This window comes from Brevibacterium sanguinis (assembly GCF_039528855.1).
In the GTDB taxonomy this organism is placed as follows: domain Bacteria; phylum Actinomycetota; class Actinomycetes; order Actinomycetales; family Brevibacteriaceae; genus Brevibacterium; species Brevibacterium sanguinis.
This window is the reverse complement of the sequence record NZ_BAAAMB010000008.1, coordinates 32596-90042: the sequence shown is the minus strand read 5'-3', so window position 1 is coordinate 90042 and position 57447 is coordinate 32596. Positions and strand designations below refer to the sequence as shown.

Annotated in this window: 50 protein-coding genes and 1 riboswitch; of the genes, 11 read left to right on the top strand and 39 right to left on the bottom strand. The window is 68.9% G+C overall.

Features of this window, described 5'->3' with window-relative positions:
• Window positions 1–73: 73 nt before the first annotated feature.
• The 3 genes from ABD154_RS09480 to ABD154_RS09470 all read right to left on the bottom strand — a co-directional run bounded on the left by ABD154_RS09480 (window position 74) and on the right by ABD154_RS09470 (window position 2416).
• Window positions 74–667: a DUF1269 domain-containing protein gene (locus ABD154_RS09480; protein WP_198499408.1), complete on the bottom strand. Its 594-nt coding sequence runs from the start codon at window positions 665–667 to the stop codon at window positions 74–76.
• 223 nt (window positions 668–890) lie between these two features.
• On the bottom strand, window positions 891–1745 hold the full coding sequence (gene truA, locus ABD154_RS09475; protein WP_211978880.1) for a tRNA pseudouridine(38-40) synthase TruA: 855 nt from the start codon (window positions 1743–1745) through the stop codon (window positions 891–893).
• Window positions 1742–2416, bottom strand: a complete 675-nt coding sequence (locus ABD154_RS09470; protein ID WP_211978879.1) for a LemA family protein — start codon at window positions 2414–2416, stop codon at window positions 1742–1744. The genes truA and ABD154_RS09470 overlap by 4 nt, the downstream gene beginning before the upstream one ends.
• Before the next feature lie 191 nt (window positions 2417–2607).
• Here ABD154_RS09470 and ABD154_RS09465 point away from each other — a divergent pair, with 191 nt between their 5' ends.
• Window positions 2608–3789, top strand: coding sequence for a glycosyltransferase family 4 protein (locus ABD154_RS09465; RefSeq protein WP_486303275.1), 1182 nt, complete (start codon window positions 2608–2610; stop codon window positions 3787–3789).
• Between the two features lie 60 nt (window positions 3790–3849).
• Here the strand turns inward: ABD154_RS09465 and ABD154_RS09460 are convergent, their stop codons facing one another.
• The 10 genes from ABD154_RS09460 to ABD154_RS09415 form a co-directional block, all read right to left on the bottom strand.
• The gene (locus ABD154_RS09460; RefSeq protein ID WP_211978877.1) at window positions 3850–4191 is read right to left on the bottom strand and encodes a hypothetical protein; all 342 of its coding nucleotides are present in this window, start codon (window positions 4189–4191) and stop codon (window positions 3850–3852) included.
• A 200-nt stretch (window positions 4192–4391) separates the two neighbouring features.
• Window positions 4392–4946: a cysteine hydrolase family protein gene (locus ABD154_RS09455; RefSeq protein ID WP_211978876.1), complete on the bottom strand. Its 555-nt coding sequence runs from the start codon at window positions 4944–4946 to the stop codon at window positions 4392–4394.
• A 91-nt stretch (window positions 4947–5037) separates the two neighbouring features.
• Window positions 5038–5622: a CbiQ family ECF transporter T component gene (locus tag ABD154_RS09450; RefSeq protein WP_249121024.1), complete on the bottom strand. Its 585-nt coding sequence runs from the start codon at window positions 5620–5622 to the stop codon at window positions 5038–5040.
• Between the two features lie 157 nt (window positions 5623–5779).
• A complete protein-coding gene (locus ABD154_RS09445) occupies window positions 5780–6493 on the bottom strand; it encodes an energy-coupling factor ABC transporter ATP-binding protein (protein ID WP_425546726.1) in 714 nt (237 codons plus the stop codon).
• 188 nt (window positions 6494–6681) lie between these two features.
• Window positions 6682–7326, bottom strand: coding sequence for a biotin transporter BioY (locus ABD154_RS09440; RefSeq protein ID WP_211978874.1), 645 nt, complete (start codon window positions 7324–7326; stop codon window positions 6682–6684).
• Between the two features lie 199 nt (window positions 7327–7525).
• The gene (guaA, locus tag ABD154_RS09435) at window positions 7526–9106 is read right to left on the bottom strand and encodes a glutamine-hydrolyzing GMP synthase (RefSeq protein ID WP_211978873.1); all 1581 of its coding nucleotides are present in this window, start codon (window positions 9104–9106) and stop codon (window positions 7526–7528) included.
• Between the two features lie 80 nt (window positions 9107–9186).
• Entirely contained in the window at window positions 9187–9624 is a 438-nt protein-coding gene (locus tag ABD154_RS09430; protein WP_137825641.1) for a DUF3817 domain-containing protein, read from the bottom strand.
• On the bottom strand, window positions 9621–10556 hold the full coding sequence (locus ABD154_RS09425; protein ID WP_249121023.1) for an SURF1 family protein: 936 nt from the start codon (window positions 10554–10556) through the stop codon (window positions 9621–9623). The genes ABD154_RS09430 and ABD154_RS09425 overlap by 4 nt, the downstream gene beginning before the upstream one ends.
• 55 nt (window positions 10557–10611) lie before the next feature.
• Window positions 10612–11745 carry a GuaB3 family IMP dehydrogenase-related protein gene (locus ABD154_RS09420; RefSeq protein ID WP_198499416.1) on the bottom strand — a complete coding sequence of 378 codons (1134 nt, stop codon included), beginning with the start codon at window positions 11743–11745 and terminating at the stop codon, window positions 10612–10614.
• A 217-nt stretch (window positions 11746–11962) separates the two neighbouring features.
• Window positions 11963–12862: a LysR family transcriptional regulator gene (locus ABD154_RS09415; RefSeq protein WP_211978872.1), complete on the bottom strand. Its 900-nt coding sequence runs from the start codon at window positions 12860–12862 to the stop codon at window positions 11963–11965.
• A 190-nt stretch (window positions 12863–13052) separates the two neighbouring features.
• Between ABD154_RS09415 and ABD154_RS09410 the strand changes: the two genes are divergently transcribed.
• A complete protein-coding gene (locus ABD154_RS09410) occupies window positions 13053–13769 on the top strand; it encodes a LysE family translocator (protein ID WP_211978871.1) in 717 nt (238 codons plus the stop codon).
• Window positions 13770–14739: 970 nt separating this feature from the next.
• Here ABD154_RS09410 and ABD154_RS09405 read toward each other — a convergent pair.
• The 3 genes from ABD154_RS09405 to panB all read right to left on the bottom strand — a co-directional run bounded on the left by ABD154_RS09405 (window position 14740) and on the right by panB (window position 18610).
• The gene (locus tag ABD154_RS09405) at window positions 14740–16389 is read right to left on the bottom strand and encodes a mechanosensitive ion channel (RefSeq protein ID WP_211978870.1); all 1650 of its coding nucleotides are present in this window, start codon (window positions 16387–16389) and stop codon (window positions 14740–14742) included.
• Between the two features lie 437 nt (window positions 16390–16826).
• Window positions 16827–17747, bottom strand: coding sequence for a pantoate--beta-alanine ligase (gene panC / locus ABD154_RS09400; RefSeq protein ID WP_249121022.1), 921 nt, complete (start codon window positions 17745–17747; stop codon window positions 16827–16829).
• Complete coding sequence (gene panB / locus ABD154_RS09395) at window positions 17747–18610, bottom strand: 3-methyl-2-oxobutanoate hydroxymethyltransferase (RefSeq protein ID WP_198499420.1); 864 nt, start codon at window positions 18608–18610, stop codon at window positions 17747–17749. The genes panC and panB overlap by 1 nt, the downstream gene beginning before the upstream one ends.
• Before the next feature lie 224 nt (window positions 18611–18834).
• Here panB and nadA point away from each other — a divergent pair, with 224 nt between their 5' ends.
• The 5 genes from nadA (at window position 18835) to ABD154_RS09370 (ending at window position 24351) form a co-directional block, all read left to right on the top strand.
• A complete protein-coding gene (gene nadA / locus ABD154_RS09390) occupies window positions 18835–20118 on the top strand; it encodes a quinolinate synthase NadA (RefSeq protein WP_344251172.1) in 1284 nt (427 codons plus the stop codon).
• A 1-nt stretch (window position 20119) separates the two neighbouring features.
• On the top strand, window positions 20120–21886 hold the full coding sequence (gene nadB, locus ABD154_RS09385) for an L-aspartate oxidase (RefSeq protein WP_344251171.1): 1767 nt from the start codon (window positions 20120–20122) through the stop codon (window positions 21884–21886).
• Window positions 21880–22773, top strand: a complete 894-nt coding sequence (gene nadC / locus ABD154_RS09380; protein ID WP_344251170.1) for a carboxylating nicotinate-nucleotide diphosphorylase — start codon at window positions 21880–21882, stop codon at window positions 22771–22773. Before nadB ends, nadC begins: the two co-directional genes overlap by 7 nt.
• A gap of 1 nt (window position 22774) precedes the next feature.
• A complete protein-coding gene (locus tag ABD154_RS09375; protein ID WP_344251169.1) occupies window positions 22775–23938 on the top strand; it encodes a cysteine desulfurase family protein in 1164 nt (387 codons plus the stop codon).
• A gap of 197 nt (window positions 23939–24135) precedes the next feature.
• Window positions 24136–24351 carry a hypothetical protein gene (locus ABD154_RS09370; RefSeq protein ID WP_344251168.1) on the top strand — a complete coding sequence of 72 codons (216 nt, stop codon included), beginning with the start codon at window positions 24136–24138 and terminating at the stop codon, window positions 24349–24351.
• A gap of 12 nt (window positions 24352–24363) precedes the next feature.
• Here the strand turns inward: ABD154_RS09370 and ABD154_RS09365 are convergent, their stop codons facing one another.
• The 14 genes from ABD154_RS09365 to ABD154_RS09300 form a co-directional block, all read right to left on the bottom strand.
• Window positions 24364–25086, bottom strand: coding sequence for a TenA family protein (locus ABD154_RS09365; protein WP_344251167.1), 723 nt, complete (start codon window positions 25084–25086; stop codon window positions 24364–24366).
• A gap of 119 nt (window positions 25087–25205) precedes the next feature.
• Window positions 25206–26072, bottom strand: a complete 867-nt coding sequence (gene thiD, locus ABD154_RS09360) for a bifunctional hydroxymethylpyrimidine kinase/phosphomethylpyrimidine kinase (protein ID WP_344251166.1) — start codon at window positions 26070–26072, stop codon at window positions 25206–25208.
• Window positions 26069–26794, bottom strand: coding sequence for a thiamine phosphate synthase (thiE, locus tag ABD154_RS09355; RefSeq protein WP_344251165.1), 726 nt, complete (start codon window positions 26792–26794; stop codon window positions 26069–26071). Before thiE ends, thiD begins: the two co-directional genes overlap by 4 nt.
• A complete protein-coding gene (gene thiM / locus ABD154_RS09350) occupies window positions 26791–27651 on the bottom strand; it encodes a hydroxyethylthiazole kinase (protein WP_344251164.1) in 861 nt (286 codons plus the stop codon). The genes thiE and thiM overlap by 4 nt, the downstream gene beginning before the upstream one ends.
• Window positions 27639–27742, bottom strand: a riboswitch (TPP riboswitch). (Overlaps the previous gene by 13 nt.)
• Before the next feature lie 86 nt (window positions 27743–27828).
• A complete protein-coding gene (locus tag ABD154_RS09345) occupies window positions 27829–29040 on the bottom strand; it encodes a sugar ABC transporter permease (protein WP_344251163.1) in 1212 nt (403 codons plus the stop codon).
• Entirely contained in the window at window positions 29037–29873 is an 837-nt protein-coding gene (locus tag ABD154_RS09340; RefSeq protein ID WP_344251162.1) for an ATP-binding cassette domain-containing protein, read from the bottom strand. The genes ABD154_RS09345 and ABD154_RS09340 overlap by 4 nt, the downstream gene beginning before the upstream one ends.
• A gap of 18 nt (window positions 29874–29891) precedes the next feature.
• Entirely contained in the window at window positions 29892–31034 is a 1143-nt protein-coding gene (locus ABD154_RS09335; protein ID WP_211978856.1) for a substrate-binding domain-containing protein, read from the bottom strand.
• A gap of 108 nt (window positions 31035–31142) precedes the next feature.
• On the bottom strand, window positions 31143–32210 hold the full coding sequence (locus ABD154_RS09330; protein ID WP_344251161.1) for a LacI family DNA-binding transcriptional regulator: 1068 nt from the start codon (window positions 32208–32210) through the stop codon (window positions 31143–31145).
• Between the two features lie 140 nt (window positions 32211–32350).
• The gene (locus ABD154_RS09325; protein ID WP_249121021.1) at window positions 32351–34951 is read right to left on the bottom strand and encodes a GNAT family N-acetyltransferase; all 2601 of its coding nucleotides are present in this window, start codon (window positions 34949–34951) and stop codon (window positions 32351–32353) included.
• Window positions 34948–36516 (bottom strand): lysine N(6)-hydroxylase/L-ornithine N(5)-oxygenase family protein, encoded by a 1569-nt coding sequence (locus ABD154_RS09320; protein WP_211978854.1) that lies wholly within the window; start codon window positions 36514–36516, stop codon window positions 34948–34950. Before ABD154_RS09320 ends, ABD154_RS09325 begins: the two co-directional genes overlap by 4 nt.
• Before the next feature lie 407 nt (window positions 36517–36923).
• Window positions 36924–38438: an IMP dehydrogenase gene (gene guaB / locus ABD154_RS09315; RefSeq protein WP_211978853.1), complete on the bottom strand. Its 1515-nt coding sequence runs from the start codon at window positions 38436–38438 to the stop codon at window positions 36924–36926.
• Window positions 38439–38644: 206 nt separating this feature from the next.
• Window positions 38645–39307, bottom strand: coding sequence for a GntR family transcriptional regulator (locus ABD154_RS09310; protein ID WP_198499441.1), 663 nt, complete (start codon window positions 39305–39307; stop codon window positions 38645–38647).
• A 45-nt stretch (window positions 39308–39352) separates the two neighbouring features.
• Complete coding sequence (locus tag ABD154_RS09305; protein WP_198499442.1) at window positions 39353–40408, bottom strand: pseudouridine synthase; 1056 nt, start codon at window positions 40406–40408, stop codon at window positions 39353–39355.
• A 10-nt stretch (window positions 40409–40418) separates the two neighbouring features.
• The gene (locus tag ABD154_RS09300) at window positions 40419–41087 is read right to left on the bottom strand and encodes a TetR/AcrR family transcriptional regulator (RefSeq protein ID WP_198499443.1); all 669 of its coding nucleotides are present in this window, start codon (window positions 41085–41087) and stop codon (window positions 40419–40421) included.
• 186 nt (window positions 41088–41273) lie between these two features.
• On the opposite strand from ABD154_RS09300, the gene ABD154_RS09295 reads away from it, so the two are divergent.
• Complete coding sequence (locus tag ABD154_RS09295) at window positions 41274–41672, top strand: SRPBCC family protein (protein WP_198499444.1); 399 nt, start codon at window positions 41274–41276, stop codon at window positions 41670–41672.
• 124 nt (window positions 41673–41796) lie between these two features.
• Here the strand turns inward: ABD154_RS09295 and groL are convergent, their stop codons facing one another.
• The 9 genes from groL to ABD154_RS09250 form a co-directional block, all read right to left on the bottom strand.
• Window positions 41797–43389 (bottom strand): chaperonin GroEL, encoded by a 1593-nt coding sequence (gene groL / locus ABD154_RS09290; protein WP_137827000.1) that lies wholly within the window; start codon window positions 43387–43389, stop codon window positions 41797–41799.
• Between the two features lie 36 nt (window positions 43390–43425).
• Window positions 43426–43719, bottom strand: coding sequence for a co-chaperone GroES (gene groES / locus ABD154_RS09285; protein WP_009376237.1), 294 nt, complete (start codon window positions 43717–43719; stop codon window positions 43426–43428).
• A 471-nt stretch (window positions 43720–44190) separates the two neighbouring features.
• The gene (locus ABD154_RS09280; protein WP_198499445.1) at window positions 44191–45420 is read right to left on the bottom strand and encodes a resuscitation-promoting factor; all 1230 of its coding nucleotides are present in this window, start codon (window positions 45418–45420) and stop codon (window positions 44191–44193) included.
• A gap of 382 nt (window positions 45421–45802) precedes the next feature.
• On the bottom strand, window positions 45803–46879 hold the full coding sequence (locus ABD154_RS09275; protein WP_344251160.1) for a TatD family hydrolase: 1077 nt from the start codon (window positions 46877–46879) through the stop codon (window positions 45803–45805).
• Window positions 46879–48594 (bottom strand): methionine--tRNA ligase, encoded by a 1716-nt coding sequence (metG, locus tag ABD154_RS09270; RefSeq protein WP_344251159.1) that lies wholly within the window; start codon window positions 48592–48594, stop codon window positions 46879–46881. Before metG ends, ABD154_RS09275 begins: the two co-directional genes overlap by 1 nt.
• Before the next feature lie 289 nt (window positions 48595–48883).
• Entirely contained in the window at window positions 48884–49972 is a 1089-nt protein-coding gene (locus tag ABD154_RS09265) for a hypothetical protein (RefSeq protein WP_198499448.1), read from the bottom strand.
• Between the two features lie 456 nt (window positions 49973–50428).
• On the bottom strand, window positions 50429–51280 hold the full coding sequence (gene rsmI, locus ABD154_RS09260) for a 16S rRNA (cytidine(1402)-2'-O)-methyltransferase (protein WP_232623922.1): 852 nt from the start codon (window positions 51278–51280) through the stop codon (window positions 50429–50431).
• A 65-nt stretch (window positions 51281–51345) separates the two neighbouring features.
• On the bottom strand, window positions 51346–51804 hold the full coding sequence (locus ABD154_RS09255; RefSeq protein ID WP_198499450.1) for a DUF4190 domain-containing protein: 459 nt from the start codon (window positions 51802–51804) through the stop codon (window positions 51346–51348).
• A 226-nt stretch (window positions 51805–52030) separates the two neighbouring features.
• On the bottom strand, window positions 52031–52681 hold the full coding sequence (locus tag ABD154_RS09250; protein ID WP_232623672.1) for a DUF4190 domain-containing protein: 651 nt from the start codon (window positions 52679–52681) through the stop codon (window positions 52031–52033).
• Window positions 52682–52993: 312 nt separating this feature from the next.
• Between ABD154_RS09250 and ABD154_RS09245 the strand changes: the two genes are divergently transcribed.
• From ABD154_RS09245 to ABD154_RS09235, 3 genes are all read left to right on the top strand, one after another.
• Window positions 52994–55084, top strand: coding sequence for a dolichyl-phosphate-mannose--protein mannosyltransferase (locus ABD154_RS09245; protein ID WP_198499452.1), 2091 nt, complete (start codon window positions 52994–52996; stop codon window positions 55082–55084).
• A gap of 83 nt (window positions 55085–55167) precedes the next feature.
• Window positions 55168–56400, top strand: coding sequence for an acylneuraminate cytidylyltransferase (locus ABD154_RS09240; RefSeq protein WP_232623673.1), 1233 nt, complete (start codon window positions 55168–55170; stop codon window positions 56398–56400).
• A gap of 140 nt (window positions 56401–56540) precedes the next feature.
• Window positions 56541–57428, top strand: a complete 888-nt coding sequence (locus tag ABD154_RS09235; RefSeq protein WP_198499453.1) for an N-acetylneuraminate synthase family protein — start codon at window positions 56541–56543, stop codon at window positions 57426–57428.
• Window positions 57429–57447: the final 19 nt, after the last annotated feature.

The following is a 57447-nucleotide window of genomic DNA, read 5'->3' as shown; positions in this document are numbered from 1 at the left end:
GAGTCGGGCCCAGCGCGAGCCAGACTCAGTGCGAGTCCGGCTCTGCGCGAGCCAGGCTCAGCATAAGTCGGGCTCAGAGCTTCGCCTTGATCTTGTCGATGCGCTCCTGGCGCTTCTCCTTGCGTTCGGCCTTCTTCTCCTCCTTGACCTTCTGACGCGCGGCTTCGGCGGCGGCGTAGGCGGCGTCCTCGGCCGCGGCGACCTCGTCGAGCACTTCGTCCTCGGGACGGCGCAGCAGCGTCGCACCGGTCGACTTCGCGAAGTCGTCGAGGACGGTGGGATCGGATTCGACGACCTCGGCGATCACACCGGTCTTCCCCGCCGGCAGAGCCGCACTGAACACGGAGAGCGCGTCCTCGGCGTCGAAGGAGCGCTCCGCGTCGACCGTCGAGCCGATGAGCGCACCGGCGGCGAAGCCGAGGAGCATCCCGAGCGGTCCGCCGAGGACGCCGATGAGCGCGCCGATGCCGCCCCCGCCGAGGGTCGAGAGGCCGAGGTCGTTGTCCTGACCGTCGGTGACCCGCAGCTGGCCCTTGTCATTGCGTTCGACGACCGCCGAGGCGACGATCGAGAGCGCCTCGGAGTCGAGGTCGCGGAACTTGCTGAAGGCTTCATAGGCGGATCCTGAGTTGTCCCAGGTGAGGAGAATGATGTTGGTTTCTGACATGACACGCACCTGCTTTCTCCACGCGGCTCGGTCAGCCGCGAGGGTGGGGATGGAACGCCCCATCGGGGTCGGTGGGGTACTGAGAACTCCACCATCCCTGTAGTAAAGGGTCAATGACGGGTCATCAAGACGGATTGTTTTCCCAGGGGGCGGTCAGAGTCGCTCGACCGACCCGGCCGCTGCTCAGCCGACCCGGTCGTTGCTCGACCGACCCGGCTCCTGCTCAGCCGAGGTCGCGGCGGGCCATCGTCTGCGCGGCCCGGGCCGCGTAGTCGGCCGGATCCGGGTAGCCGACCCCGGTGAGGACGAGACCGTGGGCCGGGGTGACGTGCATCGGTCCGGTCGCGGTGATCCCGGCGTCCGCCTCGGCGAGGAGTTCCGCGGGCCGGGTCACCGGCCACGCCCCCGACCCGACGCGGATGAGGCCGCCGACGAGCGCGCGGACCATGTGATGGCAGAACGCGTCGGCGCGGAGGTCGATCGTGATGACGGCGTCTTGGTCGCGGGCGACATCGAGGTCGTGGAGGGTGCGGATCGTCGTCGCCCCGTCCCGGGGCTTGCAGAACGGGAGGAAGTCGTGGAGTCCGCGCGCCTCGTGCGCGGCCTCGGCCATCGCCTCGGCATCGAGCTCCCCCTTGTGCCGGGGCGTCATCGCGGTGAGCAGCGGGTCGAGGAACGACCGGTGGTCGGCGAGACGGTACTGGTAGGAGCGCCACAGTGCGGAGAAGCGGGCGTCGAAGTCGGCGGGCACCTCGGTCACGGCGTGGATGACGAGGTCGTCGGAGCCGTCGACGGTGAGCACCCCGCGCAGGCGCGAGAGCAGGGCCTGCTCCGGTGAGCGCCCCGACCGTCCGATGAGCTTGGCCAGGCCGGCCTCGTCGACGTCGATGTGGACGACCTGACGCCGGGCGTGGACGCCGGCGTCGGTGCGGCCGGCGACGACGGTGGCCACCTCGGTGCCGGTGACCCGGGCGAGCCCGTCCTCAAGGCTGCCCTGCACGGTGCGCAGGCCCGGCTGCTTCGCCCAGCCGTGGAAGTCCGTGCCCCGGTAGCCGAGGTCGAGGCGGAAGCGGGTCACGCCTCGACCACTCCCCGTTCCGGTCCCTGGTCGGCGCTGTCCGCATCGCGCGCCGAGGTGGTCGTCCCCGGTCCGCGGGTCACTGTCCTGTCCGTTGTGCGGGGCACGGCGGAGTCCGCGAGCGCCTCGGTGAAGTGCTCCCGCGGGGTGAAGACCCGACCGAAGAGGCGCGAGAGCGTGCGGCGGCGCTGGTGGTGGTAGCGGTCGACGTTGGCGTTGTAGAGCCGGGAGACGGCGATGATGCGCTCGGAGAGGACGCTGAGCTGACCGTGGAGCAGCTGGACGGTCATGTCGAGTTCGTCGCGCATCCCCGTTGAGGCGTCGGGTCCGCCGGTCGCCTCGGCGCGGCGTCCCGGGAGGGCGGCGGCATCGTTGATCTCCGCCGTCAGGGCGTTCTCCGCGGCCGCGCCGCGGGGGCCGAACGGGGCGCGTTCGGCGGAGGCGAGCGCGAGTTCGAGCGGGGCGAGATCGCGCGTCGTCACCTGCTGGAGGGTCCCGAGATAGGCGGGGACAAGGGCATGACGGGCGCGGAGTTCGACGACGAGCTGACGTTTCGCCTCGTCGCAGAGGGAGCGGGCCATCGAGAGCTGGTTGAACCGGAGGATGATGAGCATGACCGCGGCGACGACGAGAACCGAGACCGCACCGGCGGTGACGATGGTCCAGAACACCCGGGCTCCTCTCACGTGCGGTCGACCGAGGTGCCGGCCACCGCCTCGGCGGTTCAAGTTTACGCAGGGTTCACCCTCGTCGCGAACGCGTCGACCCCCGGTCACCTGGCCGGGTCGATTTCCGACAGTGGTCGCCGACACGTCGCCTGTCCGTCGCCGTGTCTTCACTCTGGCGGCGTGGACTGAGTGCTGTGAGAGTAGCGATCATTGCAGAATCCTTCCTCCCCAACATGAACGGGGTCACCCACTCACTCCTGCGGGTCCTCGAGCATCTGTCCGATCGCGGCGACGAGGTCCTCGTCATCGCTCCGGGCACTCGCCGCGACGGCCCCAAGGAGGTGTCGGGGGCGAGGATCGTGCGCGTCCCCTCGATCGCCCTGCCGAAGTATCGGCGCATCCGCGTCGCTCCCGGCGGCGTCACCCGCATCCGGCGTCTGCTCGAGAAGTTCGCCCCCGACGTCGTCCATCTCGCCAGTCCCTTCGTCCTCGGCTGGCGCGGGGTGCTCGCCGCGCAGAGCCTCGACCTGCCGACCGTGGCGATCTACCAGACCGAGGTGCCCGCCTACGCCGCGCGCTACGGGATGCACGGCATCGAGGCGATGCTGTGGACCCACGTGCGCAACATCCACCAGCACGCCTCCCTCACGCTCGCACCGTCGTCGTACACGATCGCGCAGCTCCAGGGCCTCGGCGTCGCCGAGGTCGATCACTGGGCCCGCGGAGTCGACTCGAGCCGCTTCGACCCCAGCCACCGCTCCGAGCAGTGGCGGCGCTCGGTGGCTCCGAACGGGGAGCGGATCATCGGCTTCGTCGGTCGCCTCGCCGCGGAGAAGCAGGTCGAGGACCTCAGCGTGCTCGCCGATGTGCCCGATGCCAAGCTCGTCATCGTCGGCGACGGTCCGTGGCGGTCGAAGCTCGAGCGTCTGCTGCCGAAGGCGCACTTCGCGGGCTTCCTCGGCGGGGACGCCCTCGCCCAGGCGGTCGCGAGCTTCGATCTCATGGTCGCTCCCGGTGAGCTCGAGACGTTCTGCCAGACGATCCAGGAGGCTATGGCCTCGGAAGTGCCGGTCATCGCTCCCGCCCGCGGCGGTCCCCTCGACCTCGTCGACTCCTCGCACACCGGGTGGCTGTATGCGCCGAAGGACCTCGCCGCGATGCGCCAGCACGTCGTCGATCTCCTCGGCGACGAGGCCAAGCGCCGGGCCTTCGGCGTCGCCGGACGCCAGCAGGTGCTGTCCCGCTCGTGGAAGAGCGTGTGCTCCCAGCTCGTCGGCCACTACTCCCGCGCGATCGAGAATCCCACCCCGCAGGTGATGGGCCGCAGCTTCAACGTCCTCGCCTGGGCGGGCGCGGAGGGCACCTCGACCCGCTGACGATCCGGCCGCCAGTGCCGGTGGCAGGCTGCGCACCCGGCCAACGCACCCGGCTGCGGCTCACTCCGTGCCGTCAGCGTTCGCGCCCTGCGCACGGGTGACCAGCCACGCGACGTAGAACGAAAGGGGCAGCGCAGTGGCGTAGATCGCGATCGGCGAGACGATGCCGCTGCTGAGGGTCATCATGACGACGAGACAGACGAGAGCCCCGAGGAGCGCGAACCGGTCGGCCGGGACTGCTCGAACCTTCCGCCGCAGGCTCACCCACAGTCCCGCACCAGCGAGGATTGCGGCGATGACCTGGACGGATGACAATGCGCTCGCGGTCTCGGGCACGCTCTGTCCGTTGCGGCCGACGCTGATGACGGAGAGGAACAGAGCGGCGATGATGACCAAGGGCATGCGATCCTCTCTTCGGTTGCGGTCCGCTTCCACCGTAACAGGACCACGCACACACGGATTCGCGTGCTCGCGGCGGCTCAACCCGCAGGTCATGGGCCGCAGCTTGGGTCTCCCTGAAATCGAGACGGACACTTCGCGTCGAGACCGACAGTTGTCAGTGCCGGTCTCGACGCGAAGTGTCCGTCTCGATGGCAGGGGCGTTACTTCCCGATCCACTCGTCGACGGTGACGACATCGGCCTGCCACGGCAGCACCTTCTCGATGAGGACCCGGTGGACCTCCTCGTCGCGGTCGGCGCAGGCGTCGGCGAGGATCGTCACGGGATAGTCGAGGTCGGCGGCCTGCCGCATCGTGGCGAGGATGACGCCGCGGGTGGCGATCCCGGAGAGGACGAGCTCGGTGGCTCCCAGTCCCCGGAGCACCTCGGCGAGGTCGCTGCCGCTGAATGCCCCGACGCGGCGCTTCGTCACGAGCAGCTCATCGTCTCGGCGTCCCATGGCATCGAGGATCTGCGTCGCCGCGCTCTCCTCGGACAGGTCGCCGTGGGAGGCGATGCGCATGAACGGTGAGGTCTCGGGCAGCTCCGGATAGCCGGGTCGCAGCGCCACGTGCACCCAGACGACGGGAATCCCGACCTGCCTGGCGTGGGCGATCGCGTCCTTGGCACGGGCGACGACCTCGGCCTCGGCGAAGGGCCCGGCGATGCCGTTCTGGAAGTCCATGGCCAGCAGGACGGTGCCGGTGTGGTCGCTCATGTGCATCTCCCCTCTGCGCGGGGTCACTCGCCCCGCTGGTTCCGACGGTACTCCGGAGGACACGTCAGCGCGGTGGCGTCTCTGCTGGCGATCAGTCGACGATGCCGCGGGCGTCGAGGGCGCGACCTGTGTCCTGCGCGTATTTCACCGATCGGAGGATCGCGGGCACGACTCGGGCCTTGAGGCTCGTCTCGAGTCCGCGGGCGCGGGCGGCCCGATCGGCATCGGTCAGCAGCCCCGAGATGTGCGAGATGGCGCGGACCATGAGTCCGGCGGTCAGGGCGATGACCTCGGTGTCGACGCCGAGGCGGCGCAGCGGGGAGACGATCGCCGCGAACGCGTCGAGGAGCTGGCCGACGGTCGTCGTCAGGGTGAGCAGCAGCGCCGCCTGGACGCAGGCGAAGACGGTTCCGGCCACGGCCAGACCGGCCTGCAGGGTCCCGAAGAAGAACTGGAGGACCATGACGATGATGACGAGAACCGCCGCATACGCCCAGGTCAGGGCGAATCGCCGGAGGGGCAGGCGGGCGTTGAAGCCGACGAGGACGAGGACGGCGAAGATCGACCAGTTGATGATCGGGTCGCGGAAGATCAGCGCGACGAGACCGATGACGGCGATCGCTGCGAGCTTCCACCCCGTCGGCACCCCGTGCAGCCAGCCCCGCTGTCGGCTCACCGTTCCGAAGAGCTGGGGGCGGCGCCGGACCCCGGCCCGGGTGCGGCCAGCCCGGACTCGGTCGGCCTGTTCACGGCCAGAACGAGCCTGCCCTCCCTGGGTCTGCCCTCCCTGGGTCTGCCTTCCCTGGGTCTGCCCAGTTCCAGTCTGCCGGGCCTCAGTCATGGGTCTCGCTCATGACGATGTCCCGGTAGGCTGCGACCGCCTCGGCGGGGGTGCCGTCGTGGGCGATGCGCCCGGCTTCGACGACGATGGCACGGTCGGCGATCCCGGCGAATTCGAGGTCGTGAGTGGAGACGATGATGCGGACGCCGCGCCGGGCCACGAGGTCGTTCAGCCGCGCGCGCAGCCGCTCCCGATTGCGCAGGTCGAGCAGGGTCGTCGGTTCGTCGAGGACGAGGATCTGCGGGTCGACGGCGAGGACGGCGGCGAGGGCGACGAGCTGCCGCTGCCCGCCGGAGAGCTCGTAGACGCTGCGGTCGGCGAGGTCGGCGATCCCGAGTTCGTCGAGCACGGCGAGAGCAGCCGCCCGGCGTTCGCGCTTGGGTACGCGGCGGCGCAGGGAGAGCTCGATGTCCTCGAGCGGGGTCGGCATGACGAGCTGTGCGGCCGGGTCGGTGAAGACGAAGCCGACGTGGGAGCGCACTTCGCCCGGCCGCCGGGCGGGATCGATGCCGTCGATGAGGACCTGTCCGGCGTTCGCGGTGACGAGTCCGTTGAGCAGCTGGAGCAGGGTCGACTTGCCCGACCCGTTCGCCCCGATGACGGCGACCGCGGGCTCGGTGAGCCGCAGGTCGATGTCGGTGAGGATCGGCCGGAAGGCATCCCCGGTGGGGGTGTCGTCGACGACCCCGACCGTCACCCCGGACAGGGAGATCTCCCGGCGGTCCCCCGCCGGGGCAGGGGTGGATCCGGCCGGCACCGAGGCGGTGGATCCGGCCGGCACCGAGGCGGCCGACCGCGGATCATCCGAGCCCGAGGCGGACCCGGGGTCTGCGGCGGACCCGGGCACCGCCTCGGCGGGCGGTGGGGCGTTCGATGATGAGCAGCGGCGGAAGATCACACGGCGTCCGGGATCTGGGGGCGGACGCCTCGGCGGCGGAGGATGTCGGGGAAGGCCCGGTGAATGAGGAGGGCCACGGACACCGCGAGGATGTTCTTGATGATGTCACCGGGCCAGTAGATGAGGTCAGCGGCGAAGGCGACGCCGAGCGGGAGGTCGCCGTTGATCGACATGCCGAGGATGCCGAGCGGGTGGTTGAGCAGGAAGCTCGCGCCAAGGGAGCCGAGGAACATCGCGACCCACAGGGCCACGCCCCGGTAGCGGCGCAGCGCCCAGCGGGCGACGAATCCGGCGGCCAGCGCGTAGAGGGTGAAGGAGATGATGTAGCCGGCGATCGGGCCGGCGAGCACGGCGATGCCGCCGCGCATCCCCGAGAAGATCGGCAGTCCGAGCAGCCCGAGGACGACGTAGAGTCCGACGGCGGCGGCGCCGCGCCACGGGCCGAGGACGAGGCCGCACAGCGCCACGGCGAAGGTCTGCAGGGTGATCGGCACGCCCACCGGACCGACGGGGATCGGGGGCAGCATCGCGAACGCCGCGAGCAGGGCGGCGAAGACGGCGATGAGCGCGATGTCGCCGGCCCGGCTCGGGGTCTTGAGCGAAGCGGTGCCCGCGGCGGCGGTGCTGTCTGCGTGGGTCATGGGTTCTCCAACGGTCGGGTCGTCCCGGGCCTCACCCGGGCTGACCCCACTGTAGCTGAACACCGTTCAGGAGTTGTCGGCAGGGCACAGATCGCGCTCCGCTTCTTGGCACTGCCCGACTCAGAGCCCGACCCAGCGCTCGACTCAGCGCTTGACTCGGCACCCGTGGACGCCCGAGGTCACCCCACACGGACGGCGCTCACTCCCATTCGATCGTGCCCGGAGGCTTCGAGGTGACGTCGAGGACGACGCGGTTGATGTCATCGACCTCGTTGGTGATCCGGTTCGAGATCACCGAGAGCGTGTCATAGGGGATCCGAGTCCAGTCGGCGGTCATCGCATCCTCGCTCGAGACCGGTCGGAGGACGACGGGGTGGCCGTACGTGCGGCCGTCACCCTGGACGCCGACCGAGCGGACATCGGCGAGGAGGACGACCGGGCACTGCCAGATCTCACCGTCGAGGCCGGCCTTCGTCAGCTCCTCACGGGCGATCGCATCGGCCCGGCGGAGGATCGCAAGCCGCTCCTCGGTGACCTCGCCGATGATGCGGATGCCCAGGCCCGGTCCCGGGAAGGGCTGGCGGGAGACGATGACCTCGGGCACGCCGAGCTCACGGCCGATCGCGCGCACCTCGTCCTTGAACAGGGCGCGCAGGGGCTCGATGAGCTGGAACTGGATGTCCTCGGGCAGCCCGCCGACGTTGTGGTGGCTCTTGATGTTCGCCGTGCCCGACCCGCCGCCGGATTCGACGACGTCGGGGTAGAGCGTGCCCTGGACGAGGAAGCCGATCTCCTCGCCTTCGTCCTTGGCCTCGAGGACGAGGTCGGCGGCGGCGGTCTCGAAGGTGCGGATGAATTCGCGCCCGATGATCTTGCGCTTCTCCTCCGGGTCGGTGACCCCGGCGAGCTCCTTGAGGAACCGCTCACGGGCGTCGACGGTGACGAGGCGGACGCCGATCGAGTTGACGTAGTCGTTCTCGACCTGTTCCCGTTCGCCTTCGCGCAGCAGTCCGTGGTCGACGAAGACGCAGGTGAGCTGATCGCCGATCGCCTTGTGGACGAGCGCGGCGGCGACCGAGGAGTCGACACCGCCGGAGAGCGCGCAGATGACCTGCTTGTCCCCGACCTGCTGGCGGATGAGGTCGACCTGTTCGTCGATGACGGACTCGTTCGTCCAGTCGGCTTCGAGACCGGCGACCCGGTAGAGGAAGTTCTCGAGGATCTTCTGCCCGTTCTCGGAGTGGAGGACCTCCGGGTGCCACTGGACGCCGGCGAACTTCCGCTCGGGGTGCTCGAAGGCCGCGACCGGGGTGTCAGGGGTCGAGGCGAGGACGGTGAAGTCCGCGGGCGCCTCGGCGACGGAGTCCCCGTGGGACATCCACACGGTGTAGGCGTCGGGGGTCTCGGCGAGCAGCGCCCCCTGGTCGGCGACGGCGACCGGGGTCGAGCCGTACTCGCGCTTGTCGGTCTTTGCAACGCGACCGCCGAGGCTCGTCGACATGAGCTGGAACCCGTAGCAGATGCCCATCGTCGGGACACCGAGGTCGAAGACCGCCTCGTCGAAGGGCGGCGCCGCTTCGTCGTTGACGCTCGAGGGTCCGCCGGAGAGCACGATGGCCACGGGGTTCTTGGCCGCGAACTCGGCCGCCGGGGCGTCATGGGCGATGATCTCGGAATACAGTCCCGCCTCACGGATCCGGCGGGCGATGAGCTGCGCGTACTGCGCGCCGAAATCGACCACGAGAACAGGAGGCACCTGTGTGCTCTGGGGGTTCGTCATGCCCCCAAGTCTAATCAACGGCGGGACGCACCGGATCGCCGGCTCCGGACGGAACCCGGCGACCGCCTCGGCGGGGGTCCTCAGCTCCTGGGAGCGACGACGACGGCGGCGGCGAGCTCGGCTTCGACCTGGCGGTGGATGCGGCGTTCGAGGATGAACGACATCACCGGGACGACGCCGGCGAGGGCGAGGATGAGGTAGCGGCCGAGGCTCCAGCGCATCTGCTGATTGAGCCAGAAGCAGCCGATGAGGTAGACGACATAGCACCAGCCGTGGCTGATCGCGATCGCCGCGGCGAGATTGAAGTCACCGAACATCAGCGCCGTCGACGGGTCCGGGGCGATGAGGTACTTGTAGATCATCTCGACCGTGAGGATCATCAGCATCGTGCCGGTGATGATCGCCATGACACGGTAGAACTTCAGGGCATTGCGCGCCGAGGTGAAGCGCTTGACGCTCCACAGGTTCGACTCGTCGACCTCGGGGCGGGAATCGAGGTTCTCGGGGTGGTCGCTCACGCTTCGGGTCCTTCGGTCGTGGTGCTGGCAGTCGGGGAGGGCTGGGTCTGGCTGTCGGCTCTGCGCGGTTTCGCTCCACCGTGCCGGTGGGCGGGCAGTCCGGTCAGCCCGGACATCACCTCGGGGTCGATCCGGGCTTGGCCTGCGGGTTTGACGATGACGTAGTCGCCGCCGGCCTGCGGATCCTTCGCACTGCCCCCGGCCTCGCCGAGGCGGGTCCTGACATAGTCGTCACGCAGCAGCTGCCACCACATGTAGAGGGCCATGCCGGCGAAGATCAGCCATTCGATCGCGTAGACCGCGGACTGGACGTCGAAGCCGCCCTCGTCACGGGTCGTCGTCGTGTCGACCTGGGTCAGTCCTCCGGTGCCCACCGAGGCGGCCGCCCCGGTCGCGGTCTCGGGCATGAGGAAGCCGGAGTACGTGAGCAGGTCGGGGAAGAGGTTGATGAGCTGGGAGGTCGAGACGGTCTTCACCTGTCCATCGGGCAGACCGGTGCCGGGTTCAGGTCCCTCGACGGGGCCGATGCGCGCTTCGAGGGCGACCGGACCCTCGAGGGCCCGCGAGTTCATCGCCGTCTCCTCGTCGGTGGTGAAGCCGCGGAGGACGGGGATCGCGATCGTCTTGCCGGTCGTGTCCGCGACGGCTCCCTCGCCGAGGCGGGCGTCGTCGGGGGCGAACATCGTGACCACCCAGAAGCCCTCCTCGCCGTCGTTGATCCGCCCCGGGACGACGACCTGGTCGTCGGGCAGCCACCGGCCGGTGAGGCTGACGCGCTGGTCGGCGAGGATGCCGGGCATCGGAGCCTGAGCGCCCATCACCTCGTTGAAGTCCTTCGTCTCATCGATGTCGGTCGCCGAGACGACGTCGTTCTTGTGCTGGGCACGGTCGACCTGCCAGGCCGACAGGCCGACGAAGCAGCTGACGAGCACGAGGACGAAGACCAGGGACCCCAGCCATTTGGGAGTCAGTGCCAGACGGAACAGATCAGACCACCGATCCAGGCTGGTACGGGGACACGGTGACGTCGACGCGCTGGAACTCCTTGAGGTCGACGTAACCGGTCGTGGCGAGCGCCCGGCGCAGGGCACCGGCGAGGTTGAGTTCGCCGATCGCGGTGCGACCGGGGCCGAAGAGGACCTGCTCGAGGCTGCCGACCGTGCCGAGTTCGACGCGGTGGCCGCGGGGCAGCTCGGGGTGGTGGGCTTCGGCACCCCAGTGCATGCCGCGGCCGGGGGCTTCGGTGGCGCGGGCGAGCGCGGTGCCGAGCATGACGGCGTCGGCGCCGACGCCGAAGGCCTTGACGATCTCGCCGCTCGTGCCCAGACCGCCGTCGGCGATGACGTGGACGTAGCGGCCGCCGGATTCGTCCATGTAGTCGCGGCGGGCGGCGTGGACGTCGGCGATCGCGGTGGCCATCGGGGCGTGGATGCCGAGCGTGCGCCGCGTCGTCGCCGCCGCTCCCCCGCCGAAGCCGACGAGGACGCCGGCAGCGCCCGTGCGCATGAGGTGGAGGGCGGCGGTGTACGTGGCGGCCCCGCCGACGATGACGGGGACGTCGAGTTCGTAGATGAACTGCTTGAGGTTGAGCGGCTCGGCCTGGGAGGAGACGTGTTCGGCCGAGACGGTCGTGCCGCGGATGACGAAGATGTCGACACCGGCATCGACGACCGTCTTGTAGAACTGCTGCGTGCGCTGCGGGGTCAGGGCCCCGGCGACGGTGACGCCGGCGTCGCGGATCTCCGCGAGGCGGGCGGTGATGAGGTCGGCGCGGATCGGGGCGGAGTAGAGCTCCTGCATCCGGGAGGTCGCCATGTCCGAGGGCAGCTGGGCGATCTCGGCGAGCAGCGGGGCGGGATCGTCGTAGCGGGTCCACAGGCCCTCGAGGTCGAGGACGCCGAGACCGCCGAGGCGCCCGAGCGCGATGGCGGTGTCCGGTGACATCGCCGAGTCCATGGGCGCGCCGATGAACGGCAGCTCGAAGTGGTAGGCGTCGATCTGCCAGGACAGGGAGACATCCTCGGGATCGCGGGTGCGACGTGCGGGGATGATGGCGATGTCGTCGAGCGAATAGCCCCGACGACCGCGCTTGCCTTTGCCGATCTCGATTTCAGAACTCACGCGCACAGCCTATCCCACCGGACTCTCAGGAGGTCTCAGCCGACTGTGAGGGAGGCAGCGGCTGCCGAGGCGGGTCGGTGCCGGGGCGCGGCCGTGGGAATTGCCTCCCGGAGGTGGATCCCGCTCGATTTTCGCCGCGAAGTCGAGCGGGATCCACCTCGGGGAGCGCCCCAACCGCAGTCCGGGGTGCGGTGTCCGGGGGAAGCCGGACGACTGTTCAGGGGAAGCGGTCGGCGGCGACCGCCTCGGCGGCGGAGGCGAAGGCCCGCACGTGCGGCAGGTGGGCTTCACGGTCACGGACGTGCATGACGACGCGGCGCACCGGGGTGGGGTCGGTGAGGTCGACGGCGACGAGGCCGGGCGGCAGGTGCTCGGTCGAGAGCCGGGGCAGCACGGTCACGGCGAGGTTCGCCGCGACGAGGGCGAGTGCGGCGTAGTCGTCCTCGGAGGCGGCGAACATCGTCGGCTCGAATCCTGCGGCAGCGCACGCGAGATCGACGACGCGGCTCGTCGGACCGTTCCACAGGTCGTAGTTGACCCAGCGTTCGTCGGCGAGCTCCTTGAACGGCACGAAGTCGCGGCCGGCGAAGGGATGGCGTTCGGAGACGACGACCCGGTAGTCGTCGTCGAAGAGCACGGTCCGCGACATCCCCGGCAGGCTGCCCTCCTCGTCCTGGGGGACCTCGTTGCGGATCTCGATCGTGCAGTGGCTGCGGCGGACCTTCGCCGGTTCGTTGAGCTGGATGTCGAAGCGCAGGTCCTCGTGTTCGAGGGCGACGGGGCCGATGATGTCGGGCAGGAGGACGGCGTTGAAGGAGGTGAACGCCGCGATGCGCATCCGCGGGCGGTGGACGGCGCTAAAGCTCTCGACGAGGCCGTCGAGGCGGCCGAGGCCGGTGAAGACGTCGGAGGACTCCTCGGCGAGGCGGCGCCCGAGTTCGGTGATCTCGATCCCGCGTCCCGACCGGCGGTAGAGCTCGGCGCCGACCGCCTTCTGCAGAGTCGTGATGTGCTGGCTCACAGTGGCCGGGGTGTAGTTGAGGCTGCGCGCGGCGGCGACGACCGAGCCGGTCGCGACGACGGCCCGCCACACGCGCAGGCGCTGGAGGTCCCACATCCGTCCAGGGTAGCCGAGATCGTTCGGTGCCGCCTGATGATCGTTTGAGAATGATTGCTTTTCGCAACGCTTTTTCTGCGGCAGACTGGTCATCGGCGTGATTCGCGCCGCCGCGTCTCGGCCGCAATCGGCCGGCATCCGGCTCGTTCGTCCTCGCCAGCACTCGCACCACCACCCCGACAGGAGTCCCATGACCGGTCCTGAGCTCATCACCATCGCCGGCGCCGCCACCGTTCTCGCGGTCACCCCCGGACCCGAGACGATCCTCACCGTGCGTCTCTCGGCACTGCGCCGCAAGGCCGGGCTCATCTACTCCCTCGGTTCGGCGACCGGCATGACGATCTGGATGATCGCCGCGCTCACCGGGATCTCCGCACTCCTCACCGCCTACCCCTCGGCGCTCCTCGTGCTCAAGATCGTCGGCGGTGCCTACCTCTGCTTCCTCGGCGTCCTCGCTGCCCGGCAGGCGCTGAAGATCCGCAGCGAACTGCGCGGCACCGCCCCGCTCGGCCCCGTCGGCGAGATCGCGGCGGCCACCGATGACATCGTCGCCGATGACCTCGTCGCCGAGGTGGCCCCGGCCAAGGGCGCCCACCCGTGGGGCCAGCTCGCCTCGATCATCTCCTACCGCCGCGGCCTGCTCTCCTCCCTGTCCAACCCCAAGGCGGGCCTCTTCTTCCTCGCCGTCATGCCGACGCTCGTCCCCGCCTCCCCCGCGGGCACCGACTACGTGCTCCTCGTCGCGATCGTCGTCGGCCTGCTGCTCGCCTACCAGATCCTGCTCGCCCTCATCGCCGGATACGCCGCCGCTGCCCTCCAGCGCCGCAGCACCGACTTCTGGATCGAAGCCGTCTCCGCCGGCATCCTCGCCGTCATGGGCATCACGGTCGCCGCCATCCCCATGTGACGCCCCCGCTGGGGTTGTGGCGCAGGTGGTGCGCCGCGGTCGGTGCGACATGGCCGGACAACGTCGTGTCTGCCGCTACACAGTCGGCGCTGCGGCCCGCGGCTGCCGCGACACTGCCCGTGCGGCGCGGCGCAGCCCCCACCGCACGGTCCGCCGCGGCGACACACCTTCTCCACGGCCCCTGTCGGCCAAAAGTAAAACTGCAGGGAACTAAACGCCCGCAGTTCTACTTTTGGCCCGCAGAACACGCGCACCCCGAACTTCTCGCCAGCAGAACAACTTCTCGCCAGCGCCACATCCGGCGCGCCATTGCCGATCGGTGCGACGCGGCGGGCGACAGCGAGCCAGTCATTACACAATCGGCGCTGCGGCCCGCGTCTACCGCGCGAGACACCGCCCGTGCGGCGCGGCCTCGCAACACGATCGGTGCGACGACACACCTTCGCCACAGCCCATGTCGGCCAAAAGTAGAACTGCGGACGACTGAAAGCCCGCAGTTCTACTTTTGGCCCGCAGAACCTGCGCGCCCCGAACTTTTCGCCTGCCGAACACCTTTTCGCCATCGCCACATGCGGCGCGCCATTGCCGATCGGTGCGACGCGGCGGGGCGACAGCGAGCCAGTCACTACACAGTCGGTGCTGCGGCCCGCGGCTACCGCGACACTGCCCGTACGGCGCAGCTCCTCGCCACACGATCAGTGCGACGACACGCCTTCGCCACGGCCCATGTCGGCCAAAAGTAGATTTGTGGACGACTGATCGCCCGCAGTTCTACTTTTGGCCCGCAGAACCCGCGCGCCCCGAACTTCTCGCCTGCAGAACAACTTTTCGCAAGCGCCACATCCGGCGCGCCATCGCGCGAAACGGCGCCGGTGCCCGAGATCGCTCTCGGACACCGGCGCCGCTGACTGCCATTCCGGCCGAGCTGCCCCCGCGGAGAATGCGGCGAGCGGCTCGAGCCGGACGAGGTTCAGTCGCTGTGGTTGGGGCCGTCGCTGCGGGGGCCGTCACCGACCGAGCCCGTACCAGGGCCGGCACCGGGAGCCGCACCGCCGCCGACTGGGCCGGCACCGCCGACCGGACCGGCACCGGGAGCGCGGCCGGTCGCACCGCCGAGGCGGTCGCCGGTCGGATCGCCGACCGAGGACTCGACGACGTCGGCCGCCTCATCCTCGACCTTGCCGAGCAGCCGTGCTGCGGCCTCTCGACCGCCGAGGCCGAAGGCGAGTGCCGCGGCGGCGGCTCCACCGATGACAACGGCACCGAACGCGAGGTTGATGATCGAGTCCGCGATGCCCATGTAGCGCAGGCCCATCGCAATGAACAGAGCGATCGCCGAATAGCGCAGCACCTTGCTCGCGATGTTGTTCGTGATGAACTTTCCGATGAGCGCCGCGATGAGGAAGCCGGCCGCGATGATCACCGCACCGAAGAGGACGCTGCCGCCCAGCGCGAGGATCTCATTGAGGATGTTGGTGATCTCGGGGAAGCCGAGCATCCTCGTGGCCATGATCGCGAAGAAGATCATGATGGCGACTTGGACGATCTTCGTGATCACCGACGACGCGCTCGTGCCCGCGGGGAAGATGCCGATCGAGTCGATCGCCTTATCGGTGCCGACACCGCGGAGGATCTCCTCGAGCAGGTTGCCGAGGAACTTCGCGATCACCCAGCCGATGGTGAGCAGGATCGCCGCGGCGATGATGAGCGGGATCGCCTGGAGGAACATCTCGAGCATCTGCTGCGCGGGATCGGAGATAGCTGCGATGCCGAGCACCTGAAGCGCCGCGATCGAGACGACGATGATGATGATTCCGAAGACGAGATTGCCGACGAGGTTGACCACCCGAGCGTTCGCATCGGCCTGCGCGTTCGGCTGACCGTAGCCCTGCTGGCCAGGGTGTCCCTGCTGGCCGGGGTGCCCCTGCTGACCGGGATGCCCCGGCTGACCGTAGCCCTGCTGGCCCGGATGGCCCTGGCCGGGATGGCCCTGACCCGGATGACCCTGGCCGGGCTGACCCTGCGGCGGCATCGGCTGATCCTGCGGCGGCTGACCACCGGGCTGGCCCGGTCCCGCCGGTCCGCCCTGACCCATGGGCGCGCCCTGAGGATTGACCTGGTCGAGGTTCGCCGTCGGCTGCGATGTGCCACCGGGACGACGGAAGCCTCCATCGGAGTCCGCGACGCTGACCGCGCGATCACCGATCGACCGGAACTTCGAGGTCAGCCGGCTGAGATCGACGGTGCCGAGGGCGGTGACGACGAGCTGTTTGGCGATCTTCGCGAACACGTAGCCGATGAGGAAGATGAAACCGGCGCCGATGATGTTCGGCAGGAACCCGAAGATTCCGTTCGCCAGTCCCTGCAGCGGCGTGAGCACCTGATCGAGGGCGAACAGCTGGAGTACCGCGATGAGACCGAGGATCCAGATGACGAGGCCCGCGATCTGCCCGACCGAGCGGCCGATCTGCTGGCCGTTGTGCCCGTCTCTCTGCAGAGCCGGGATCTTGGCCACGAGCTTGCCGATCGCCCATTTGACGATCGAGGCGACGATCCACGTGACGATGAGAATGAGAATTGCAAGGCCCACATTGATGAGGACCGGCCATATGTCTTGCATTTCCGTTGTCTCCTTCGGATTCTGCGGACTAACAAGGCGTCATTGCCGCTTGTTGATTCGGAGCCTATTCGAATGGAGCACACCGGACAAGGGTGTGTCAGCTTTCATCTCGGATTTCGGCCGAAATGGCAATTGACGGCGGCGGCATTCATGCGTTTATTTCAATGCCTTAACAAGACGTTCATATGGCGATCACAATTGCGCATCGAGATCGCTTTCCAGCACCCCGAGGACGGGCCTCGCGCACCGCTCTGACCTGAGACGGAAGACGCCGGTGGCGAATAGGAGACGGCCCGAGATCGATCTGCGAAATGCCGGGCACTGAGACCGTGCCGGCTCATCGTCGCGCACCGGCGGGAATCGCACACGTGCCACCGGAATAACCTCGGCGGAAACGTCAGACAATCATCTCGTGATCGTCGGGAATGATCCGGCAATTACTCTGCGGCGAATTCCAAGGGCACGTTGTCGATGAGCCGGGTCGTACCAACGGTGACTGCGGCGAGCAGCAGCGCCGAACCGCGGAAATGGTCGGAGACCGGCTGCAGGGTCGCCGCGTCGACGAGGCTGAGGTAGTGGACCCTGACGTCGGGTCCGCCCTCCGCCCGGGCCGTCGCGAGGCCGATGCCGAGCGTCCGGCGGGCGACGTCGAGGGTGTCGGGCGGCAGCGCATGGTCGATGCGCACCGCCTTCTCCGCTGCCGCCAGTGCGCGGGGAATCGCGAGCGCCGCGGCCCTCTCCCCCGGGCTGAGGTATTCGTTCCGGCTCGAGGTCGCCAGGCCGTCGCGGTCACGGACGACGGGCAGACCGATGAGCTCGATGTCGAAGTCGAGGTCGGCGATGAGCCGCCTGACCAGGGAGAACTGCTGAATGTCCTTGAGTCCGAAGACGGTGACATCGGGGTCGATGAGAGTGAAGAGCTTCGACACGACCGTGAGCACACCATCGAAGTGGCCCGGCCGGTCGGCGCCTTCGAACACCGCGCCCATGCGTCCGCCGGTGACGGTGACCTCGGGAGCCGACGGGTACATCTCGATGAACGCCGGGGCGAAGACGAAGTCGGCTCCGGCCTCCTCGCACGCGGCGATGTCCTCGGCGAAGGGCCGCGGGTAGCGCGTGAAGTCCTCGCCGGGGCCGAACTGGAGCGGATTGACGAAGATCGACACGACGAGGTGGTCGGCCGTCTGCCGGGCACGCTCCATGAGCGCGCGGTGCCCGGAGTGGAGGGCGCCCATCGTCGGCACGAGCGCGACCGTCCCCGTCTGCCGTTTGCGCCATGCGCGCAGCGCGGGAATCCCGCCGATCTCCAGGCCGCCCGCCCGGCTCTCCGTCCCCGATGCCGCCTGCGCCGACGACATCACTCGAAGCTCCGCTCGGGTTCGGGGAACTGCCCGCCGGCCACCTCGGCGACATAGGTCTCGACCGCCTCGGTGAGGACGGAGCGGACATCGGCGTAGCGCTTGACGAAGCGAGGCGCCTTCCCGGGCCGCAGCCCGGCCATGTCCTGCCACACGAGGACCTGCGCGTCGCAGTCCGCGCCGGCCCCGATGCCGACGGTCGGGATGGTCAGCTCGGCGGTGACCTGGGCGGCCAGCGGGGCGGGCACCATCTCCATGACCACGGAGAACGCTCCCGCCTCGGCGACGGCCCGGGCATCGGCGAGCAGCGCGTCGGCGGCGTCACCGCGGCCCTGCACGCGATATCCGCCGAGGTTGTGCTCGGCCTGCGGGGTGAAGCCGATGTGCGCCATGACGGGTATCCCGGCCGCCGTGATCGCGCGGATCCGGGAGGCCACCTGCTGCCCGCCTTCGAGCTTGACGGCGTGGACCTCGGCCTCCTTCATGAATCGCACGGCCGTGGCGACGGCCTGTTCGTCGGAGATCTCGTAGCTGCCGAAGGGCAGGTCGGCGACGATGAGCGCGCGCGAGGTCGCGCGGGCGACGGCGCGGGCGAGCGGAATGAGCTCGTCGACGGTCACCGGCAGAGTCGTGTCGTAGCCGAAGACGTTGTTCGCCGCGGAGTCGCCGACGAGGAGCGCCTCGACTCCCGCCTCCTCGAAGAGCGCGGCCGTGTACTGGTCGTAGCTGGTCAGCATCGCCCAGCGCCGCCCCGCGGCCTTCGCCTTGAGCAGGTCGACGGTGCGCACCCGCCGAGGCGGTGGACCCGCCGCGTACACGGGTGTCGTCTCTGCCTGCCTGCTGTCGTCTGCCGCATCGGGCATGGGAATCCTCTGTGGTTGGCTGTCTCGGCGTGCGCGGTGGGCCGGGGCATCCGCGCGGTCGCGCACTGCCCGCCTGCACCGGTCGCAAGCACCGTCGTCATGGAGCCGGCCCGGATCGCGAGCCTGCCACCAGCGTACCCGGGTCCGCGTCGGTTGCACTTTCCCGCCACAGGTGATTAAGCTCAAAAGTGCGTAAATAAGGCGCCGAACCCCGAAGGACGACGATGACCACGACAGCCTCGATCGAGCTCACCCTCAAAGACATCTCCGCCGGCACCGCCGCGGGGTCGATGTGCGGCGACGAGCTCATCACCGCCCCCTGGGACGTCGACGCCTCCCCCGGCTACGGCCCCGGCGCCTCGACCGCCGACCCGATCCCCGCCTCCGCCCCGCGCCAGGGTGAGATCCCGCAGGAGTACCGGGACGCCTCGGCGGAGGAGCTGCGGGAGCGGATCATCGCCGCCAAGGCCGCGCTCGGCGACCGCGTCGTCCTCCTCGGCCATCACTACCAGCGCGTCGAAGTCGTCGAGCACGCCGACTACATCGGCGACTCGTTCATGCTCGCCGGGGCCGCACAGAACCATCCCGACGCCGAGGCGATCGTCTTCTGCGGCGTCCACTTCATGGCCGAGACCGCCGACCTCCTCTCCACCCCCGACCAGGCCGTCATCCTCCCCAACCTCGCCGCCGGCTGCTCGATGGCCGACATGGCGACGATCGATGAGGTCGAGGACTGCTGGGAGCAGCTGGCCGAACTGTGGGGCACGGAGCCCGACGCATCCGGCAAGGTGCCCGTCATCCCCGTGACGTACATGAACTCCTCGGCCGCGATCAAGGGCTTCTGCGGCCGCAACGGCGGGATCGTGTGCACGTCATCGAACGCCGAGGTGGTGCTCGACTGGGCCTTCGAACGCGGGCACCGCGTCCTCTTCTTCCCCGACCAGCACCTCGGCCGCAACACCGCCATCGACATGGGCATCGACCCGGACCGGATGCCGCTGTGGAACCCCCGCCGGCCGCTCGGCAACAACACCGCCGAGGTCCTCGATGACGCCCGGGTCATCCTCTGGCAGGGCTTCTGCTCCGTCCACAAGCGCTTCACTCCCGCCCAGATCGATGCCGCCCGCGCCGCGAACCCGGACGTCCGGGTCATCGTCCACCCCGAGTGCCCGCGCGAGACCGTCGCCGCAGCCGACGAATCCGGGTCGACGGCCTACATCACCAAGGCCATCGAATCCGCTGCCGAACCGACCGCGTTCGCCATCGGCACGGAGATCAACCTCGTCCAACGGCTCGCCGCCGACCATCCCCAGCACACGATCACATGCCTCGATCCCGTCGTGTGCCCGTGCTCGACGATGTACCGCATCCACCCCGGTTACCTCGCATGGGTCCTCGAATCCCTCCTCGACGGCCGGATCGTCAACCGGATCACCGTCGACGCCGAGGTGGCCGACCCCGCCCGCACGGCACTGGACCGGATGCTCGCCGCGAAGCCGAGGATCTGACGTGGGCCACGTCGTCGTCCTCGGCACGGGCATCGCCGGCCTGACCACGGCCCTGCGCCTGGCCGGCTCCCACGCCGTCACGCTCGTGACGAAGGACCGCCTCGGCGACTCGAACACGGCGCTCGCCCAAGGTGGGATCGCCGGGGTGCTCAGCCCCGATGACTCCGTGGCCGCCCACATCGCCGACACGCTGGCCGCCGGTGCCGGGCTGGGTGACCCCGAGGCCGTCCGTGTCCTGTGCACGGAGGGACCCGAACGGATCCGCGAACTCGCGGAGACCGGGGTGCGATTCGACCGCCGAGGCGGGGCGGCCGTCGACCCGCTCGATCCCGACCACTGGGAGCGCGGCATCGAGGGAGCGCATTCCGCGGCCCGGATCTATCACTCCGGCGGGGATGCGACGGGACGAGCGATCGTCGGGGCCCTCGTCTCCGCGATCCGCGCCGAGGCGACCGCGGGCCGGATCACGGTGCGGACGGAGACGATGCTCGTCGACCTCGTCACCGAACCCCGCGGCGCGGCGTGCGACCCTCGGGCGGCTACCGGTGCGCCGGCGGTGACAGGGGTCCGAGTGCTCGGGCGCGACGGCGCCGTCGGGTGCATCGCCGCCGCTGCCGTCGTCCTCGCGACCGGCGGGGCCGGACAGCTCTTCGCCCACACGACGAACCCGCCGGCGGCGACCGGCGACGGTCTCGCCGCGGCGCTCCGCGCGGGCGCGGCCGTCAGCGACCTCGAGTTCGTCCAGTTCCATCCCACGGCGTTCGCCGGATCGGGCTTCCTCGTCTCCGAGGCGGTGCGCGGGGCCGGGGCGCTCCTCCTCGACGCCCACGGCAGACGGATCATGCCGGCGATCGATCCGCGCGCCGAGCTCGCACCCCGCAGTGTCGTGGCGCTGGCCCTCCACCGGACGATGGCCGAACAGAACGGCCTGCCGTGCCACCTCGATGCGCGAGCGATCCCCGACGTCGATGCCCGGTTCCCGAGTATCGCCGCGCACCTGTCGGCTCACGGGCTCTCGCTCGCCGACGACCTCATTCCCGTCACCCCCGCCGCGCACTATGTCATGGGCGGCATCACCACCGACCTCGAGGGACGCACCTCGATCGAGGGCCTCTTCGCCGTCGGCGAGGCAGCGTGCACGGGCGTCCACGGAGCCAACCGACTCGCTTCGAATTCCCTGCTCGAAGGCGCGGTCTTCGGGGCGCGGGCCGCCGCTGCGATCGCCGCCGACCTGCACGGGGCGACGAGCGGCACCGCGGCAACGTCTCACGTCGCGGCCGTGTCCGACTCCGCTGCTGTGTCTGACTCCGCGGCAGCGCCGGGCCCCAGCGTCGGGACGACCACGCAGGCCGCGGCGCACGCCGTGCGCCCGTCGCCGCTGTCGCGCACGGCCCTGCAGGCGCTGACGTGGGAGCACCTCGGCCTCGAGCGCACCGCTGCGGGCCTCACCGAACTCCTCGACCGCCTCGGCGCCGGATCGAACGACCACCCCGGCTTGGGAGCAGGAGACGACCTCTGCCCGGGTGACGACGCTCCACTCGAGCGGCACGACATCGAAACGGCGAACCTCGCCCTCATCGCACGGACGATGGCCGAGCGCGCTCTGGCTCGCCCCGAGAGCGTCGGCGCTCATGTCCGCACCGACGCACCCCGCCGGTCCGACGCGACCCGCGCCGAGGCGGCCACCTCGGCCGGGACGCCTGTGACCACCCGGTCCGGGGGCCGGACGACGCTCCACCCACACACCGAGGAGGCGGCTTCATGCTGACGACGGCGACGATCGAGGCGGCGGTGCGGAATGCGCTGACCGAGGACGCACCGTGGGGTGACCTCACCGGCGAGGTGTTCGTTCCTGCGGAGGCCACAGCCACCGCTGAGCTGCGTGCCCGGGAGGACGGCGTCTTCGCCGGCGGTGAGGTCTTCGCCGCCGCATTCGCCCTCACCGATCCGACGATCGGCGTCGACGTGCTGGTCACCGACGGGGAGTCCTTCTCCGCCGGACAGGTGCTCGCGTCCGTGTCAGGGCCGGCGCGCGGCGTGTTGCGCGCCGAGCGGATCGCCCTCAACTTCACCCAGCGGATGAGCGGTATCGCGACTCTGACCAGGGCGTTCGTCGACGCCGCCGGGGGCAGGACACGGATCGCCGACACCCGGAAGACCACGCCGGGCCTGCGCGCGTTCGAGAAGCACGCGGTGCGCTGCGGGGGCGGGCACAGTCATCGGTTCGGGCTCTCGGACGCGGTCATGGTCAAGGACAACCACCTCGGCGTGCTCACCGGCACCGGCGGCGACGTCACCGCCGCTCTGCTCGCGGCCAGGGAGCGGCTCGGGCACACGACGATGATCGAGGTCGAGGTCGACCGGCTCGAGCAGATTCCCGCAGTCCTCGACGGTGGGGCCGACATCATCATGCTCGACAACTTCTCACTGGCCGACCTGCGCCGTGGGGTCGCCCTCATCGGCGACGCCGCCATCGTCGAGGCCAGCGGCAACGTCTCGCTCGAGACCGTCGGGGCGATCGCCGCCACCGGCGTCGATGTCATCTCCTCCGGTGCGCTCACGCACAGCGTCCGGTCGATCGACCTCGGGCTCGATCTCGCGCTTGCCGCAGCCGCGGCGACGGCGAGCCCGGTCATCCGGACGGCGGCGGACTGAGATGGACCCGCTCTATCTCGACACCGCCTCCGCCGCGCCCGTTCGCCGGGAGGCGCTCGAGGCGGCCTGGCCGTACCTTGCGGGAGCCTTCGGCAATCCGTCGAGCCACCATGAGATCGGACGGCGCTCCGCGGAGGCCCTCGACGCCGCCCGGGCGCGGGTCGCCCGGGTCCTCGGGGGGCGGAGCACGGACATCGTCTTCACCGGTGGCGGCACCGAGGCGGCGAATCTCGCGATCATCGGGATGGCGCTCGGGCAACTGCCCGAGGACGGCGGCACCACCGGCCGTCGCCACCTCGTGACCTCACCGCTCGAGCACGAGGCGGTGCTCGCCTCGGCGGATCATCTGCGCAGACGGCACGGCTTCACCGTCTCATTCGTCGACGTCGAGCCCGACGGCACGGTCACTGCCGAAGCTCTGCGGACAGTGCTGCGGGAGGACACCGCCGTCGTCAGCCTCGGGTATGCGAACAACGAGATCGGCACGGTCGCCGCAGTCGCCGAACTCTCCGCGCTCGCTCGCGAGGTCGGTGCGCTCACGCACACCGATGCCGTCCAGGCTGCCGGGTGGCTGCCGCTGACCGACCTCGGCGTCGATGCCCTCACGCTCGCCGGGCACAAGATCGGTGCGCCGAAGGGCATCGGGGTGGCCGCGATCCGCGCCCGGGTCCCGGTCGAACCGATCATCCACGGCGGGGGTCAGGAATCGGGGCGCCGGTCGGGCACGGAGAACGTCGCCCTGGCCGTCGCGTTCGCCACGGCCCTCGAACTCGCCGAGGCGGAACGGGTCGAGGCCGCGGCACGGGTAGCGGGCATTCGAGATGCCTTCATCGCCGAGGTGGTCGGGGCGGTCGACGGTGCTCTGCTCACGGGCAGTGCCGCGGCGCGGACTCCGAACCATGCTTCGTTCTGCTTTTCGCGCACGAGTGGGGAGGCGGTGCTCCTCGAGCTCGAGCGGCTCGGTGTCACGGCGTCGAGCGGGTCGGCATGCGCGGTCGGCTCCGATGAGCCCTCGCATGTCCTGCTCGCTCTCGGCATCGACGCCGAGGTCGCGAAGACGAGCGTGCGCTTCACCTTCCCCGCCTCGATCACCCCCGAGCAGGGGGAAGCCGCCGCGGCGGCCGTCATCGAGGCGGCGAAGCGGCTGAGCCTCGCATTCTCCTGAGCACCCAGTCCGGGTTGCGGCCTCGAGGTCTCCTTGGGGCTCGGTCTCGGTTGCGATCTCACGCCGCGCAGCTGTCTCGCAGGCGCTCTCACCTGCCGCGAAGAGTCCAGTGATGAGCGATTGGACTCTTTCCAACCGCTGGATGCGGAGAGACACTGGAAGCACAGGATCCGCTTCGGCTGTGAGGAGGGACCGACATGGATCTCGTGGCACTGCTCTTCATCGCAGCGAGCTTCACGGGCATCGTCTTCCTCATCGGGCGCCTGACATGCCCGCGCCGCGATCGAGTGCCGCTGACCGAGGTCGACGGCGTCATCTTCTGGACCACGCTGTGCCGCGGATGGCTGGCGCTGAGCGCGATCGCTCCGCTCACCCTCATCATCGACGACCGCCCGGACAGCGCCCCCGCGTAGTCCGCCGGTCGCTCACCTCGCGAAGACGGAGGCGTCCCAGCTCTGCATCGCATGAGCCGAGGCCCAGAAGTGGAGTTCGTAGACGCAGGCGCGCTCGAACGCCGCGCGCATCCGCGCAGCCTCATCGGCGGGCACCCGATCGAACTCGCGCTCGAGGATCGCCACAGCCTGCCGGGTCGATTCGTCGAACTCCGGGGAATCATAGGTCTGCACCCACGTCCCGTACGGGTGAGCCTCGTTCATCGCCCCGGCCTTCTCGACGAGCACCTTGCCCATGTGCGCATAGACCCAGAAACACGGCAGGACACCGGCCACGCCCTCCCCATATGACCGGCTCGCCGCGGTGGCGACGAGGAACGACACATACCCGAGCGTCGTCGGCGACGGTCCCAGATGGTCGGTGGCCTCGAGTTCGGCATGGGCCACGGCGAGCCGCTCATCGGAGAGCAGCTGAGCGTGCATCTCCTCCTCCACCGTGATCGCCTCCGCTGCCGAGGTCGACCAGAACCGGGACTCACCGCGGTCCGCCGTCTTCCCGGCGAGGAACGACATCGCCTTCGCATACCCGCTCAAGTAGATGCTGTCCTGCGTGATGTAGTTCGTGAACGCGAGCGGGGCCAGCGTGCCCTCGGCGAGCTGAGTGAGGAACGGCAGCGCCTCGATCTCGTCGATGATCGGGCGCACGTCCTCCCACAGCGCGGCGGTGTGCGGTCCGGCGGCGAAGTTCGTGCTCATGAGTGGTCTCTCCTCGGGGTCGGGATCGGACTGGGATCGGACTGGGATCGGACTGGGATCGGACTGGAATCGGAATGGCCGGAATCAGCCGGGTGGGAAGCGGACGGGTCGGCTGGACATCAGCGGCGGCGGACGTCGACCTGGTGGTCGACGGGCCCGTGCGCACCGGCGGCATCGAGGCTGACCTGCCAGTCCGCGGCCGAGGCGAGCGCGCGGGCGAGGAAGTCGAGTCCGCGCTCGACGGCCCCGTGCACCTCCTCGGTGCTCAGTGCCTCTCCGCCGTTGGCACGCCTGAGCACGGCCGCCTCGGCGGTGATCGCAGCCGACAGGGTGCACCCGGTGCCGTGCGTGTTCGGGGTGGAGATCCGGGGGTGGGAGAACTCGGCGATCTCCCCATCGGCGGTGACGAGGATGTCGGCGACGTCCCCGTCGGCGGCGTGACCGCCCTTGAGGAGCACGGCACGGGCACCCCGGGCGATGAGCTCGCGTGCCTGGTCACGCATCTGGGCCGGCGTCTGCGCCTCAGCGACATCATCGCCGAGAAGGAGGGCCGCCTCGGGGAGGTTCGGGGTGATGAGATCGGCGACGGGCAGGAGACGCTCCCGCACCGCGGCGACCGCATCGACCTCGAGGAGGCGGTGCCCGGACGTCGACACCATGACCGGGTCGACGGTGAAGAACCCGAAATCGGAGGTGCGCGCCCGGTCGACGACGAGGTCGACGAGCGACGTCGACCCGAGCATCCCCGTCTTCGTCGCATCGACGGGCATGTCGCCCAGAACACTGTCGAGCTCGGCGACGACGAAGTCCTCATCGATCGGGTAGACGCGGGAGACCCCGTGCGTGTTCTGCGCGACGAGCGCGGTGATCGCCGTGGTCCCCAGCACCCCGAGGGCAGTGAACGTCTTGAGGTCGGCGTGGATGCCCGCCCCGCCCGAGGGGTCGGTGCCGGCGATCGACAGGGTGATCGGTGGGCGCGTGCTCATGCCGCTCCCCCGTTCTCGCCGGCGACCGGCTCGGTCCCGTCACCGTACGCGGTGAGCAGCTCACGGGCCGCCCGCTCGGGGTCGGCGGCACGGCAGATCGCGGAGACGACGCAGAAGCCGAGCAGTCCGCGACCGCGCAGCTGCGGAACCCGGCCGGCGTCGATGCCGCCGATCGCGACCGCGGGCAGTCCCGCCTCGGCCGTCAGATCGCCGAGGCGGTCGGGGCCGATCCCGGCCGGCGCGTCGGTCTTCGTCGTCGTGTCGAAGACGGGCCCGATGCCGACGAGGTCGACGGCGCCGGTGGCCCGGGCCGCCGCGAATTCGGCGGCGCTGGCGGCGGAGAGACCGATGAGCGGCTCGGGACCGACGAGGTCGCGCACCTCGGTGACGGGAGTGTCGGTCTGTCCGACATGGATGTGGACGTCGGCGCCCTCATCGAGGAGGTGCCGGGTGACGGCGACCCGGTCGTTGAGGAAGAGCGGGACGCGGCGGTCGGTGCCGGCCACCGCCTCGCCGACGGCGGCGATGACCTCCCTGGTCAGGGTCAGGAACTCGGTGTCGTCGATGTCCTTGTCCCGGACCTGGACGATGCCGGCTCCCCCGCGCACGGCGGCGAGCACGGTCTCGGCGACGGTGCGACCGGCCTCCCGGCACTGCGCGGAATCGGTGACGAGGTAGAGGCGGGCGTCGACGCCGGCGAGGCGCTCACTCGTCGCGCTCATGCTCTCGTCACCTCGACCCGGGCCTCGCCGATGCGCGCATCGTCGGTGGTGTGGAGAGCATCGAGGAAGTGCTCGGCAAAGCTGCCCGGTCCGGCGGCGCCGGTCGCCGCGGCCTCGCCGGCGACGGCGAAGTGGGCGTGGGCGGCGACGACGGCGGTGAACTGATCGAACGCCGCGAGTCCCGCCGGACCCGCACCCGGACTCGAGTCGACCGGCGCGACGGCGGCGAGGTAGGCGGCGGTGACGGCGCCGAGCGAACACCCGGTGCCGATGACGAGCGGCATGAACGCATGTCCGCCGTCGACACGGGCGATGTGGTCGACACCGTCGATGTGGGCGACGATGGCGTCACGCTTGCCCGAGACGGCGACGATCGCCCCACTGGTCCGCGCGAGCTCGGCCGCCGCCGGGAGGACGGCGTCGACCTCGTCGGTCGATTCGACGCCGCGCCCGCCGGCCCCGGCACCAGCCAGAGCCGCGATCTCCGAGGCGTTGCCGCGGATCGCGGTCGGGCGATCGGCGGCGGCCCGGCGGATGCGGGTGGTGCGGAAGTCGACGGCGCCGATGCTCACGGGGTCGAGCACCCACGGAGTCGAATCCGCGGTGACCGCGCCGATCGCGGCGTCGGCGGCGAGGAACTGCTGGTTCGTCGCGGTTCCGAAGTTGACGAGCAGACCGCCGGCCAGGTGCGCGAACTGCCCGGCGTCGGCCTCGTGGTCGAGCATCGCCGGGGACGCGCCGACAGCGAGCAGCACGTTCGCGCTGAACTGCTGGACGACCGTGTTCGTGATGCATTGGATGAGCGGATTCGCCGCGCGCAGACGTGCGTGCGCCGACGACAGATCGATGTCAGTCATGACGATCCCTTCGCTAGCATGGCCCAGATCAGGTTCGATGGGTGTCCTCTCAGCCCGGCGCGACTGCCGCCGGGCACCCCATGTCATTGCCCATGACTGTACCAAAATCGCCGAGGCGGGGGTGAGGTGGGGTCACCCCCTGACCTCGCCCCCGCCTCGGCGCCGGTGAAGGAGAACTCACCCCCTGCCGACGTACCGCTGTCCGCGCCGACTGACGGCGTCGATGACGACGGCGGTGAGGAGGACGAGAGCGGTGATGATCTGCTGCATATCGGAGTTGAAGCCGATGAGGTAGAGACCGTTGTTGATCGCGCCGACGACGAACGCCCCGAGGACCGCGGCCCACGCCGACCCCCGCCCGCCGAAGAGGGAGGTGCCGCCGATGACGGCCGCGGCGATCGCGTTGAGGAGGTCCTGGGTGCCCACGAGCGTCGACCCCGCGTTCGTCGTCACTCCGGCCTTGACGAAGCCGAAGAGGGCGGCGAGGACACCGGCGGTCATGAACACGCTGATGCGCACCCACGTCACACGGATGCCGGCGCGCCGGGCGGCTTCGACCTTGCCGCCGACGGCGTAGATCGAGCGCCCGTACCGGGTCTTGCGCAGCACGAGGTCGATGATGATCGCGATGACCATCATGAGGAAGAACGGCAGCGCGAGTCCGAAGTCCTGGTTGACGAGGATGAGGAAGCCGAAGACGATCGCCGCGAGGAGGACGATGCGCACGCTGACGGCCGTCCAGCTCGGACTGTCGAGGCCCGCGGAGTGCCGCCGCAGCTTCGCGTGGATGATGCCGGCGGCGAAGCCGATGACCGCGATCGCCCCGAAGACGTACGCCCAGAACGCCGGGAAGTAGTAGCTGGCGAAGTCGAAGACGAACGTGTCGGCCATCGAGAGGTTCTTCTGCGTGCCGAGCACCGTGAGCGTGAGCCCCGTGAACGCGAGCAGACCCGCAAGGGTGACGACGAACGCGGGAATCCCGACGACGGCGAAGAACCAGCCCTGGATCGCCCCGATGACGAGGCCGAGCAGGAGGATGATCGTCACCGCGACGACCGGCGGGACCCCCTGCCGGACGACGAGGACACCGAGCACCGAGGCGGCGAGACCGCCGAGCTGGGCGAGCGAGAGGTCGATCTCGCCGAGGAGGAGGATGAGGTTGATCCCGAGCGCGAGGATCGCCAGGTAGGCGACCTGGGTCGAGAGGTTGACGAGGTTCGCCGGGGAGAGGAAGTTGCTGTTCGCCGACTGGAAGACGATGACGATGACGACGAGGGCGAGGATGACGGGGAACGACCCGAGCTGGCCCTCCCGGATCCGGCGGACGAACGTCCGCACGAGCCCCTCGTCGGAGATCCGCTCGTCGGTGATGAGGGAATTGCGGGTCATCGGCGCTCACCCCTCCGCGCGGCCCGCTGGGTCACGACGTTGTCATTGGCTCCGGTGATCGCGGCGACGAGGACGTCGGTGCGCTCGTCTCCCGGGAAGTCCCCGGCATCCTTGCCCAGCCGCAGCACGTGGACACGGTCGCACACGGCTTGGACATCGGCCATGTTGTGGCTGACGAGGAGCACCCCGAGGTCACGGTCGCGGAGGCGTTCGATGAGGTTGAGCACTTCGGCGGTCTGGGCGACGCCGAGGGCGGCCGTCGGTTCGTCGAGCATGACGAGCGAGGGTTCGCCGAGGAGGGAACGGGCGATCGCCACCGTCTGGCGCTGGCCGCCGGACAGGGCGGCGATCGGCACGCGCACGCTCGGGATCTTCGCCGACAGGCTGCGCAGCAGCTCCCACGACTTCGCCTCCATCGCGACTTCGTCGAGGACGCCGCCGAGGGTGTGCTCATGACCGAGGAAGAGGTTGGCGACGACGTCGAGGTTCTCGCACAGGGCGAGGTCCTGGAACACCGTGGCCACCCCGGCCCGCTGCGCATCCTTCGGGGAGGAGAACTTCTGGGGGCGCCCGCCCATGATGAGCTCGCCGCCGTCGGCGGAGTGGACGCCGGCGATGATCTTGATGAGCGTCGACTTGCCGGCGCCGTTGTCGCCGACGAGGCCGACGACCTCGCCGCGGCCGATCGTGAGGTTGATGTCGGTGAGCGCCTGGACGGCGCCGAACCGCTTGTCGATCCCGCGCAGCTGGAGCACGGGCTGGGAAGGAGTGGACTCGGTCGTCTCCGACGCCCGCCCGGAGGCGGGCGTCGGGTCGTTCGTCGCTGAGGTCATCGGGCTGGTCGGACCGTCCTACTTGATCCCGGCATCCGTGCAGAGCTTCTCATCGATGCCCGCACAGATGTCGGAGGCCTTGATCTGGTCCCCGACGATGTCCTTGATCGTGTCCTTCGTCACGACCTTCGCCTCGACGAAGTCCGTCGGGGTGTCCTTGTACGTCGCGCCGGCCTCGGGTTCCTCCCCGTTGGCCAGTGCCACCGCGGCCTTCGCGGCGTATTCGGCCTGGGGCGGGATCGACTTGTAGATCGTCGCGTACTGCTCGCCCTTGAGGATGTTCTGCAGTCCGTCGACCTCGGCGTCCTGCCCGGTGACGACGGGATCCTGCTTCGCCTTCGTCGTCGCCGCGAGCACTCCGCCGGCGGTGCCGTCGTTGGCCGCGTAGATCGCGATCGGCTTCTCACCCCCGCCCTGCAGCTGGCCCTCGACCCACTGGCGTGCGTCGTCGGGGTTCCAGTCGAGCGTGTCGTGGTTGGCGGCGATGTCGACGCCGGCACCCTTGAGGGTTTCCTCGGCACCGGCCTTGAAGTCCGCGGCGTTGGGGTCCTTCGGATCGCCGTTGACCATCCACACCGGTCCGGACGTCGGGTCGACGCCCTTGGCCTCGAGTCCGTCGAGGAGGGCCTGGCCCTGGAGGTTGCCGATCTTCTTGTTGTCGAACGACGTGTAGTAGTCGGCTCCCTCGAAGAACCGGTCGTAGGAGACGACGGGGATCTGCTTCGCTTCGGCCTTCGCCAGGGAGGAGGAGACCGCCGAGGCGTCGACGGGGTCGAGGACGATGACGTCGACGCCCTCGGTGACCGCGGCTTCGAACTGCTGTTGCTGCTGGGTCGCGTCCTGGTTGGCGTTGCGGTACTCGACCTTTGCATCGGGGCTCGCCTCGGCGACGTACTTCTCGAAGTTCGGCTTGTCGAGGGATTCGTAGCGCGTCGTCTTCGACTCCGGCAGGAGGAGGGCGATCGTCACCGGGCCGTCACCGCCGCCGGAATCGGCGGCCTCGTTGCCCTGGCCCTTCTGATTGCCGCAGCCGCTGAGCGCGAGGGCGGAGATCGCGACCGCGGCGCCGAGCACCGCGAGCCGGCGCGGCTTCCTCAGCGAGGAGGGCACGGCGGTGAGAGACGATTTCTGTGCGTGTGACTGGGGGCGGAACCTGCGCATTCGCGAAACCTTTCATCATTCTGACAACGTTGTCAGGCTGGTCAACATATTTCGCCCACCGGTGTCGTTTGTCAACCATCTGTCCGGTGATTCCTCTGTCGCGTCGACTCAGCGCCCGGAGACCTGCCGGGGTGACTCCTCACCGCTGCCGCGGCGGATGAGGTGGACGCGGGCGAATGCCGCGGTGTCGCCTCGCGCCCCGTTGCCCCGCCCCGCCCCACGCTCCGGCACGCCCCCGTCGAGGAGCCGGACCGCCTCGGCGGACATCGCATCGATGTCGGCGTCGACGACGGTGACGTCGAGCAGATCCGCGCCGGGGAAGTCGTCGATCCCGACGACGGCCGGCCACTGGTCGAGGCGGCGACTGGCGTCGATCGCGCCCTTCGTCACGGTCGCCGAGAGCGTGATGAGCGCGGTCGGAGCGGCCCGGGAGCCGAGGAGGGCGGCGACGACGTTCTTCGCACTCGCCTGGTCGTGCGCATCCTCGTCGAGGAAGGCCCGCCACCCGATGTCGCCGCGGTCGCCGAGGACCTCGCGGATCCCGGCGAGCCTGCGCTTCTGCGATTCAAGGTGGGCTCGGTCTCCGATGACGCCGATGCTGATGTGGCCGTGGCGCACGAGCTGTTCGGCGGCCCGCCGTCCGGCGTCGACATCGTCGGCGGCGAGCGTGACGATGCCCGGCCCCGTGACCGCCGGGTCGAGGGAGACGACGGCCATCTCACCGGTCTTCGCCGCGGCGGGACCCCGGGAGATCGTCGCGTAGATGCTCGCCGACTCCGGCTGGGAGCAGACGACGCAGATGCCCGACATGTCACCGCTGAGGCATTCGTCGACGAAGGTGCGTTCGAGCTCCGCGTCTCCCCCGGTGACGGTGACGACGGTCCGCAGCCCCCGCTCGGCCAGGTCGGCTTCGAGCCGCGCGAGGAGGCGGACCTGGAGGGGGTCGTCCATGTCGGAGAGGACGACCCCGATGTAGGGCGAGCGGCTGCCTTCGCGCAGGCGCCGGGCCGCGGAGTTGAGGCGGAAGCCGAGCTCCTCGGCGGCCGTCTCGACCTTCGCGGCCGTGGCGCTGGCGACGTGCTTCTCCCCGTTGAGCACCCGGGACGCGGTCTTGATGCTCACACCGGCGCGTTCGGCGACCGTGGCCAGTGTCGGCCGGTCGTTCTGCTTGCCCATGTGTGCGCCTTCGAAACGGTCCGGTGCCTCGACCCCGGCGACCGCCCCGGAATGGGCGGCCGTGGGATCGATATTAGCGGCACCGCCGAACCCCGCCCAGCGTCACCGCGCGGGATCAGCGTACGGGTCCCCGCGCGGGATCAGCGCCCCACCGGGTTGCGCATGGTGCCGGCGAAGATCAGCGAGTCGGCTTGGTTGCCGATGTCGACCATCTCCTTCGTGTTGCGCAGCTGCAGCCGGTTGAGGCACGAATGCTTGAACCGCGGCGCCCGCAGATCGATGTCGCCGGCGATGCCGCGTGCCGCCTCGGCCTTCTCTCCCTGATAGGCGTCGAGCACCTCGGCGACGAGCGCCCAGAACCGGGAGGCCTCGAGCAGTCCGTCGACGTCGAGGATCCCCGCCAGGTGCCGCAGCACCCCGTCGAAGACATCGGTGAAGATCGCGAGCGCTTTCTCCTCACCGGGAACGACCGCGCGGATCCGCTCGACGGCGGGCGGCAGCTTCCCCTCGCCGAGGTAGGCGACCTCCTCGCCGATGTCCTTCATGAAGACCCCGGTGACGACATCGGCGTCGAGGATGAGGATGAGATTCTCCCCGTGCGGCATGAACACGAGATCATGAGCGAGCAGCCCGTGGACGAGCGGCTGCAGATACGCCCCCAGGTAGGCCCGCACCCAGTCCTCCGCACCCAGACCCGACCGGCGGATGAGGTGGGAGACGAGGGATTCGCCGAGGTGGTCGCGGTGAAGCAGGGCCGCCATCGTCATCGTCCGCTGGCCGTCGGTGAGCAGCGGCAGCGGGTTCTCCCGCCACAGCCCGGCGAGCATCTTCCGGTGCGGGTTCGTCGCACGGGTGCGGTGGTAGACGTCGCCGGTGTAGCCGATCGCGCTGCGTTCGCGCAGCAGACGGAACCCGGAGGCGGCGAACGCGGGGTCACCGTCGACGAGGCGAGCGACCCAGTCGTTGATCGCGGGGGTGTCGCGCATATAGGTCGGCGAGAGTCCGCGGAGGAACCCCATGTTCTGCACCGCGAGCGCGACCTTGACATACGGCGCGCCCGGTCGCGAATGGTTGAAGAACGTCCGCAGCGACTGCTGCGCCTGGTGTTCGTCGAGGCCGGGCCCGAGCGGGATGAGTCCGCCGCGGGCGATGTCGGCGGCGAACGTGATCGCCAGCCGGTGGTCGGCCTGCCACGGATGGATCGGCATGAGGTGCACGTCCTCGAGGCGCCTGCCGGCGGCGGCGAGGCGGCTGCCGAAGAGCTCGCGTTCGTCGTCGCTGAGCGCCCACCTGAGGTGGTCGTCCTCATCGAGTCCGTCGCTGAGCGCCAGGTGCGACTGCTCCCGGTCGACGGCGACCCATTCGAGGCGGTTGCGTGTGCCGGTCTCCGGCGCCCACCTGCGGTAGTCGCGCAGTCCGAATCCGATGCGCCCGTTGTTCGCGATGAAGCCGGGGTGGCCTTCGGTCATCGCCGCCTCGATCGTCTGGAAGTCGGCATCGGCGAGCGCCGCGGAATCCGGGCGCTCACCCCTGCGCGCCGCGGTGAGCTTGAACGCGCTGCCGGCCACCGTCGAGGCGAGTTCCTCGAGGTACGTCGAGATGAGGTCCTCGGGCACGCCGAGGCTGTCCTGGAGTTCGAGGACGAACTCCTGCGCATCGAGGTTGACCGCCCGCCCGTCCCGGAACCGCGTGATGCTCGCTTCGTCGATGACCCAGTGCTCGAGCGGGAGGACGCGCGCCTCGAACGTGTAGTGGATGACGGGGGCACCCGAGTGGTCATCCAGCTCGCTTCCCGGGTCGTCGGGGTCGGCCGGGATCACCAGCATCCAGGCGTGCTCGCCGGCCTCAGCGTTCTGGCTGGGGGCGATGAGCCGTTCGTGGGCGAACTCGGCGATCGCCTTCGCGACGAGATAGCGGCTCACCACGGCGAACGTCTCAGGAGTGAGGTGGGCATAGTCGTCCTGCGTGAGATGCTCGGGGTCGCTCCCGCCCTTCCCGGTGCCACCGGCTCCGGCGAGGAGCCGCCCGAGGCGGCTGGTCGCGAAGTCAGAGCGGGTGCACGTGCTCACGAGCGCGGTCTTCGTCGCCTCCCCCAGCGGCACCTCCGCCTCGGCGATGACGCGGAAGCCGGCGGCCGCGTTCTTCGCGTGGATCGCCGCATTCCCGACGTCGGGTTCGACGACGACGCGGCTGGCCCCGCGTCCGCCCTGCGCATGCGGGCGCAGGCAGAAGTCGATGACGCGCGCCATGACGGCGTCGGTGAGGCCGCGGCGGGGCCGGCCCTGCGGTGGGGCGATGAGGAGGTGCATCCCGATGTCGCCGGGCTCCTCGGCGACGACAGCGGTGGGGATGAGCAGCGACGGCGCATAGGTTTCGACGTAGAAGGCAGGCTCCCCGTCGATGAGCCCGATCCAGCCGTTCTCATCCGGTGAGGAGCGGATCGCCTCGAGGTAGGACCGCACGGCCTGCCGGTCGAAGTCGGTCATCTGCCAGAAGTGCGAACGCGGGTGGGTCAGCCAGGCGTGGACCTCCTCGGCGTGGCCCTTCGGGTCGAGCGGAACGATCGAGATCGACCGGGCGATCTCGGCGGCTCCGGCATCCCCTGCCGCGGGCAGCGTGGTCGCGGCAGGTCCGCTCGCCGCAGTTCCGGTCGTGCGGCTGGTGTCGGTCGTCGGGCAGGTGTCGAGGTCAGTGCCTGCACCGGCATCGTCCATCGTGTCGGTCGTCGTCGCGGTGCTCATGCGTGGGTCATCTCCTTCGTGGGGACGGATGCGTCGGCGGCGTGCGCGGTCTCCTCGGTGGGGCGGCCTGGCTCGGCGGCCGCCTCGGTGCCGGGTACCCCGAAGGTCTGGAATGCGATCGACCGCTCGATGGGATAGGGTTCACGGCCTGTGACCCGGGAGAGCACCACGGAGGCCCGCCACGGTCCGAAACCGAGGTCGGGCCCGGTGACGCCGTGAGTGTGCTCCTCGATGCCGAGGGCGTGGATCGTGCCGGCCGCATTGACGGTGTAGTCGCGGCTGATGTCGAGGCGCCCCTCCCGGTCGCGGCGGATCTCCGAGCCCAGCGGACCGAGGAACGCCGGGACACCGGCGCGGTACCCGGTGGCGGCGACGACGGCGCCGGCCGCCCGGGTGAAGGTCTGCCCGAGCACAGGGCTGCGGAAGGTCAGCGCGTACCCGGCGGCCGCCTCGGCGGGACGGGCGGAGATGAGCTCCGCATCGGTGACGAGGGTCGTCAGGAGTCGCCGACCGCCGCGGCTGAGCCGGTAGAGCGTGTCGTGGATGTCGTCGATGAGGTCCGCGCTGATGCCCTTGTAGAGGCTGCGCTGCTCGCGTCCGATGCGTCCGCGCAGGTCATCGGGCAGGGCGCGGAAGTGGTCGGTGTACTCCGGTGACGTCATCTCCAGGGTGAGCTTCGTGTACTCCATCGGAAAGAACCGGGGCGAGCGGGTGATCCAGTCGACGCTCACCCCGCGGTCCTCGGCGTCCTCGATGAGGTCCCGGTAGATCTCCGCGGCGGACTGTCCGCTGCCGACGATCGTCACCGACCCCGCCGCGAGCAGCCGCTCACGGTTGGCCAGGTAGTCCGCGGTGTGGATGACGGGGCCGTTGCCGGCCGCTTCGGCGTCACCGCTGGTCAGGGCCTGCAGCGCCGGGGGAAGGACCGGTGCGGTGCCGACGCCGAGAACGACGTGCTTCGCGCGGTAGGTCTCGGTGTCGACGATCCGACCGGAGGCGTCGGTCACCTCGGCGATGATCCGGTAGATGCCGCCGTCATTGGTCACCGAGGTGACCGTGCGGTTCCAGCGCAGCGTCCTCAGCTGGGCGGCCACCCACCGGCAGTACTCGTCGTATTCGGCACGCAGCGGGTAGAAGGATTCGCGGATGAAGAACGGGTAGAGGCGCTCGCGGTCCTTGAGGAACTGGAGGAACGAGTACGGCGATGTGGGATCGGCCATGGTCACGAGGTCGGCGAGGAAGGGCACCTGGATGGTCGCGCCTTCGATCATCATGCCCGGATGCCAGCGGAACTCCGCGCGCTGGTCGAGGAAGACGGCGTCGACGTCGGGCAGCGGATCGGACAGGGCGGCGAGCCCGAGTCCGAAGGGCCCGATGCCGATGCCGACGATGTCGTGGATGTGGGTGTCGTCGTCGTGTGCGCCAGGGCTGTGCGCGTCGTCGTGCACGCCAAGGTTATGCGCGTCGTGGACGTGCACGCCAGGGTCGTGCGGGTCGTAGTCGTGTGAGTAGTCGTCGCGTGTGGGGGACGGCGGTGCGGGTGTCACTGAGTGCTGAGCAGTCATGAGCGTTCGTTGCCTCCTTCGTCTGCGTCCCGGGTCAACCCGGATGCATTAGGGAAACCTACCCTAAGTAAGACGAAAAGTGCTGAGCGAAAGCCCAGGTCAGAGGACTACAGGCGTGACTGCCGGGTGCCGGAGAGGTGCCATCGGGCGCGAGCGCGCGCGGATCGCGACGGTCACGGCCACGTCGAGAACCGCCCGAGAATTCGTCGTGTGATGCTCATCACAGACAACGGCTGCGACCCCCGAACCCGGGGGGCGCAGCCGTTCGTCGATGTCGTCGCGTGGACCGCGAAGCAGGGCGCATCCGCACCGTGAGTCGGACCGCGGCCCCACCTCGGTGAGGGCCGCTCACAAGCTCACTGTGCTCAGCCGCTCACTGTGCTCAGCCGCTCACTGCGACCAGACGCTCACTTCGAGACGTAGTTCGGTGCCTCGACGGTCATCTGGATGTCGTGCGGGTGGCTCTCCTTGAGCCCAGCAGTCGTCAGGCGGACGAACTTGCCCTTGGCCTTGAGCTCGTCGATCGTGCGGGCGCCGACGTAGAACATCGTCTGGCGCAGTCCGCCGGTGAGCTGGTGGGCGACCTGCTTGAGGTGTCCGCGGTAGGCGACGCGGCCTTCGATGCCCTCGGGGATGAGCTCGGTGTCGGTGGCGATGTCGGCCTGGAAGTAGCGGTCCTTCGAGTACGACTTGCCCTTGCGGGGGGCCATCGCGCCGAGCGAGCCCATGCCGCGGTAGGCCTTGTACTGCTTGCCGTTGACGAAGATCAGCTCGCCCGGGGACTCGTCGCAGCCGGCGAGAAGCGAGCCGAGCATGACGGTGTCGGCACCGGCGACGAGCGCCTTGCCGATGTCACCGGAGTACTGGAGGCCGCCGTCGCCGATGACCGGGACGCCGGCGGCGCGGGCGGCCTGGGCGGCGAGGTGGATGGCGGTGACCTGCGGGACGCCGACACCGGCGACGACGCGGGTCGTGCAGATCGATCCCGGTCCGACGCCGACCTTGACGGCGTCGACTCCGGCGTCGATGAGTGCCTGCGCGCCCTCCTGCGTGGCGACGTTGCCGCCGATGATCTGGACGTGGGAGAACGCCGGGTCGGCCTTGATCGTCTTGATCATGTCGGTCACGCCGCGGGCGTGGCCGTTCGCGGTGTCGACGACGAGGACGTCGACGCCCGCCTCGGCGAGGAGACCGGCGCGATCGTAGGCGTCACCGTAGAAGCCGACGGCCGCGCCGACGCGCAGACGGCCCTCGGCGTCCTTCGTCGCGAGCGGGTACTCCTCGGTCTTGACGAAGTCCTTGACGGTGATGAGGCCCTTGATGACGTTGTTCTCGTCGACGAGCGGGAGCTTCTCGACCTTGTTGTCGGCGAGGAGTTCGAACGCCTTCTCGGGTGCGACGCCGACGGGGGCAGTGACGATCGGCATCGGGGTCATCGTCTCGGCGACGGTGCGCGTGGGGAATTCGCTGCGGGAGACGAAGCGGAGGTCGCGGTTGGTGACGATGCCGAGCAGCACATCGTTCTCGTCGACGACGGGCAGACCGGAGATGCGGTAGCGACCGCAGAGTTCGTCGAGCTCCTCGAGCGTCTTCTCCGGCGTGATCGTCAGGGGGTCGTTGATCATCCCGGACTCGGACCGCTTGACGTAGTCGACCTGGTCGGCCTGGTCTTCCTTCGACAGGTTGCGGTGGATGATGCCGAGTCCTCCGATGCGGGCCATGGCGATGGCCATCCGCGATTCGGTGACGGTGTCCATGGCCGCGGAGACGAGCGGGATGTTGAGCTCGATCTCCTTGGTCAGGCGCGTCGTCGTCGAGGCTTCCGAGGGAATGACGTCGGTGTCGCCGGGCAGGAGCAGAACGTCGTCATACGTGAGCCCAGTGAGAGAGAACGGATCGTTTGCGGGCTCGAGGTTCCCCATGAGACCAGCCTTTCGACGCGGAGAGATCAGTTGATCAATGGTATCGAAGCGGCATGTGGACGATCCACAGTTTCAACTGCCGCGGGCTGTGAGAATGGACACCCCGCCGAGGCGGTCGGACGGGTGCCCTGGTCAGCCCGCCGAGGCGGTCGGACGGGTGTCCTGGTCAGCTCACCGAGGCGGTCGGGACGGTGCCCGCCCCAGCCTCAGCGGCCGGCGCCGACGGAGCGGGCGAGGTCGAGCGTCGAGGCCTCGGAGTCGTCGAGGTGGATGCGCAGCAGCCCTTCGGCGCCCTGTCGGTCGCCCGATTTGATCTTCTCGAGGATGTCGCGGTGCGGGTTCGCCCAGTGCGAATGGTATTTGCCCGGCTCCGGGGAGCGGGAGAACGTCGTCGACAGCCGCGCCATGAGGTTGAGGTAGAACTCGTCGAGCAGCGGCGAGCCGAGCAGACCGACGATCGCCCGGTGGAACGAGGCCGAGTGCTCCTGGGCATCGGCCCAGCTCTCGTTCTCCGGGGCGGTCTCGGCGCGGACGACGGAGGCCTCGACAGCGGCCATCGCCTCGTCGGAGGCGTCCTGGGATTCCTGGACGGCGCGGATCTCGAAGACCCGGCGGGCCCGGTAGAGATCCTTGAGCTCGTCGATGCCGAAGGTGCGGACGAAGAAGCCGCGGTTGGGCTCCTGGGTGAGCAGGCCGGCGTGACGGAGCAGGCTGAGGGACTCGCGGGCGGTATTGCGCGAGACGTTGAATTCCTTCGCGAGCGCACCATCGCGCACCGGTGACCCCGCAGGGTACTCACCGTTCGTGATTCGGGTCCGGACCAGGGCGACGATCGCCTCAGAGGTGCATCCGGGGGCGTTGGGACTCATACCTCCAGGCTACCGTGTCCGTCTCATTTCCGCGTCGCCGACCCACTACGCCTGCCGCATCCCCTGTCCCGTGCGGTCGAGGTCGAGCCCGGTCTCGAAGTGCCGGAGGCTGCCGGTCAGCGGGTCGGTGAAGTCGATCATCGCGGCGAGCAGCTGGAGCGGTGCGGAGAAGTCGTAGGGGTCGGGGCTGCGATCGACCGGGTAGACCGGATCGCCGAGCAGCGGCAGCCCGAGGGCGTTCATGTGCACGCGCAGCTGATGGGTCTTGCCGGTGAGGGGTGCGAGCCGGTATTCGCTCACCCGTCCGGTCCCGCGGCCGTGGGATTCGATCTCGCCGAGGTGGTCGATCCGGCTGATCGCATTGACCTCCCCGGGCACCTCGATGACCTGCCGGCCCCCGGCGGGCTTGTGGAGGCGGGTGCGCCGTTCGAGGGGGAAGGACAGGTCGGCGGGCGGGGTGGGCGCGAGCGCCCGGTACGTCTTCGTCACCTGCCGGTCCTGGAAGAGCCGCTGGTAGCGGCCGCGGGTCGCCGGCCGCTTCGAGAGGATGAGGAGGCCGGCGGTGATGCGGTCGAGGCGGTGGATGGCGACGAGGTCGGGCTGGTCGAGGTCGACGCGGAGTCGGGTGACGACGCATTCGCGGACGAAGCGGCCGTTGGGAGTGCTCGCGAGGAAGTGCGGCTTGTCGACGACGAGGAGGTCCTCGTCCTCGAAGACGATCGCCACCTCGTAGGGAATCCGCGCCTCGGCGGGCACCGGTCGGTGGAAGAAGTAGAAGCCGCCGGGATCGACGGGATCACCCCAGGCCACCGGCCTGCCGGCGGCATCGCTGAGCTGACCGGGAATGAGGTCGCCCCCGTCACGCGGGGCAGAGTGGTGGCGTTCGTCGGCCGCGGCGCGCAGACCCTCGAGCTCGGTCGTCGACCGGGCGACCAGGCTGCGGAGCTCGAGGTCGGTGGCGTGAGGGAATTCGGATACCAGCCAGGCGCCGATCGAGGTGGGCACGGGCAGGTGGGCCTTGTCATGGGTGGCCAGACCCCCGGGCGCCCGCAGCGACGTTGCCGAGATGCCGTCTCGGGGCGGAAGGGGGCTGCGGGGCATGGTGCCCAGTCTACGAGGCGGAGATACCCGGGCGCCCTGCGGAGGCCTGCGGGGTCACGGTGAGGGCACCGTCGCGGGGCACTGCGGTCAGCGCTGCCCGGGAGAACGCGGAGACGCGGTCGACGATCCATTCGACTTCGAGCGGGTTCGGGGTGCTCCGGGCCGGATCGAGGAGGTCGACGACGTTCTCGCTGACGGCTCCGACAAGCGATCGGGCGAAGAGCTCGGTGGGGAATTCGGGGCCGAGGCAGCGCATGAGCGCCGTGGAGATCGCGGCGACGAATCCGCGGCGCAGGGCACGGCGCTGGGCTTGGATGGGTTCGGGAACCTCTTCGAGGAGGAGAGCGTAGGCCAGCCCGCGGCCGGCGACCGCTCGGCGGATGAAGACGTCGACGACGGCCCCGACGACGGCCTCGGGCGTCGAGCACGCGTCGACCGCCTCGGTGATGACCGTGAGCTCACGTCCGGCGGCAGCGGCGAACACCGACGCCAGGAGCTCGTCGCGGTCGTCGAAGCAGCTGTCGATGACCCCCGTGGTGCACGACGCGGCGTGGGCGACGGCGGGGACGGTCGCGGCGGCGAACCCGCCGTCGGCGACGACGAAGCGCGCCGCATGTTCGATGCGTGCGCGCCGCTGCGCGGTGTTGGCACGACTTCGGGCAGTCTCCAGGTGGGCCACAGCGCCCCTCTCTCGCAAAGGTGAATGAATATTCAACCGTTGACGAGTATGGCACCCCTCACATGATGAATCAACGGAGGGCCTGTGACCTCGGGGTTTGCCCGCGGCCGACCCTGCCCCGCCTTCCTGGAGCGCGAATTCACGTTGCCGGAGGCCGATCTCGCGCTCCTGTGGTCTACTGGGGCCATGGATGATGCGACGCGCACGATCTCCCGACTCATCGACCGCTCCCCCGCCGCGGTGGCCGCGTACGCCGGCGACCCGGCGAACCTGCCGGCGTGGGCGGCGGGGCTGAGCTCGGGAATCCGGCTTGAGGGAGGGCGCTGGATCACCGACTCCCCGATGGGCACGGTCGAAGTCCGGTTCACCGGCGATCGGAGTGCCGGCGTCCTCGACCACGACGTCGTGTTCCCCGACGGCACGGTCAATCACAATCCCTTCCGGGTCCTCCCCCACGGCGAGGTCAGCGAGGTCGCCTTCACCGTCGTCCACCGCGCGGGGATGAGCGCTGCGGACGTCGACCGCGACGCGGCGGCGGTGGCCGCCGACCTCGATCGGCTCGCCGCGATCCTCGAAGCGGACTGAAACGCACGAATGGCCCGGAACGCAGTGTTCCGGGCCATTCGCGGTGTCCTCGGGCCGACCGGGCCGTCAGGCTGCTCGAGCCTGCGGTGATCCGATCAGCCCGTGAGGGGACGGGTCGGGGAGGTCAGTCCTCGTCCTCGTCGTCCTTCTTCTCGACGACCAGGGTCTCGGTGGTGAGCACCAGGGCCGCGATCGACGCTGCGTTGCGCAGAGCCGAACGGGTGACCTTGACCGGGTCGATGATGCCTGCGGAGATGAGGTCGCCGTAGGAGTCGGTGGCGGCGTTGTATCCCTGGCCGGACTCGAGGTCCTGCACCTTGGAGACGACGACGTAGCCGTCCTGGCCGGCGTTCTCGGCGATCCAGCGCAGGGGCTGGACGATTCCGCGCTTGACGATCTCCACACCGGTGGCACCGTCGTAGTCGAGACCGAAGTCCTTGCCGTCGAGCACCTTGGCGGCGTGGATGAGTGCCGAACCGCCACCGGCGACGACACCTTCCTCGATGGCCGCACGGGTCGCGGACACGGCGTCTTCGACGCGGTGCTTGCGCTCCTTGAGCTCCACCTCGGTGGCGGCGCCGACCTTGATGACCGCAACGCCACCGGAGAGCTTGGCCAAGCGCTCCTGCAGCTTCTCACGATCCCAGTCGGAGTCGGTGTTCTCGATCTCGGAGCGGATCTGGGCGACGCGCCCGGCCACTGCGTCATCGGCACCGGCACCATCGACGATGGTGGTGGTGTCCTTGGTGACGGTGATCGTGCGGGCGTTGCCGAGCTCGTCGAGGGTGACCTGGTCGAGCTTCATGCCCATGTCCGGGGTGACGACCTGACCACCGGTGAGGACGGCGAGGTCCTCGAGGATGGCCTTGCGGCGGTCACCGAAACCGGGAGCCTTGACGGCGCAGACGTTGAGGATGCCGCGCAGCTTGTTGACCACCAGCGTCGACAGCGCTTCGCCCTCGATGTCCTCGGCGATGATGAACAGCGGCTTGCCGGCCTGCTGCACCTTCTCGAGGACGGGCAGGAGCTCCTGGATGTTGGAGATCTTGCCCTGGTTGATGAGGATGAGCGCATCGGAGAGGATGGCTTCCTGGCGGTCGGCGTCGGTGACGAAGTGCGGGGACAGGTAGCCCTTGTCGAACTGCATGCCCTCGGTGATCTCCAGCTCCACGTCGGAAGCCTGGGATTCGTCGATGGTGATGACGCCGTCCTTGCCGACCTTGTCGAAGGCATCGGCGATGAGCGAGCCGATCTCCTCGGACTGGGCGGACAGACCGGCCACGTGGGCGATCTCCTCGGAACCGGCGACATCGCGGGAGATGGAGCCGAGTTCGTCCGAGACGGCCTCGACGGCGGTCTCGATGCCGCGCTTGAGCGCGCCGGGGGCGGCACCTGCGGCGACATTGCGCAGACCTTCGTTGACGAAGGCCTGAGCCAGGACGGTCGCGGTGGTGGTTCCGTCACCGGCGATGTCGTTGGTCTTGGTGGCGACTTCCTTGGCCAGCTGTGCGCCGAGGTTCTCGTAGGGATCGTCGAGCTCGACCTCACGCGCGATGGTGACACCATCGTTCGTGATCGTGGGGGCGCCCCACTTCTTGTCGAGAACGACGTTGCGTCCGCGGGGTCCCAGGGTCACCTTGACGGTGTCAGCGAGAGTGTTGACACCCTTTTCGAGTGAACGACGGGCCTCGTCGTTGAATTCCAGATTCTTAGGCATTCGTCCTCCTGTTCTCTAAGCGTTGTTCAGGTGGATTCAGCCGATGACGGCGAGCACGTCGCGCGCCGAGAGAACGAGGTACTCTTCGCCGGCGTACTTGACTTCGGTGCCGCCGTACTTCGAGTAGATGACCTTGTCGCCGACAGCGACGTCGACGGGAACGCGGTTGCCGTTGTCAGCAACGCGGCCGGGGCCCACTGCGACGACTTCGCCTTCCTGCGGCTTCTCCTTGGCGGTATCGGGAATGACCAGACCGCTGGCAGTGGTCTGCTCGGCTTCGACCTGACGGATGACGATCCGATCTTCGAGTGGCTTGATGGAGACCGACATATCGGGCTCTCTCCCTTCGCTGGGTGAATAACTTGCGTGAAGTCAGACGGCGGCGGCTGCCTGAGGAACCTCTCGTCGTCGCGGGTGCCGAGGAGTTCGACCGTCTTCATGAAACTGGCACTCACTGAGCGTCAGTGCTAATTCGACTCTATGACTCCTTTAGCACTCGGTCAACTCGAGTGCCAAAGAATTGTCACGCTCTCGGCGAAAGCTCAGGGTGAGGGGAAGGCCGCTTGGCGTCGGGGCGGGGAGGCCGCCTCGGCGAGGGTGCCGACGCAGGCGGAACGGGCACGCCCGGTGGCCGCGGTGGACCGCCTCGGCGAGGGCCCGGACGGACACGCTTCGGCGGGGATGCGGAAGAGGGACCCCGGAATCTTCCGGAGTCCCTCTTCTGCCATTCAGCTGTTCTGCTCGCGCAACCGCCCTGCTCAGGCCGCCGCGCTCAGCGCGTTACTGCTCAGACGAGGCAGGTCACGCGCAGGCCCACTGGCCCCAGCCGGCCTTCGCCTGCAGCTTCTTCGCACGGTCGAACTGCTCCTGCGGGCTGGCGTCGATCGGGTTGCCCGATCCGCCGACGCTGCGCCAGGTGGCGAGCTTGAACTGGAAGAGTCCGAAGTGCGCGTTGTTCTGCTTGTTGACCGCGCGGGGGTTGAAGTTCGATTCGCACTTGGCGACCTGGTACCACTTCGAGCCGGGTCCGCCGAGCATCGCCTTGATCTCCTCGGTCGACATCGAACCGCCGCCACTGGAGCCCGAACCCGAGTCGCCGGAGTCGCTGCCGCCGGAGCCGGAGTCACCGGAGTCGCTGCCACCGGAGCCGGAACCGGAGTCGTCCTTCGGCGCCGGGGCTTCCTTCTTCTTCGTGCCCTCGACGACGACCTTGGCCTGCGGTTCGGAGAGGACCTTCTCGCCCTTCTTCTCCTTCTCGACCTCGTCGCCGTTGATGGTCTTGACCGCGTACTCGACTTCCTTCTCACCGGCCTTGCCCTTGTCCTCGACCTTCGTCTCGCCGACGTAGAGCGAGTCCGACTTCTTGGTCTGGGTCTCGGGCTTGATGTCTTCCTTCTCCTTGACGGTCTTGTTCTCCACCCGGTTGACGGTGAGAACCTGGCCGTCGGTGACCGATGCGCTCATCGGCACGGAGAGGAAGTCGTCCTTGCCGAGTTCGACCTTCGCCTCGCTGAGGGCGTCCTCTGCGGTCTCGACCGGAGCCGTGACCTTGACGTCCTTGCCGTCGGCGACGACGGTGAGCGCCTTGGCGGTCGTCACCGCGATGTCGGTCGGGCTCTCGACCTCGAGCTTGTCGTTGGCATCGGCGCTGAGGTCGGCGTCCTTGGCGTCGACGCCGAGGTCGGCGAGCGCCTGACCCACGGTGTTCGCGTTCGTCCACTCGTCGGTCTTCTTGCCGTCGACGGTGAGCGAGATGTCCTTGGCGGTGTTGACCGTGACCGTCATATCGCGGTCGATCTTCGTGTCGATGCCGGGCTTGACCTCATCGTTCTTCTCGAGGTCGATGTCCTGGCTGTCGAGAATCTGGCCGACGGTTCCGCCGAACGTGCGGATCTCCTTCGGCTCGCCGTTCACCTCGAGGGTGACGGGCTTGTTCATGGTGAGTACGGCGCCGGTGCCACCGACGAGACCGGTGATGACGACCGCCTGTGCGGCGATCTGCACCTTGCGGTTCTTGAGAAAATCAATCACAGAAATATCCCCGAGCAGAGTTGATCAGCTGTTTGCAACTCGTCCACTGTAACCGATTCGTTACATGTAACGCAAAAGATCACGAATCCGTAACAGGAAGTTCCCAGACTCCCGGATTCTCGGCGATCGCGGCCGTTGCCATCGTCGCAGGTCACGTGCCGTCAGGACCGTTTCCCGGGTTCTCAGGGTGAGACGGACACCACCGCCGAGGCGGCCGTGACCTCACCGTCGTGACCCGTCGTCTCCGCGTGGTCGGCGCCGCCGTTCGATGCAGCCATTCGGCGTCACCTAGCCCCGGCCGGTCACACGTGGCTGGTCAGCTGTGGCCGCGATGCCGGTCCGCCCCGGTCGCCATACCGGCTGACTCGCAGGCTCCCCGTCATCAGTCCCAGCTGCCGAGCGCGGTCTCCGCGTTCGTCCAGACCGCCTCGGCGAGGTCACCGGCGTCCATCCCGCGCACCTCGGCGAGCTTTCTCGCGGTGATCGGGGTGAGGTACGGACCGCCGGGCTTGCCGCGGTAGGGGTGCGGGGTGAGGAATGGGGCGTCGGTCTCGGTGAGGAGCAGCTCGAGCGGGGCGCTCGCGGCGGCCCTGCGCAGCTCATCGGCGTTCTTGAACGTGATGTTGCCGGCGAACGACATGAAGTAACCGGCCTCGGCGCATTCGCGGGCCATCGCCTCGTCGCCGGAGAAGCAGTGGAAGATCGTCACCTCGGGGGCGCCCTCCTCGCGGAGGATGCGCAGCACATCGGCGTGGGCCTCGCGGTCGTGGATCTGCAGGGCGCGGCCGGTGCGCTTGGCGATCTCGATGTGGGCGCGGAAGGACCGCTGCTGCTCGGCGATCCCGTCCTCGCCGGTGCGGAAGTAGTCGAGGCCGGTCTCCCCCACGACACGCATCCGGTCAGTGCTCGTCACAAGGGCTTCGATCTCGGTGAGCGCATCATCGAGCAGACCGGCCTCGGCCAGCCGCGGAGCCTCGTTCGGGTGGAGGGCCGCGCCGCCGAGCATCCACGTGCGCGGGCTCTCAGGCGGGGCCGGCACTGTCGCGACGACTCTCGGGTCGATGAGGGCAGACGCCGCGCTTCGACCATTCGCGTCGGTCTGGCTGCCGTTCGCAGCGGCGTGACTGTCGCCAATTGCGGCCCGGCTCCCATTCGCATCGGCGGCACCGGCGCGGCCCGTGTACTGGGAGGCCACGAGCGCCGTCGTCCACCGAGCGGCCGGCAGGTCGCAGCCGATCTGCACGATCCGCCGCACCCCGGCCTGCTCGGCGGTGTCGAAGAAGAAGTCGAGGTCGGGGAACTCCTCATCGTCGTCCGGGGTCACCTCGGGAGCCGGTTCGCCCGCACCCAGGGGCAGTCGCATCCCCGTGCCGATGTCGAGGTGGGTGTGGGTGTCGACGATCGGGTGGGGCAGGGGTTCGGGCACCGGAGGATACGTTCCGGCGGCGCGCGAGGCCATTACTCCGTCTCCTCCACGAACTTCGGGAACACCGGTTCGGGCTTCGGCAGCGGTGTGCCGGGCACGAGCGGGTAGTCGATCGCGGCGAACGACCGGGGATCGATGTCAGCGGCGGCCACGGAGCCTTCGGCCTCCTCGGCGAACGACGGGGCGATGCCGGCGGCAGCGACACCCGCCCCGGCGACGACGCCGACGGCGGCACCCGCGGACACGGTGTCCATGACTTCGGCACCCGACCCCGATTCGACGGCGGTCGGCAGGACCTTCGCCCCCGCCTCGGCGACACCGGCGGGCACCCCGAGGAGATCGAGGATCCGGCCCGCGGATTCGGGCATCACCGGCTGGATGAGGATCGAGATGATGCGCACGACCTCGATCGTCACCCACAGCACGGTGGCCATGCGCTCGGGATCGGTCTTCTTCAGCTTCCACGGCTCCTGCGCGGAGAAGTAGCGGTTGGCCTCGGAGAGGACCTTCCAGCACGCGTCGACATACTGATGCAGCGACTGGGTGTCGACGTGGGCTCGGGCGGTCGCCAGCGTGCCGCGGGCCAGCGCCAGCAGGGTCTCGTCCGCCTCGGTGAGCTCACCGGGCTGCGGAACCTGGCCGTCGCAGTTCTTCGCGATCATCGACAGTGAGCGCTGGGCGAGGTTGCCGTACTCGTTGGCGAGGTCGGCGTTCTTGCGGGTGATGATCGAGTCCTTCGTGTACGAGCCGTCCTGGCCGTAGGAGAACTCGCGGAAGAGGAAGAAGCGGACGGTGTCGAGACCGAACGCATCGACGAGGTCGATGGGATCGACGACGTTGCCGACGGACTTCGACATCTTCTCCCCGGCGTTGAAGAGGAAGCCGTGGGCGTGGACGCGGCGGGGCAGCTCGATGCCCGCAGACATGAGGAACGCCGGCCAGTAGACGCTGTGGAAGCGGATGATGTCCTTGCCGATGATATGGACGTCGGCCGGCCACCACTTCGCCAGGGCCTCCTCGTCGTCGGGGTAGCCGGCGGCGGTGAGGTAGTTCGTCAGGGCGTCGATCCACACGTACATCACGTGCTTGTCGTTGCCGGGCACGGGCACGCCCCAGTCGAAGGTCGTGCGCGAGATCGAGAGGTCCTTGAGTCCGGAGGCGACGAACGAGGCGACCTCGTTGCGGCGGGAGTCGGGCCCGATGAACTCCGGGTGGTCGCGGTAGAGCTCGAGGAGCCGGTCCTGGTACTTCGAGAGACGGAAGAAGTAGGACTCCTCCTCCGTCCAGGTCACCTCGGTGCGGGTCTCCTTGGACAGGCGCACGCCATCGACGACCTCGGTCTCGTCCTCGGTGTAGAACGCTTCGTCGCGCACCGAGTACCAGCCGGAGTACGAGTCGAGGTAGATGTCGCCGGCCTCCTCGAGCCGGCGCCAGATCGCCTGCGAGGCCGCGTAGTGGTCGGGGTCGGTCGTGCGGATGAACCGATCGAACGTCGAGCCGAGGGCCAGCTGGGTGTCGCGGAAGTTCTTCGCGTTGTCGTCAGCGAGTTCCTTGGGAGTGATGCCGAGCTTGTTCGCCGCCTGGAGCATCTTCAGACCGTGCTCATCGGTGCCGGTGGCGAAGAACACCTCGTGGTTGTCGAGGCGCTTGAACCGCGCGATGGTGTCGGCGGCGATGTACTCGTATGCATGCCCGATGTGGATGGCCCCATTGGGGTAGGCGATCGCTGTTGTCACGTAGTAACCCATAGGTCAATCAGTCTAAAGGACGCGCAGCGGCGGGACGGACGGCGTCCGCGGGGGTGGGTGCGTTGGTGGCCGACGGGGCGGGGCGGGCCTCGGCGGGGCGGGTCTGGGCGCGGTGAGTTCCCGCGCACAGGGCCGGCGGGAAGGCGCGCCTGCAGCCCCACGGCATTAGAGCTCACCCTGGTTTGGAGGGCTCGGTTCTTGGCATGAGCTCTGGAAACCAGGGTGAGCTGTGGCAAGAACTCCCGACCGGCACCCCCTCCCGGTCGACGCAGGGCGGGTCAGAACAGGCTCAGAGCCGGAGGGGCTTGCCCCTGAACTTCAGCAGCTCGGGCGCCTGTTGGAAGAGCTTCGCCCCGAACACCTGCGGATTGAGAATGTCTCTGAAGGCGAAGTGGACGACCTTGTACCCCATCGTCAGCAGCATGTTGTGCTGGTAGCTCTCCCGCTTCAGGCGACTGCGTCCGAACTCCTCGTACTTGCCGGAACCGTCGACGGCCAGCGCCGTCATCGTCTGCCGGTGGAGAAAGTCCAGCCGCGTGAGGAAGTCCCCGTCGTGGGCGACATTCCACTGCTGGTCGAAATCGTGCAGGCCGAGGAGATGGAGATTGAACGAGCTTCGACTTTCCGCGTAGCTTTCCGACAGCGGAGAGATGTGCTCAAGCAGGGTGAGAGCTCGTCTACGTCCACGCGCCAGTCGGAGAGCAGCAGGAGCGAAGTCCTGGGCGACGAGGTTGCGGCCGATGTCCGCGAGCACACGGGGATTGGCGAACCCCAGACGCTTTTTGAGTCCGTACCGCTGGTGGACGCCTCTTCGCAGGGTGGCCTCCAAGGCGGCGAATCCCGCAACCGGGCCGCCGTACTCGATGAGGTCCAGGCTGGTGCGGATCGAGCTCGTCACTTCCACGTCAGACAGGATCGCTCGATCAGCACTGGGCACCGCGCGCCGGAAGCGGCGGATGGCTGGGCTCAGTGTGCTCGCAGTCGGATGCATGACCGTCAGCGGGCTCAATGGCAGGTCGAACATCGGCAGGTCGTGAAGAAGCGCTGCGGACACACCGGAGACGACATCGCCCCGGCGATAATGCGGGTAGTGCATGACCTCGAGACGCGCCAACTTGGCGCGAATCGCACGATCCTCGATCCGTTCGGCCATCGAAGAGTCCTGGAACTGCTCAGTCCACGCTGTGTCCGTGATCAGCTCGTGGATGCGCGCATGACGAGGAACGGTGCAGGCGACGGCGATCGAATACACCCCTCGGCAGACGCGGATGAGACAGCAGTCGACAGCTCGACTGATCTCCACGCTGGTCACCCCGGCTGCACGCAGGGTCTGAGAGGTCACCACATTGCACGTCTGCTGTTCCCTGTGATCGTCCATGCGCACACTCTGGCGCCGGCAGTCGGCCGCCGCATCTGCCGGCGGGTGCCCTGTGGAAACGCGATGAGCGTCCACAGGCTATGCGAGCACAAGTGCCCACAGTGTCCCCAGGGGGCTCGACGGCACCGCACCCGCGTCGGCGTTCCTGACATCGCCGTTCTTCCATGTCGCTAGCCGTCGCAGTTCCTCACAGACGCATCACCGCAGGCGAGAGTGCCAGGATTCGAGTACTCATCGACACTGTCAGGCACATCGGAAGCGTGAGACCACGCAGCTGAACGGACCGCAGACCTCGCCCGCGCCGCTTGAGCTCTGTCGAGTACGAGCGGCTCACGTTGTTAACAGAGCCGCCCAAACGAAGGTGAGCCCAAACCGTCCACAGCCGATCGCACACGAGTGGGACCGTCCGGCGGGCCCGACAGTCCGACCGCGCACGACCCGCAGCACGGCCCCGGGTCACTCGCGGTGGAGCCAGGCCTCGTAGATCTCCCGCTTGGACAGGCCGAAGCGCTTCGCGATCTGGCCGGCCGCGTCCTTCGCGCGCACACCCGAATCGATGAGCGCCTCCATCTCGCCGAGGTGGTCCTCCGGAGCCGTCTCCACTGCGGTGGCGCCGGCGAGGACGAGGGTGAGTTCCCCGCGCAGCCCACCGGCGGCGAGCTCGCGCAGCGACCCGACGGTGCCGCGCAGCGTCTCCTCGTACGTCTTCGTCAGTTCCCGGCTGATGCTCATCGGCCGGTCGGGGCTGATGACCGACGCGAGGTCGTCCATCGCCTCGGCGATCCGGTGCGGGCTTTCGAAGAAGACCATCGTCCGCTTCTCCGACTTGAGCTCCTCGAAGAGCGTCCTGCGAGCCCCGGACTTCCGGGGCAGGAAGCCCTCGAAGCTGAAACGGTCGCTCGGCAGACCGGAGACGGCGAGCGCCATGAGCACCGCCGACGGCCCCGGCGTCGCGGTTACCGGCAGATCGGCCTCGGCGCACGCCCTGACGACGCGATATCCGGGGTCGGAGACCGCCGGCATCCCAGCATCGCTGAGCTGCACGACGGTCTGCCCGCCGCGGACGAGGTCGACGATCTCGTGCGCGCGGGACTGTTCGTTGTGGTCGAAGACGCTGAGCACGCGCTTCGTGTGCGCGATGCCCAAACGCTGAGCGAGGGAGAGGAAACGGCGGGTGTCCTCGGCGGCGATGACGTCAGCAGTCGAGATGGCCTCCCGCATCCGCGGGCTCGCATCGCCGAGGTTGCCGATCGGAGTCCCGACGAGGATGAGTCGTCCGCCGGTGAGGTCAGGTCCGTGTTCGCTCAGGTCGGAACTGTGTTCGGAGGAGTCGGCGTCGCCGGCGAGAGGCTCAGAAATACCGGGCTCCTGCGTCACGAAGCGCTTGCTCCGGTGGCGAAGATCAGGGCGAACACACCGAAGTAGATGAAGATGATGAACAGTCCGATGAGGATCCAGATTCCGGTGCCGATGTAGCCGACCCAGAGGGCGGCGATCGCCATGCCGTCGCCGCGCTCGCCGCGCTCTCTGATCTGTTTGCGGGCGATGTGGCCCATGACGATCCCGGCGATGCTCGCGAGGAAGAAGCCCGAGACGGTGCCGAAGATCGAGGCGACCAGGGCGATGATCGCCAAGGTGTTGGTGGGTGCCAGCTGCTGGTAGCCGACTCCGGCGCTGCCGTAGCTCGCGGGACCGTACGTGCTTCCGTAGTTCGCGACCTGCTGGTTGTTCGCGGCCTGGTAGCCGCTGGGATCGTAGCTGTTCGACGGCTGCCCGGACTGCGGCTGCTGGTAGTACATATCGGGATTGTTCCAGTTGTTCTGACTGCTCATGACTTCTCTCCTCGGGGATTCTCCCTCAACCGTACCGAGCACGGCACCGAGACCAAAGGCGAACGTGTTGCAATCCTGCATCGTCGGCCGTCGGAGACCTCCTCTGCGACCGATGCCAGGCGGATCGCAGCGGAGCAGCGTGCCGCCGGAGAAAGGGGTGCGCCCCAGACTCCGCTCGTCAGAGACGTGCTGAGTTCGCCCCGCAGACACAGGGCGAGCCCGCCCCTCAGGCCGTCACGGCGAACATCGCGAACAGGCTCGCGCCGACGATCGCGATGATGACGATGGCCAGGAGCGCCAGGCCGATGCTGATGTAGCCCATGATGAGGCCCGCTGTTGCCTGACCGCGGCCGTCTTCGCCGGTGCGTTTGATCTGGCCGCGCGCCACGTGTCCGAAGATCACCGCGAGGATCGGAGCCAGCCACAGGAGCATCGCGAGGAAGCTGAAGAGCCACCCGATGACCGGTATCATCGCAAGCAGCCAGCAGACGAAACCGCCGGCGAGGCCGATGATGCCCATCCACATCGACCACCCGGCCAACGCGTTCGGCTTGCGGTAGACGACCATCGGCGCGCCGTACGTTCCGTAGGTGACCGGTTGGCTGAAACCGCCGGGCTGGCTCATCGAGGGCTGCCCGCCCGACGGTCCCACCGAGTCGAGGTACTGACCGTAGTCCGTGTACTGGCCGCCACCGTAGCTGACCTGGTCATATCCGTTCTGGCCTGAACCGTAGCCGGTCTGGCCCGATCCGTAGCCGGGCTGACCGGAACCGTAACCGGGCGATGGCTGGGACGCTCCGTATCCGGAGCCGAACTGCTGGGAGCCGACCTGGGGCGGGTCGCTCGGGCGGTAGTTCGGGTTGTTCGACACTCTCATCACCGTCTTCGCTCGTACACGGAACTTCTCGCACAGCACGTCATGCAATGCCTGTAGTGATCAGCCTAACCGCCATCCCCCGCGTGCGATACCGCCAGCTTCACGTCAGTTCCCCACAGCTGTGCAATTCAATTCAGCAGCGACCGTTCTCGTCAGTCAGCGGCGTCTGACCTCAGCCACCGTCAAGACGCAACGGCCCCCGACGAGGCGCGGCAGGCAGGTGCGAACCGCGCCGAGGCGGGCCGACGTCCGAGACACGACCGTGCGAACGCTGAACGGCTTCACCGACACCGCGCCCTAGACTTGGCCGTGATGACAGCTCCCCATGATCCCCCATCGCCGAGGCGGCGCGCCGAACCGACAGGCGCCCCTGAACCGACGACCGACCCCGGTTCGACCGCAGCGACCACACCGGCGACTCCGGCGACCTCTGCAGCGACCGCAGCGCTGCGCGACACAATCTCGTCGACGTCCCCCGACTCCGAGAAGTCTGCAAGCAACGACAAGGCAGGGGGCACTGACCGTGGCCCGACCGCGCGGCCATCGCGCCGCGTCGCGCGCGAGACCCGAGCCCGCCGGCGCGAAGCCGTCCTCGCCGGAGCCGCGGCCCTGCGCAGGGAGACCTTCTCCGCCGGCATGTGGGCGACCCGGGCACCGGTCTGGATGTGGCCTGCGCTCATCGTCATCACGCTCATCAGCGGCGCCCTGCGCCTCTTCCGCCTCGACTTCCCGCCGCGGCTGATCTTCGACGAGACCTACTACGTCAAGGATGCCTACTCGGTCGTCACCTTCGGCTACGAGCGCGCCTGGCCGGAGAACGCCGACGATTCCTTCAACGCCGGCGACCCGAGCGTCATCGAGTCCGGCCCCGAGTACGTCGTCCATCCGCCGCTGGGCAAATGGGTCATCGGATGGGGCATCGACCTCTTCGGTGCCGACGACTCCTTCGGCTGGCGCTTCTCCGTCGCCATCGTCGGCACCCTGACGATCTTCCTCATCGGCCTCGTCGCCTGGAAGCTGTTCCGGTCGGCCTTCTTCGCATGCGTGGCCGCAGGCCTGCTCGCTGTCGACGGCGAGCACTTCGTCCACTCCCGCACGAGCCTGCTCGACATCGTGCTCATGGCCTTCATCCTGCTCGCCTTCTACTTCATCCTCCTCGACCGCGAGCAGGTGACGAAGCGGCTCGCCCGCTGGACCGCGGGACTCGACGGCGCTCCCCCACCGACGGGCGATCCCGCAACGGACCCCGCCGGTCCTGCAGCCAACGCCGCCGCAGAAGCCCAGAGCCCCGCCGCGAAGTCCGCCCGCGCCAAGTTCGCCGACGCGATCAACTTCGGCCCCCGCCTCGGCGCCCGGCCCTGGCTCATCGCCGCGGGCATCAGCCTGGGGCTCGCCACCGGCGTGAAATGGTCGGGCCTCTACGCCCTGGCCGCGTTCGGCATCCTCGTCGTCGCCTGGGACGTTCATTCCCGCTTCCGCGCCGGCGTCGTCCATCCGTGGCTCGGCGCCCTCATCCGCGACAGCATCCCGGCGTTCCTCTCCCTCGTGCCCGTCGCCCTCATCACCTACATCGCGACGTGGACGGGCTGGATCCTCTCCGACGACGGCTGGGACCGGCAGTGGGCGGCCGAGACGCCCGGCTGGTGGCAGTCCCTCCCGTCGTGGCTGTACTGGCTGCCCTCGCTCGCGCGCTACCACTACACGGCGTACTCGTTCCACGTCGGCCTCGACGCCGAGCACCCCTACATGTCCAACCCGTGGGGCTGGATCGTCCAGTGGCGGCCGACGTCGTTCTACTACGAATCCCTCAACCAGGGCGACCTCGGATGCGAGGCGATCCGGTGCTCCTCGGCGATCACCTCGGTGGGCAACCCCGTCATCTGGGGCCTGGCGCCGGTCGCCCTCCTCATCGTCCTCGCCGCGTGGATCATCCGCCGCGACGTCCGCTGCGGGGTCATCCTCGCCGGGCTCGCCGCGACGTGGCTGCCGTGGTTCGCCTACCAGGAGCGGACGATCTTCACGTTCTACACGATCGTCATGGTTCCCTTCGTCGTCCTCGCGCTCACGTACTGCCTTGCGCTGCTGTGGGGGCGGCGGAATCCCGCTCCCCCATTCGCCGAGGCGGTCCGACCGTCCCCGGCGACGCCGGGTTCCGCTCCCGAACCGCAGACCACCCCCGGTCAGTCCCCGGACACCGGCACCCCGACGACCCCCGAAACCGCCCGCGCCCCCCGCCGCCGAGGCCGCCGACCGTCGTGGACGCTCCTGGCCCGCCGCCTCGGCGTCGGTCTCATCCTCGCCGCCGCGGTGCTCGCGTTCGCGTACTTCTGGCCGATCTACACCGGCGAGGTCATCCCGTTCGAAGCGTGGAACAACAGGATGTGGAACGTCACCTGGCGCTGACCTGAACTCGACATGACGGGGTCGCCTCGGCGACACCGGCTGTTCACCTGCGCGTCACGGCCCGTCGTTAGGTTCGGGGCATTGTGACTGACACCGCCATACCGAACCACCCAGCTCCCGCCTCGGCGACACCCGCTCCCACCTCGGTGGACACGAGGACATCAGAGCCGGACACATCGCGAACCGTCGCCATCATCCCCGCCCGCGGCGGATCGAAGGGCATCCCCCTGAAGAACCTCCAGAAGGTCGCGGGCGTCTCGCTGCTCGCTCGGGCGATCAACGCGGCGAAGGCCACCCCGAGCATCGACCGGGTCATCGTCTCGACCGACCACGACGGCATCGCCGCAGAGGCGATCCGGGCCGGCGCCGAGGTGTCCCACCGTCCCGCGGAGATCGCCGGGGACACGGCGACGAGCGAATCGGCGATCATCCACACCCTGAACACCCTTGACGAGGACTTCGACGTCACCGTGTTCATGCAGTGCACGTCGCCGTTCATCGACTCCGCCTCGATCGACAATGCCGTGTGCCGGGTCGCCGACGGGCAGGACGACGTCGTGTTCTCCGCCGTCGAGGACCATTCGTTCCTCTGGCGCCTCGATGACGACGCCGAGGCGGTCGCCGTGGGCCATGACAAGGCATTCCGTCCGCGGCGCCAGGACCGAGCCAAGCACTTCAACGAGACCGGGGCGTTCTACGTCATGCGCACGGCCGGGCTGCTCGAGAGCGGACACCGCTTCTTCGGCCGGGTCGGCATCGAGGAGGTCCCGCCCGAGCACGCCCGCGAGATCGACGACATGTCCGACCTCACGCTGGTCCGTGCGATCGCCTCGACGCAGGAGACGGCTCAGGTCATCGACGTCGATGCGCTCGTCACGGACTTCGACGGCGTCCACACCGACGACGGCGCCTATGTCGATGAGGACGGAAACGAGCAGGTCAGGATCCACCGCGGCGACGGAATGGGAATCTCACGCTTGGTGAAAACAGGTTTCCCTGTCATGATTCTCTCAAAGGAACGCAACCCTGTGGTCACCCGCAGGGCGGAGAAACTTCATATTGACGTAACCCAGGGTGTGGACAATAAGTCGGAGGTTCTGCGGTCGTGGATCGACGCGCAGGGCCTCGACGCCACCCGCGTCGCCTATGTCGGCAACGACATCAATGACCTCGAAGCCTTCGAAGTCGTCGGGTGGCCGATCGCCGTCGCGGACGCCCACCCCAAGGTGCTCGCCGCCGCTCGAGTCGTTCTCGACCGGCCGGGCGGACGGGGCGCGGTCCGCGAGGTCTGCGACCTCATCCCCACCCGCAACTGAGTCAGGCACCGGATCGCGGCCGACCGGCGGCCCCACCGACAACTCCACACCGCAGTTCATCCACAGACACAACTCCACATGGAATCGCACCACCCACCCCGCGCGGAGGCACCCACCGCGTACGAACGAAAGCAGGATTCATGACTGATCACATCGCCCCCGTGGCCATCGGCGACCAGCTCGTCGGACCCGGCCAGCCCGTGTACATGATCGGTGAGATCGGCATCAACCACAACGGTGACGTCGAGATCGCCAAGCAGCTCATGGATGCCGCAGCGACCGCAGGCGCGCAGGCCGTGAAGTTCCAGAAGCGCAACCCCGACGTCGCCGTGCCCGAACACCAGAAGTCGAAGATGCGCTCGACCCCGTGGGGCGAGATGACGTACCTCGACTACAAGTTCCGCGTCGAGTTCGAGCGCGAGGAGTACACCGAGATCGATCGCTACGCGAAGGAACTCGGCCTGCAGTGGTTCGCCTCCCCGTGGGACGTCGACTCCGTCGAGTTCCTCGAGGACCAGTTCGATGCGCTCACCTACAAGGTCGCCTCGGCGTCGCTGACCGACTTCGAGCTGCTCCGCGAGATCGCCGAGACCGGCAAGCCGGTGCTCTGCTCGTCCGGCATGTCCGACTGGGAGACCCTCGATGCCGCCGTCGAGGTCTTCGACCGCGACAAGCTCGTCCTCATGCACGCCACCTCGACGTATCCGCTGCCGCCGGAGGAGGTCAACCTCCTCGCGATCCCCGCGATGCGGGAGCGCTACGGGGTGCCCGTGGGCTACTCGGGTCACGAGCTCGGCCTCGAGATCTCCTTCGCCGCCGCCGCGCTCGGCGCGGTGACGATCGAACGTCACATCACCCTCGACTCCTCGATGTGGGGATCGGACCAGTCGGCTTCGATGGAGCCTCGCGAGTTCGCCTCGCTCGTCAAGGGCGTGCGCGTCCTCGAGCAGGCGATGGGTGACGGCGTCAAGCGCGTCATGCCCGGCGAAGAGTCGAAGATCGACTCCCTCCGCAAGGTCACCGCTTGATCGCGACCCCCTGAGGTCG

What these genes read in the sequence shown, in the direction of transcription:
- ABD154_RS09480 (WP_198499408.1), bottom strand. Translation starts at nt 667, where the DNA reads ATGTCAGAAACCAACATCATTCTCCTCACCTGGGACAACTCAGGATCC.
- ABD154_RS09460 (WP_211978877.1), bottom strand. Translation starts at nt 4,191, where the DNA reads ATGCCCTTGGTCATCATCGCCGCTCTGTTCCTCTCCGTCATCAGCGTC.
- ABD154_RS09455 (WP_211978876.1), bottom strand. Translation starts at nt 4,946, where the DNA reads ATGAGCGACCACACCGGCACCGTCCTGCTGGCCATGGACTTCCAGAAC.
- ABD154_RS09440 (WP_211978874.1), bottom strand. Translation starts at nt 7,326, where the DNA reads ATGACCCACGCAGACAGCACCGCCGCCGCGGGCACCGCTTCGCTCAAG.
- guaA (WP_211978873.1), bottom strand. Translation starts at nt 9,106, where the DNA reads ATGACGAACCCCCAGAGCACACAGGTGCCTCCTGTTCTCGTGGTCGAT.
- ABD154_RS09415 (WP_211978872.1), bottom strand. Translation starts at nt 12,862, where the DNA reads ATGTGGGACCTCCAGCGCCTGCGCGTGTGGCGGGCCGTCGTCGCGACC.
- ABD154_RS09410 (WP_211978871.1), top strand. Translation starts at nt 13,053, where the DNA reads ATGACCGGTCCTGAGCTCATCACCATCGCCGGCGCCGCCACCGTTCTC.
- ABD154_RS09405 (WP_211978870.1), bottom strand. Translation starts at nt 16,389, where the DNA reads ATGCAAGACATATGGCCGGTCCTCATCAATGTGGGCCTTGCAATTCTC.
- panC (WP_249121022.1), bottom strand. Translation starts at nt 17,747, where the DNA reads ATGTCGTCGGCGCAGGCGGCATCGGGGACGGAGAGCCGGGCGGGCGGC.
- panB (WP_198499420.1), bottom strand. Translation starts at nt 18,610, where the DNA reads ATGCCCGATGCGGCAGACGACAGCAGGCAGGCAGAGACGACACCCGTG.
- nadA (WP_344251172.1), top strand. Translation starts at nt 18,835, where the DNA reads ATGACCACGACAGCCTCGATCGAGCTCACCCTCAAAGACATCTCCGCC.
- nadC (WP_344251170.1), top strand. Translation starts at nt 21,880, where the DNA reads ATGCTGACGACGGCGACGATCGAGGCGGCGGTGCGGAATGCGCTGACC.
- ABD154_RS09375 (WP_344251169.1), top strand. Translation starts at nt 22,775, where the DNA reads ATGGACCCGCTCTATCTCGACACCGCCTCCGCCGCGCCCGTTCGCCGG.
- ABD154_RS09370 (WP_344251168.1), top strand. Translation starts at nt 24,136, where the DNA reads ATGGATCTCGTGGCACTGCTCTTCATCGCAGCGAGCTTCACGGGCATC.
- ABD154_RS09365 (WP_344251167.1), bottom strand. Translation starts at nt 25,086, where the DNA reads ATGAGCACGAACTTCGCCGCCGGACCGCACACCGCCGCGCTGTGGGAG.
- thiD (WP_344251166.1), bottom strand. Translation starts at nt 26,072, where the DNA reads ATGAGCACGCGCCCACCGATCACCCTGTCGATCGCCGGCACCGACCCC.
- thiE (WP_344251165.1), bottom strand. Translation starts at nt 26,794, where the DNA reads ATGAGCGCGACGAGTGAGCGCCTCGCCGGCGTCGACGCCCGCCTCTAC.
- thiM (WP_344251164.1), bottom strand. Translation starts at nt 27,651, where the DNA reads ATGACTGACATCGATCTGTCGTCGGCGCACGCACGTCTGCGCGCGGCG.
- ABD154_RS09345 (WP_344251163.1), bottom strand. Translation starts at nt 29,040, where the DNA reads ATGACCCGCAATTCCCTCATCACCGACGAGCGGATCTCCGACGAGGGG.
- ABD154_RS09340 (WP_344251162.1), bottom strand. Translation starts at nt 29,873, where the DNA reads ATGACCTCAGCGACGAACGACCCGACGCCCGCCTCCGGGCGGGCGTCG.
- ABD154_RS09335 (WP_211978856.1), bottom strand. Translation starts at nt 31,034, where the DNA reads ATGCGCAGGTTCCGCCCCCAGTCACACGCACAGAAATCGTCTCTCACC.
- ABD154_RS09330 (WP_344251161.1), bottom strand. Translation starts at nt 32,210, where the DNA reads ATGGGCAAGCAGAACGACCGGCCGACACTGGCCACGGTCGCCGAACGC.
- ABD154_RS09325 (WP_249121021.1), bottom strand. Translation starts at nt 34,951, where the DNA reads ATGAGCACCGCGACGACGACCGACACGATGGACGATGCCGGTGCAGGC.
- ABD154_RS09320 (WP_211978854.1), bottom strand. Translation starts at nt 36,516, where the DNA reads ATGACTGCTCAGCACTCAGTGACACCCGCACCGCCGTCCCCCACACGC.
- guaB (WP_211978853.1), bottom strand. Translation starts at nt 38,438, where the DNA reads ATGGGGAACCTCGAGCCCGCAAACGATCCGTTCTCTCTCACTGGGCTC.
- ABD154_RS09310 (WP_198499441.1), bottom strand. Translation starts at nt 39,307, where the DNA reads ATGAGTCCCAACGCCCCCGGATGCACCTCTGAGGCGATCGTCGCCCTG.
- ABD154_RS09305 (WP_198499442.1), bottom strand. Translation starts at nt 40,408, where the DNA reads ATGCCCCGCAGCCCCCTTCCGCCCCGAGACGGCATCTCGGCAACGTCG.
- ABD154_RS09295 (WP_198499444.1), top strand. Translation starts at nt 41,274, where the DNA reads ATGGATGATGCGACGCGCACGATCTCCCGACTCATCGACCGCTCCCCC.
- groL (WP_137827000.1), bottom strand. Translation starts at nt 43,389, where the DNA reads ATGCCTAAGAATCTGGAATTCAACGACGAGGCCCGTCGTTCACTCGAA.
- groES (WP_009376237.1), bottom strand. Translation starts at nt 43,719, where the DNA reads ATGTCGGTCTCCATCAAGCCACTCGAAGATCGGATCGTCATCCGTCAG.
- ABD154_RS09275 (WP_344251160.1), bottom strand. Translation starts at nt 46,879, where the DNA reads ATGGCCTCGCGCGCCGCCGGAACGTATCCTCCGGTGCCCGAACCCCTG.
- metG (WP_344251159.1), bottom strand. Translation starts at nt 48,594, where the DNA reads ATGGGTTACTACGTGACAACAGCGATCGCCTACCCCAATGGGGCCATC.
- ABD154_RS09265 (WP_198499448.1), bottom strand. Translation starts at nt 49,972, where the DNA reads ATGGACGATCACAGGGAACAGCAGACGTGCAATGTGGTGACCTCTCAG.
- ABD154_RS09255 (WP_198499450.1), bottom strand. Translation starts at nt 51,804, where the DNA reads ATGAGCAGTCAGAACAACTGGAACAATCCCGATATGTACTACCAGCAG.
- ABD154_RS09250 (WP_232623672.1), bottom strand. Translation starts at nt 52,681, where the DNA reads ATGAGAGTGTCGAACAACCCGAACTACCGCCCGAGCGACCCGCCCCAG.
- ABD154_RS09245 (WP_198499452.1), top strand. Translation starts at nt 52,994, where the DNA reads ATGACAGCTCCCCATGATCCCCCATCGCCGAGGCGGCGCGCCGAACCG.
- ABD154_RS09235 (WP_198499453.1), top strand. Translation starts at nt 56,541, where the DNA reads ATGACTGATCACATCGCCCCCGTGGCCATCGGCGACCAGCTCGTCGGA.